At 64.4% G+C, this 56,092-nt stretch carries 53 protein-coding genes (1 of these 53 cut by a window edge); 27 read left to right on the forward strand and 26 right to left on the reverse strand.

Going from position 1 to position 56,092, the window contains the following annotated elements; translation table 11 throughout:
- Positions 1 to 114: 114 nt before the first annotated feature.
- Together LPW26_RS16250 and LPW26_RS16255 are read right to left on the reverse strand one after the other, a co-directional pair.
- The gene (locus LPW26_RS16250) at positions 115 to 1,344 is read right to left on the reverse strand and encodes a branched-chain amino acid ABC transporter substrate-binding protein (protein ID WP_238736486.1); all 1,230 of its coding nucleotides are present in this window, start codon (positions 1,342 to 1,344) and stop codon (positions 115 to 117) included.
- Between the two features lie 174 nt (positions 1,345 to 1,518).
- Positions 1,519 to 2,361 (reverse strand): uroporphyrinogen-III synthase, encoded by an 843-nt coding sequence (locus LPW26_RS16255; protein WP_238736489.1) that lies wholly within the window; start codon positions 2,359 to 2,361, stop codon positions 1,519 to 1,521.
- Between the two features lie 132 nt (positions 2,362 to 2,493).
- Between LPW26_RS16255 and purU the strand changes: the two genes are divergently transcribed.
- The gene (gene purU / locus LPW26_RS16260; protein WP_238736491.1) at positions 2,494 to 3,354 is read left to right on the forward strand and encodes a formyltetrahydrofolate deformylase; all 861 of its coding nucleotides are present in this window, start codon (positions 2,494 to 2,496) and stop codon (positions 3,352 to 3,354) included.
- A gap of 59 nt (positions 3,355 to 3,413) precedes the next feature.
- On the opposite strand, the gene LPW26_RS16265 is transcribed toward purU, so the two are convergent.
- The gene (locus LPW26_RS16265) at positions 3,414 to 4,001 is read right to left on the reverse strand and encodes a DUF2939 domain-containing protein (protein WP_238736493.1); all 588 of its coding nucleotides are present in this window, start codon (positions 3,999 to 4,001) and stop codon (positions 3,414 to 3,416) included.
- A 108-nt stretch (positions 4,002 to 4,109) separates the two neighbouring features.
- Entirely contained in the window at positions 4,110 to 4,388 is a 279-nt protein-coding gene (locus tag LPW26_RS16270) for a hypothetical protein (protein WP_238736495.1), read from the reverse strand.
- Positions 4,389 to 4,769: 381 nt separating this feature from the next.
- On the opposite strand from LPW26_RS16270, the gene LPW26_RS16275 reads away from it, so the two are divergent.
- From LPW26_RS16275 to LPW26_RS16305, 7 genes are all read left to right on the forward strand, one after another.
- Positions 4,770 to 5,945 carry an ABC transporter substrate-binding protein gene (locus tag LPW26_RS16275; RefSeq protein ID WP_238736496.1) on the forward strand — a complete coding sequence of 392 codons (1,176 nt, stop codon included), beginning with the start codon at positions 4,770 to 4,772 and terminating at the stop codon, positions 5,943 to 5,945.
- A gap of 157 nt (positions 5,946 to 6,102) precedes the next feature.
- Positions 6,103 to 6,969, forward strand: a complete 867-nt coding sequence (locus LPW26_RS16280; protein WP_238736497.1) for a branched-chain amino acid ABC transporter permease — start codon at positions 6,103 to 6,105, stop codon at positions 6,967 to 6,969.
- Positions 6,970 to 6,973: 4 nt separating this feature from the next.
- On the forward strand, positions 6,974 to 7,993 hold the full coding sequence (locus tag LPW26_RS16285) for a branched-chain amino acid ABC transporter permease (protein ID WP_238736498.1): 1,020 nt from the start codon (positions 6,974 to 6,976) through the stop codon (positions 7,991 to 7,993).
- Positions 7,990 to 8,742, forward strand: a complete 753-nt coding sequence (locus tag LPW26_RS16290) for an ABC transporter ATP-binding protein (RefSeq protein ID WP_238736500.1) — start codon at positions 7,990 to 7,992, stop codon at positions 8,740 to 8,742. The genes LPW26_RS16285 and LPW26_RS16290 overlap by 4 nt, the downstream gene beginning before the upstream one ends.
- Complete coding sequence (locus LPW26_RS16295) at positions 8,735 to 9,457, forward strand: ABC transporter ATP-binding protein (RefSeq protein WP_238736501.1); 723 nt, start codon at positions 8,735 to 8,737, stop codon at positions 9,455 to 9,457. The genes LPW26_RS16290 and LPW26_RS16295 overlap by 8 nt, the downstream gene beginning before the upstream one ends.
- Positions 9,458 to 9,477: 20 nt before the next feature.
- Entirely contained in the window at positions 9,478 to 10,596 is a 1,119-nt protein-coding gene (locus tag LPW26_RS16300; RefSeq protein ID WP_238736503.1) for a cobalamin-independent methionine synthase II family protein, read from the forward strand.
- Between the two features lie 38 nt (positions 10,597 to 10,634).
- A complete protein-coding gene (locus tag LPW26_RS16305; RefSeq protein ID WP_238736504.1) occupies positions 10,635 to 10,814 on the forward strand; it encodes a hypothetical protein in 180 nt (59 codons plus the stop codon).
- 3 nt (positions 10,815 to 10,817) lie between these two features.
- Here LPW26_RS16305 and LPW26_RS16310 read toward each other — a convergent pair whose 3' ends face one another.
- A complete protein-coding gene (locus LPW26_RS16310; RefSeq protein ID WP_238736505.1) occupies positions 10,818 to 12,122 on the reverse strand; it encodes a UDP-glucose dehydrogenase family protein in 1,305 nt (434 codons plus the stop codon).
- 710 nt (positions 12,123 to 12,832) lie between these two features.
- Between LPW26_RS16310 and LPW26_RS16315 the strand changes: the two genes are divergently transcribed.
- Genes LPW26_RS16315 through LPW26_RS16325 form a run of 3 tightly spaced genes read left to right on the forward strand, consistent with a single transcriptional unit; the run spans position 12,833 to position 16,684 of the window.
- Positions 12,833 to 13,657, forward strand: a complete 825-nt coding sequence (locus LPW26_RS16315; protein ID WP_238736590.1) for a class II glutamine amidotransferase — start codon at positions 12,833 to 12,835, stop codon at positions 13,655 to 13,657.
- Between the two features lie 26 nt (positions 13,658 to 13,683).
- Complete coding sequence (locus LPW26_RS16320; protein ID WP_238736507.1) at positions 13,684 to 15,462, forward strand: N-acetylglutaminylglutamine amidotransferase; 1,779 nt, start codon at positions 13,684 to 13,686, stop codon at positions 15,460 to 15,462.
- The gene (locus LPW26_RS16325; RefSeq protein WP_238736508.1) at positions 15,452 to 16,684 is read left to right on the forward strand and encodes a carboxylate-amine ligase; all 1,233 of its coding nucleotides are present in this window, start codon (positions 15,452 to 15,454) and stop codon (positions 16,682 to 16,684) included. The genes LPW26_RS16320 and LPW26_RS16325 overlap by 11 nt, the downstream gene beginning before the upstream one ends.
- Before the next feature lie 93 nt (positions 16,685 to 16,777).
- Here the strand turns inward: LPW26_RS16325 and LPW26_RS16330 are convergent, their stop codons facing one another.
- The 3 genes from LPW26_RS16330 to LPW26_RS16340 all read right to left on the reverse strand — a co-directional run bounded on the left by LPW26_RS16330 (position 16,778) and on the right by LPW26_RS16340 (position 18,386).
- Positions 16,778 to 17,008, reverse strand: coding sequence for a DUF3222 family protein (locus LPW26_RS16330; protein ID WP_238736509.1), 231 nt, complete (start codon positions 17,006 to 17,008; stop codon positions 16,778 to 16,780).
- A gap of 33 nt (positions 17,009 to 17,041) precedes the next feature.
- Positions 17,042 to 17,293 (reverse strand): hypothetical protein, encoded by a 252-nt coding sequence (locus LPW26_RS16335; RefSeq protein ID WP_238736510.1) that lies wholly within the window; start codon positions 17,291 to 17,293, stop codon positions 17,042 to 17,044.
- 70 nt (positions 17,294 to 17,363) lie between these two features.
- Positions 17,364 to 18,386, reverse strand: coding sequence for an alpha/beta fold hydrolase (locus LPW26_RS16340; RefSeq protein ID WP_238736512.1), 1,023 nt, complete (start codon positions 18,384 to 18,386; stop codon positions 17,364 to 17,366).
- Between the two features lie 150 nt (positions 18,387 to 18,536).
- On the opposite strand from LPW26_RS16340, the gene LPW26_RS16345 reads away from it, so the two are divergent.
- From LPW26_RS16345 to LPW26_RS16355, 3 genes are read left to right on the forward strand one after another with little or no spacing between them, the layout of a single operon-like run.
- Positions 18,537 to 19,811 (forward strand): efflux RND transporter periplasmic adaptor subunit, encoded by a 1,275-nt coding sequence (locus tag LPW26_RS16345; RefSeq protein WP_238736513.1) that lies wholly within the window; start codon positions 18,537 to 18,539, stop codon positions 19,809 to 19,811.
- On the forward strand, positions 19,808 to 21,034 hold the full coding sequence (locus LPW26_RS16350; protein WP_238736515.1) for an ABC transporter permease: 1,227 nt from the start codon (positions 19,808 to 19,810) through the stop codon (positions 21,032 to 21,034). Before LPW26_RS16345 ends, LPW26_RS16350 begins: the two co-directional genes overlap by 4 nt.
- Positions 21,027 to 21,719, forward strand: coding sequence for an ABC transporter ATP-binding protein (locus LPW26_RS16355; protein WP_238736517.1), 693 nt, complete (start codon positions 21,027 to 21,029; stop codon positions 21,717 to 21,719). Before LPW26_RS16350 ends, LPW26_RS16355 begins: the two co-directional genes overlap by 8 nt.
- Positions 21,720 to 21,876: 157 nt before the next feature.
- Here LPW26_RS16355 and LPW26_RS16360 read toward each other — a convergent pair whose 3' ends face one another.
- The gene (locus LPW26_RS16360) at positions 21,877 to 23,094 is read right to left on the reverse strand and encodes an ABC transporter substrate-binding protein (RefSeq protein WP_238736519.1); all 1,218 of its coding nucleotides are present in this window, start codon (positions 23,092 to 23,094) and stop codon (positions 21,877 to 21,879) included.
- 571 nt (positions 23,095 to 23,665) lie between these two features.
- On the opposite strand from LPW26_RS16360, the gene LPW26_RS16365 reads away from it, so the two are divergent.
- Positions 23,666 to 24,493 carry a flagellar hook basal-body protein gene (locus LPW26_RS16365; RefSeq protein WP_238736521.1) on the forward strand — a complete coding sequence of 276 codons (828 nt, stop codon included), beginning with the start codon at positions 23,666 to 23,668 and terminating at the stop codon, positions 24,491 to 24,493.
- 116 nt (positions 24,494 to 24,609) lie between these two features.
- Here the strand turns inward: LPW26_RS16365 and LPW26_RS16370 are convergent, their stop codons facing one another.
- The 3 genes from LPW26_RS16370 to LPW26_RS16380 form a co-directional block, all read right to left on the reverse strand.
- On the reverse strand, positions 24,610 to 25,008 hold the full coding sequence (locus tag LPW26_RS16370; protein WP_238736523.1) for a translational machinery protein: 399 nt from the start codon (positions 25,006 to 25,008) through the stop codon (positions 24,610 to 24,612).
- Between the two features lie 116 nt (positions 25,009 to 25,124).
- Complete coding sequence (locus LPW26_RS16375; RefSeq protein WP_238736525.1) at positions 25,125 to 26,138, reverse strand: aldo/keto reductase; 1,014 nt, start codon at positions 26,136 to 26,138, stop codon at positions 25,125 to 25,127.
- A 243-nt stretch (positions 26,139 to 26,381) separates the two neighbouring features.
- Positions 26,382 to 27,590: an ABC transporter substrate-binding protein gene (locus tag LPW26_RS16380; RefSeq protein WP_238736527.1), complete on the reverse strand. Its 1,209-nt coding sequence runs from the start codon at positions 27,588 to 27,590 to the stop codon at positions 26,382 to 26,384.
- A gap of 106 nt (positions 27,591 to 27,696) precedes the next feature.
- Between LPW26_RS16380 and LPW26_RS16385 the strand changes: the two genes are divergently transcribed.
- On the forward strand, positions 27,697 to 28,395 hold the full coding sequence (locus LPW26_RS16385) for a HoxN/HupN/NixA family nickel/cobalt transporter (RefSeq protein ID WP_238736529.1): 699 nt from the start codon (positions 27,697 to 27,699) through the stop codon (positions 28,393 to 28,395).
- Between the two features lie 15 nt (positions 28,396 to 28,410).
- Here LPW26_RS16385 and LPW26_RS16390 read toward each other — a convergent pair whose 3' ends face one another.
- Entirely contained in the window at positions 28,411 to 29,046 is a 636-nt protein-coding gene (locus tag LPW26_RS16390; protein ID WP_406677730.1) for a peptidoglycan recognition protein family protein, read from the reverse strand.
- A 37-nt stretch (positions 29,047 to 29,083) separates the two neighbouring features.
- Positions 29,084 to 30,289: a GGDEF domain-containing protein gene (locus LPW26_RS16395; protein WP_238736530.1), complete on the reverse strand. Its 1,206-nt coding sequence runs from the start codon at positions 30,287 to 30,289 to the stop codon at positions 29,084 to 29,086.
- A gap of 360 nt (positions 30,290 to 30,649) precedes the next feature.
- On the opposite strand from LPW26_RS16395, the gene queD reads away from it, so the two are divergent.
- A complete protein-coding gene (gene queD, locus LPW26_RS16400; protein ID WP_238736533.1) occupies positions 30,650 to 31,018 on the forward strand; it encodes a 6-carboxytetrahydropterin synthase QueD in 369 nt (122 codons plus the stop codon).
- Between the two features lie 78 nt (positions 31,019 to 31,096).
- Here the strand turns inward: queD and LPW26_RS16405 are convergent, their stop codons facing one another.
- Together LPW26_RS16405 and LPW26_RS16410 are read right to left on the reverse strand one after the other, a co-directional pair.
- Positions 31,097 to 31,684: a hemerythrin domain-containing protein gene (locus LPW26_RS16405; protein ID WP_238736534.1), complete on the reverse strand. Its 588-nt coding sequence runs from the start codon at positions 31,682 to 31,684 to the stop codon at positions 31,097 to 31,099.
- A gap of 149 nt (positions 31,685 to 31,833) precedes the next feature.
- Positions 31,834 to 34,398 (reverse strand): heavy metal translocating P-type ATPase, encoded by a 2,565-nt coding sequence (locus LPW26_RS16410; RefSeq protein WP_238736536.1) that lies wholly within the window; start codon positions 34,396 to 34,398, stop codon positions 31,834 to 31,836.
- 212 nt (positions 34,399 to 34,610) lie between these two features.
- On the opposite strand from LPW26_RS16410, the gene LPW26_RS16415 reads away from it, so the two are divergent.
- Complete coding sequence (locus LPW26_RS16415) at positions 34,611 to 34,886, forward strand: metal-sensitive transcriptional regulator (protein WP_238736537.1); 276 nt, start codon at positions 34,611 to 34,613, stop codon at positions 34,884 to 34,886.
- A gap of 77 nt (positions 34,887 to 34,963) precedes the next feature.
- Here the strand turns inward: LPW26_RS16415 and LPW26_RS16420 are convergent, their stop codons facing one another.
- From LPW26_RS16420 to LPW26_RS16445, 6 genes are all read right to left on the reverse strand, one after another.
- Positions 34,964 to 35,617 (reverse strand): hypothetical protein, encoded by a 654-nt coding sequence (locus LPW26_RS16420; RefSeq protein ID WP_238736538.1) that lies wholly within the window; start codon positions 35,615 to 35,617, stop codon positions 34,964 to 34,966.
- A 205-nt stretch (positions 35,618 to 35,822) separates the two neighbouring features.
- Entirely contained in the window at positions 35,823 to 36,125 is a 303-nt protein-coding gene (locus LPW26_RS16425) for a preprotein translocase subunit YajC (RefSeq protein WP_238736540.1), read from the reverse strand.
- A gap of 248 nt (positions 36,126 to 36,373) precedes the next feature.
- Entirely contained in the window at positions 36,374 to 37,723 is a 1,350-nt protein-coding gene (gene hemN / locus LPW26_RS16430) for an oxygen-independent coproporphyrinogen III oxidase (RefSeq protein ID WP_238736541.1), read from the reverse strand.
- A gap of 26 nt (positions 37,724 to 37,749) precedes the next feature.
- A complete protein-coding gene (gene bchJ / locus LPW26_RS16435) occupies positions 37,750 to 38,460 on the reverse strand; it encodes a bacteriochlorophyll 4-vinyl reductase (protein ID WP_249785235.1) in 711 nt (236 codons plus the stop codon).
- Complete coding sequence (bchE, locus tag LPW26_RS16440; RefSeq protein ID WP_238736555.1) at positions 38,432 to 40,135, reverse strand: magnesium-protoporphyrin IX monomethyl ester anaerobic oxidative cyclase; 1,704 nt, start codon at positions 40,133 to 40,135, stop codon at positions 38,432 to 38,434. The genes bchJ and bchE overlap by 29 nt, the downstream gene beginning before the upstream one ends.
- Before the next feature lie 136 nt (positions 40,136 to 40,271).
- Positions 40,272 to 40,703 carry a hypothetical protein gene (locus LPW26_RS16445; protein ID WP_319942183.1) on the reverse strand — a complete coding sequence of 144 codons (432 nt, stop codon included), beginning with the start codon at positions 40,701 to 40,703 and terminating at the stop codon, positions 40,272 to 40,274.
- 232 nt (positions 40,704 to 40,935) lie between these two features.
- Between LPW26_RS16445 and LPW26_RS16450 the strand changes: the two genes are divergently transcribed.
- Both LPW26_RS16450 and LPW26_RS16455 read left to right on the forward strand, forming a co-directional pair.
- The gene (locus LPW26_RS16450) at positions 40,936 to 41,676 is read left to right on the forward strand and encodes a metallophosphoesterase family protein (protein WP_238736557.1); all 741 of its coding nucleotides are present in this window, start codon (positions 40,936 to 40,938) and stop codon (positions 41,674 to 41,676) included.
- Between the two features lie 5 nt (positions 41,677 to 41,681).
- Positions 41,682 to 43,130 carry a serine/threonine protein kinase gene (locus tag LPW26_RS16455; protein WP_238736558.1) on the forward strand — a complete coding sequence of 483 codons (1,449 nt, stop codon included), beginning with the start codon at positions 41,682 to 41,684 and terminating at the stop codon, positions 43,128 to 43,130.
- 206 nt (positions 43,131 to 43,336) lie between these two features.
- Here the strand turns inward: LPW26_RS16455 and LPW26_RS16460 are convergent, their stop codons facing one another.
- Positions 43,337 to 43,987: a BON domain-containing protein gene (locus LPW26_RS16460; RefSeq protein WP_238736559.1), complete on the reverse strand. Its 651-nt coding sequence runs from the start codon at positions 43,985 to 43,987 to the stop codon at positions 43,337 to 43,339.
- 300 nt (positions 43,988 to 44,287) lie between these two features.
- On the opposite strand from LPW26_RS16460, the gene LPW26_RS16465 reads away from it, so the two are divergent.
- From LPW26_RS16465 to LPW26_RS16485, 5 genes are all read left to right on the forward strand, one after another.
- On the forward strand, positions 44,288 to 46,669 hold the full coding sequence (locus tag LPW26_RS16465; protein ID WP_263859007.1) for a phosphoketolase family protein: 2,382 nt from the start codon (positions 44,288 to 44,290) through the stop codon (positions 46,667 to 46,669).
- A gap of 156 nt (positions 46,670 to 46,825) precedes the next feature.
- Entirely contained in the window at positions 46,826 to 47,323 is a 498-nt protein-coding gene (locus LPW26_RS16470) for a response regulator (RefSeq protein WP_238736561.1), read from the forward strand.
- Positions 47,324 to 47,799: 476 nt separating this feature from the next.
- Positions 47,800 to 48,669 carry a CheR family methyltransferase gene (locus LPW26_RS16475; RefSeq protein WP_238736562.1) on the forward strand — a complete coding sequence of 290 codons (870 nt, stop codon included), beginning with the start codon at positions 47,800 to 47,802 and terminating at the stop codon, positions 48,667 to 48,669.
- A gap of 13 nt (positions 48,670 to 48,682) precedes the next feature.
- Positions 48,683 to 48,997 (forward strand): PilZ domain-containing protein, encoded by a 315-nt coding sequence (locus LPW26_RS16480; protein ID WP_238736563.1) that lies wholly within the window; start codon positions 48,683 to 48,685, stop codon positions 48,995 to 48,997.
- A gap of 141 nt (positions 48,998 to 49,138) precedes the next feature.
- Positions 49,139 to 50,377 carry an EAL domain-containing response regulator gene (locus LPW26_RS16485; RefSeq protein ID WP_238736564.1) on the forward strand — a complete coding sequence of 413 codons (1,239 nt, stop codon included), beginning with the start codon at positions 49,139 to 49,141 and terminating at the stop codon, positions 50,375 to 50,377.
- A gap of 176 nt (positions 50,378 to 50,553) precedes the next feature.
- Here LPW26_RS16485 and LPW26_RS16490 read toward each other — a convergent pair whose 3' ends face one another.
- Positions 50,554 to 53,160, reverse strand: coding sequence for a hybrid sensor histidine kinase/response regulator (locus LPW26_RS16490; RefSeq protein WP_238736565.1), 2,607 nt, complete (start codon positions 53,158 to 53,160; stop codon positions 50,554 to 50,556).
- Positions 53,157 to 54,089: a tripartite tricarboxylate transporter substrate-binding protein gene (locus LPW26_RS16495; RefSeq protein WP_238736566.1), complete on the reverse strand. Its 933-nt coding sequence runs from the start codon at positions 54,087 to 54,089 to the stop codon at positions 53,157 to 53,159. The genes LPW26_RS16490 and LPW26_RS16495 overlap by 4 nt, the downstream gene beginning before the upstream one ends.
- 345 nt (positions 54,090 to 54,434) lie before the next feature.
- Here LPW26_RS16495 and LPW26_RS16500 point away from each other — a divergent pair, with 345 nt between their 5' ends.
- A complete protein-coding gene (locus LPW26_RS16500; RefSeq protein ID WP_238736567.1) occupies positions 54,435 to 55,064 on the forward strand; it encodes a response regulator transcription factor in 630 nt (209 codons plus the stop codon).
- 18 nt (positions 55,065 to 55,082) lie between these two features.
- Here LPW26_RS16500 and LPW26_RS16505 read toward each other — a convergent pair whose 3' ends face one another.
- A complete protein-coding gene (locus tag LPW26_RS16505) occupies positions 55,083 to 55,865 on the reverse strand; it encodes an SDR family oxidoreductase (protein ID WP_238736568.1) in 783 nt (260 codons plus the stop codon).
- Positions 55,866 to 55,973: 108 nt separating this feature from the next.
- Here LPW26_RS16505 and LPW26_RS16510 point away from each other — a divergent pair, with 108 nt between their 5' ends.
- On the forward strand, positions 55,974 to 56,092 hold the 5' portion of the coding sequence (locus tag LPW26_RS16510; protein ID WP_238736569.1) for a glucose 1-dehydrogenase. 643 nt of this gene lie beyond the right edge of the window; only the first 119 of its 762 coding nucleotides appear in the window; its start codon is at positions 55,974 to 55,976; the stop codon falls past the right edge of the window.

Consider the following 56,092-nt stretch of genomic DNA (forward strand, 5'->3'; position numbering starts at 1 on the left):
CCCCCCCCCCCCCCCCCCGTTTCGACAGAGCGCGGACGTTGCGTCGTGTGGAGGCGCCCCCTCACCCCAACCCTCTCCCCGCGAGCGGGGAGAGGGAGGAGCGATGTGGGAGACTTACGGCCGTTCCATCTTGCAGGTGGTCGGCAGCATGGTCTGGGCGGTGTCGACCTTGGCGACCTGCTTCCAGCCCCAACCGGTCTTTTCTTCGTCGAACTGACCCGCGGGAATTTCGCCGAAGGACGAGATGTAGATCGGCTGGAAGAACTGGTGATCGTCCTTGCGCATGATGCCTTCGCCGCCGTTCAACACTTCGAATTTCATGTCCTCGAGGGCCTGAGCGACCTTCACGGCATCGAGCGACTTGGCCTTCTCGGCCGCAGCAGCGAACATCCGCATTTCGTTGACGGCGCGCGGATACCACAGGCTCAGGTCGACCTTGGCGCGGAACGCCTTTTCGAAATCCTGCGACTGCTTGTGTTCGACGTTGGCGAAGCCTTCGGTGATCTGGAACACCTGATGGTTCAGGCCTGCCTGCTTGATCGCGGTCGGGCCGCCGGCGCCGCCGGCGTAGTAGGTGTACCAGCTCACCTTGAGGCCGGCGTCGGCGGCAGCCTTCAGCAGCAGCGCGATGTCCTGGCCCCAGTTGCCGCTCACCACGGTGTCCGCGCCCGACGCCTTGATCTTGGCCACATAGGGGGCGAAGTCCGAGATCTTCAGCAGCGGATGCAGCTCGTCACCGACGATCTGGATGTCCGGACGCTTCTTGGCCAGCATCGCGCGGGCCTGGGTGCGGACCGACTGGCCGAACGAATAGTCCTGATTGATCAGGTAGACTTTCTTGATGGCCGGCGTGTCCTTCATGTAGTTGGTCAGCGCCTCCATCTTGATGTCGGAGTTCGCGTCCCAACGGAAATGCCAGAAGCTGCACTTGTCGTTGGTCAGGACCGGGTCGACCGCGGCGTAGTTGAAGTACAGCACTTCCTTGCCGGGGTTGCGTTCGTTGTATTTGGTCAGGAAGTCCGACAGCGCGCCGGCGACGGACGAGCCGTTGCCCTGGGTGACGTAGCGAACGCCGGAGTCGATCGCCTTTTGCGCCTGGATGAGGCTTTCCTGCGGATTGGTCTTGTTGTCGAGCGGGACGATCTCGACCTTCTTGCCGAGGATGCCGCCCTTGGCGTTGAGCTCGTCGGCGAGATACTGGAAGGTCTTGAGGCCGCCTTCACCGACGCTGGCACCGCCGCCGGAGAGCGGATCGATATATCCGAGCTTCACGGTTTCCTGGGCGATTGCCGCCGATGCGAACATCGGCGCGGCGATTGCCACGGCTGCGAGAAAACGCTTCATCTGGTTCCTCCCTGAATCCCCGAAGGGCTTTTTCTATTCTTGGCGTGTTAGCGCAGATCACTAATCAGTTTCAACCCGCCGCTGAGGTTCTTCAGAAACATCCTTTACTTTCGGGGGCCGGCCCGCCGTCCGAATGATGGACGGGCGCGGCGTGCCTCGTTCGCAGGCAGGCACTCAGGCGCGGGCCGTCCGCGGAGCGCTGCCACTCAGCGCAGCGATCATCGCGCTGATCAGCGGCTTCATAAAGAACGCGCCCTCCGGCGGCGTGATCGCGGGCGTCAGTCCGTGCCGCTTCAGTTCGTCGGAGACCACCGGCCCCACCGATGCGATCGGCGTTGTCAGGAGAGCTTGACGCAGTCTGTCATCGCAGCCGCGTGCTTTCGCCACCTCCAGCAGCCGGCGAAACTGGTTGGAACTGGTCAGCGCGATCGCATCGACGCGGCCCTCCGCCATCTCATCGATCGCCATCACCACATTGTCCTCCGCGGCGCGCGGATCGTAGGCGTAGGGCAGCACGGTATCGACTTGAGCGCCCTGCGCGGTGATTGCGCCGATCAGCGCGGCGTGGTCCTTATCCGGATATAGCTGCAGGCCGACCCGGCGCCCCTCGAGATCGTAGCTGGCCAGCGTGTTGACGATTCCCTCCGAGGTCGGCTCCTCGGTGGTGACGGTGGCATCGAGCCCAAGCTCGCGCAGCGCGCGGCCGGGCTTTGGTCCGCGAGCGAACCGCCTGGTCTTGCCGACAGCCTCGACAAAGGCAGGCTCACGGTCGAGGCTGCGCGCCAGCTTGGTGAGGCGGCGCAGGCCTTCGCCGGTGGTCAGCACCAGATCGTCGAACGGTTCGTGGATCAGCCGGTCGATCCAGGCCGCGACCGGGGCGGGGTCGGGGGCGTCGATGATCGCCACCATCGGACATTGCAGCACGTCGGCGCCCTGATCGCCAAGCAGCCGCGAGAATTGTGCCTCCTCGCGGGTCTCGAGGATCAGGATACGATATCCGCCGAGCCGTCCAGCCATTCCAGATTTCCGTCAATCGCCAACGCTTTGGTCATCTTGCGCCTTTGATCGGGATTGGCGCAAGGGCGGAGGCGGTGCTAGAGCAGGGCTACCCCGCTGCCCCGGCGCGCCCGCGCTGCTACCAAGATTGCCATGCCCCATCGTCAATATGTGCTGACCCTGTCCTGTCCCGATCGCCCCGGCATCGTGGCGGCGGTGACGACTTTCCTGTTCGAGAACGGCCAGAATATTCTCGACGCCCAGCAATTCAACGACACCGAGAGCGGTCACTTCTTCATGCGGGTGGTGTTCAACGCCGCCGGCAGGGTCATCCCTCTCGCCGATCTGCGCACCGGCTTCGGTCCGATCGCGGTGAAGTTCACGATGGGCTGGCAGATGCGCGACCGCGAAAGCCGGCGCCGCGTGATGCTGCTGGTGTCGCAATCGGATCACTGCCTTGCCGACATCCTGTATCGCTGGCGGATCGGCGAACTGCCGATGATCCCGACCGCGATCGTCTCCAATCACCCGCGTGAGACCTTCAGCGGCTTCGACTTCGGCGAGATTCCATTCTACCACATGCCGGTGACCAAGGAGACGCGGCGCCAGCAGGAGGCCGCGATCACCGCGCTGATCGCGCAGACCAAGACCGATCTGGTGGTGCTGGCGCGCTACATGCAGATCCTGTCCGACGAGATGTCCCAGCGCCTCGCCGGCCGCTGCATCAACATCCACCACTCGTTCCTGCCGGGCTTCAAGGGCGCAAGGCCCTATCACCAGGCGTTCGATCGCGGCGTCAAGCTGATCGGCGCCACCGCGCACTACGTCACCAGCGCCCTCGACGAAGGCCCGATCATCGATCAGGATGTCGAGCGCATCAGCCATCGCGACACGCCGGCAGACCTGGTGCGCAAAGGCCGCGATATCGAACGCCGCGTGCTGGCCCGCGCGATGCATTACCACCTCGACGACCGCGTGATCCTCAACGGCCGCAAGACGGTGGTGTTCAACTGATCCGGGCCCTGCCGCAAGCATCGAAGCCTGGCTTGCCGGTCTTCAGAGCTTAGGCAGGGTTACTTCGCCGGTAGCGCGGCGGCGAGGTCGCGGGCGACGTTGGCGGGCAGCGTCAGACCGGACAACTTCCATCCGTTGCCGGCGAAATGGATCCGCACCTCGCTGACGTCCTCGGTCCCGGCGGTGCCGCCGACCCGAAAGCCGAACTCCATCGGATCGATGAAGCGGAAGCGCTGCAGCATTGTCAGCACATTGCCGGTTTCGAGATCGGCCAGCCGCGGCAGGCCGGTGATCTGCGGGATCTCCGGCACGCCCTGAAGCTGCCCGCTCTTCAGGATCTCCGTGAGATGCTCCGGCGTCAGCATCTTGCCGATCATCGCCTGGGCGACGCCGCTGCCGGCGGCGCGGATCAGCATCCGTTCACTGGAGCCGACCTGACGGGTCTGGCCGATGCGCGTCAGATAGGCCGCCACGACCTGGTCGGCGATCGACTGCGTCAGCGACGGCACATCGGTGCGGGCGATCACCGTGGCGCCGTCGCCCGCCCTCACCGCGTTCGCCAGGGCGGCGAGCGACCACATGGCCGAGCCGAGATAGGCTGCGATCAGGATCGCGAGCACGATGAGGCTGCCGATCAGCCGGCGCATGATCTTCTCCAAGAAAATTCGACGGTCGATTCGACGGGCCGAGCCGTCGTCAACTCGGGCCAGGACGTTTCGCTCCAACCCGGGCTGAAAGCAATCCGGTCGACCGCCTCAGCGGGCGGGCGCGGCAGCCTGGCCGGCCGGAGCTTCCAGCTTCGCGCGTTCGGCAGCCGGCAGGCTGCGCAAGCGCTCCTGCTCGCGCATATAGGCGTCGTACTTCGCGGTCCCGGGACGCGGTGGGGCGTTGGCGGGCAGGCCGCCGGCCCATTGCGGGACGTACTCGCCCATCCCGGATGCCAGCTTTTCGTTCACGGTGCCGCAGCCTGCGAGCCCGCAGACCACAAGCGCTAGGGAAACCGCGACCGATAGACGCAACGAACTCGCTGGCATTGGTATCTCGATATCTCGATTGGCTCGGCTGTCCGCCGGGCGACCCAGGCGGCCGCTATGAGGAAGAGCGCGGAAGGGCAAAGGACCGGCAGACCGCTGGATGATCTATCTGCTATCCTAATAAGGCATACCTGTTATCGCACCATCATCCCGGTTTCCATGGCAATGATGTGGCCAATCCGCCGGCTGTAATTGTGCACGTCGCTGGCCACTGCTGGCGACGCCAAAGGGGCGGTTACGTCCTCATACGGACAGGTGCCTACGCCTGACAGTCCGGCAGCACCGGAGCCGGGCCGCATGACTCCGCGGCGGCACCTCGGCTAGGATGGAATCGGGGTAAAAAACCTCGGACGTAAAGCGCAGGGACAAGAGGAAACACCAATGCTGATTGGCAGACGTACACTGCTGCAGGCCGCCTGCATCGCCATCGCGGCAGCCACACCGATCGCCGCGCAGGCCGAGGATGTCTTCAAGATCGGCCTGATCGTGCCGATGACCGGCGGCCAGGCGTCGACCGGCAAGCAGATCGACAACGCGATCAAGCTGTACATGAAGAAGAACGGCGCCACCGTCGCCGGCAAGAAGATCGAAGTCATCCTCAAGGACGACGCCGCGATTCCGGATAATACCAAACGGATGGCGCAGGAACTGATCGTCAACGACAAGGTCAACGTGATCGCCGGCTTCGGCATCACCCCGGCGGCGCTCGCCGCCGCGCCGCTCGCGACCCAGGCCAAGGTGCCGGAGATCGTGATGGCCGCCGGCACCTCGATCATCACCGAACGCTCGCCCTATATCGTGCGCACCTCTTTCACGCTGCCGCAATCGTCGAGCATCATCGGCGACTGGGCCGCCAAGAACGGCATCAAGAAGGTCGCGACGCTGACCTCGGACTACGCGCCCGGCAACGACGCGCTGGTGTCGTTCAAGGAGCATTTCACCGCAGGCGGTGGCGAGATCGTCGAAGAGATCAAGGTGCCGCTGGCCAATCCGGATTTCGCGCCTTTCCTGCAGCGCATGAAGGACGCCAAGCCGGACGCGATGTTCGTGTTCGTGCCGGCCGGGCAGGGCGGCAACTTCATGAAGCAGTTCGCCGAGCGCGGTCTCGACAAGAGCGGCATCAAGGTGATCGGCCCCGGCGACGTGATGGACGACGACCTCCTCAACAGCATGGGCGACGCCGCGCTCGGCGTGGTCACCGCGCACATGTATTCGGCCGCGCATCCGTCGGCGATGAACAAGGAGTTCGTCGCCGCCTACAAGAAGGACTTCGGCCAACGCCCCGGCTTCATGGCGGTCGGCGGCTATGACGGCATCCATCTGATCTACGAAGCCCTGAAGAAGACCGGCGGCAAGACCGATGGCGATTCGCTGGTCGCGGCGATGAAGGGCATGAAGTGGGAGAGCCCGCGCGGCCCGATCTCGATCGACCCCGAGACCCGCGACATCGTCCAGGATATCTACATCCGCAAGGTCGAAAAGGTCGACGGCGAACTTTACAATGTCGAGTTCGCCAAGTTCGACGCCGTGAAGGACCCCGGCAAGACGAAGAAGTAAGATCGTTTACGACGCCCCGGACTCGACGTTTGTCATTCCGGGGCACGCGAAGCACGAACCCGGAATCCATAACCACCTACAGGGGATATGGATTCCGGGTCTGCGCCCCGAAGAGGGGGCGCATCCCGGAATGACGAACGCTAGTGATTGAAGCTCGATGACCTTCCTCACCATCCTGTTCGACGGCGTCGCTTACGGCATGTTGCTGTTCGTGCTGGCGTGCGGGTTGGCGGTGACGCTGGGGCTGATGAATTTCGTCAACCTCGCACACGGCGCGTTCGCGATGGCCGGCGGTTATGTCTGCGCCGTGCTGGTCAATCGCACCGGCTGGCCGTTCTTCGCGGCGCTGCCGGTCGCGTTTCTCGCCAGCGCGCTGATCGGCGCGCTGCTGGAGCGGCTGCTGTATCGCCACCTCTACGAGCGCTCGCACCTCGATCAGGTGCTGTTTAGCGTCGGCCTGGTGTTCATGTCGGTGGCGGCGGTCGATTACATCATGGGCTCGTCGCGGGTGTTCATCGCGCTGCCCGAAGCGCTGCAAGGCCAGATCGATTTGTTCGGCGTCGGCATCGGCCGCTACCGGCTGATGATCATCGTGATCTGCGGGCTGCTCACCGTTGCGCTGCAATTGACGCTGGCCAAGACGCGGTTCGGCAGCCGGCTGCGCGCCGCCGTCGACGATCCGCGCGTCGCCTCGGGCCTCGGCATCAACGTGCCGCAGGTGTTTGCGTTGACCTTCGCGTTCGGCTGCGGTCTCGCCGGCTTCGGCGGCGCTCTCAGCGCCGAGATTCTCGGGCTCGATCCCTACTTCCCGCTGAAGTTCATGATCTACTTTTTGATCGTGGTCACGGTCGGCGGCTCGTCCTCGATCACCGGTCCGTTCCTGGCTTCGCTGCTGCTCGGCATCGGCGACGTCGCCGGCAAATACTATCTGCCGAAGCTCGGGCCGTTCATCATCTACACCATCATGATCGTGATCCTGATCTGGCGCCCCAACGGCCTGTTCGGCCGCACCGCCGCGCGGTGACCGCATGACCGCGCCCGCTGACAATGTCGGTTTCCACGCCCGCCGCGGCGCCCGCTGGCGCATCGGCGAAGCGGTGTTCTGGCTGGCGCTGATCGCTGTCGGCTGTCTGTTCCCGTCGCGCTATCTGATCATGACCGAGATCGTCCGGATCGGCCTGTTCGCGCTGTCGCTCGACCTGATCCTCGGCTACGCGGGCATCGTCTCGCTTGGCCACGCCGCGTTCTTCGGTGTCGGCGCCTATGCGGCCGGCCTGATGGCGCTGCACGGGCTGGTGCCCGAGCCGGTCCTGGCGCTGCTGGTCGCCGGGCTCGTCGCCGGCGTGGTCGGCTTCGCCACCAGCTTCCTGGTGATCCGCGGCGTCGATCTCACCCGGCTGATGGTGACGCTCGGCATCGCGCTGCTGCTCGAAGCGCTGGCCGAGCGGTTCTCCAACATCACCGGCGGCACCGACGGCCTGCAGGGCATCGTGATGCAGCCGATCCTGGGCGTGTTCGAGTTCGATATCTTCGGCAAGGTGGGGTTCTGGTACAGCGTCGCGGTGCTGTTCGTGATGTTCCTGTTGGCCCGCCGCATCGTGCATTCGCCGTTCGGTCTCAGCCTCCGCGCCATCCGCAACAATCCGCTGCGGGCGTCGGCGGTCGGCATTCCGGTCAATCGCCGGCTGGTCGCGGTCTACACGCTCGCGGCGGCCTATGCGGGCATCGCCGGCGCGCTGTTCACCCAGACCACGCAGCTGGCCTCGCTCGACGTATTCTCGTTCGAGCGTTCGGCCGATCTGGTGCTGGTGCTGGTGCTCGGCGGCACAGGCTATCTGTATGGCGGTTTGATCGGTGCGGTGATTTTCAAGATCCTGCAGGAAGTGTTCTCGACCATCACGCCGCAATACTGGCTGTTCTGGATCGGGCTGGTGCTGGTGACGATCGTGCTGATCGGCCGCGAGCGGCTGGAGCGATGGGTGATGTATGTGCCCCGCGCGGTGATGCGGACGCTGCGCCGTGAGAAGCCGGCCGGAGGTGCGTCATGACTCTGGCGCTGCAAACCATCGGTCTCGACAAGCACTTCGGCGGCCTCCACGTCACCCGCAATCTGTCGCTCAACGTCGAGGCAGGCGCGCGCCACGCACTGATCGGCCCGAACGGCGCCGGCAAGACGACGGTGATCAACCAGCTCACCGGCGTGCTGAAGCCGAATGGCGGCCGCATCCTGCTCGAAGGGCAGGACATCACCGACATGCCGGCACACCGGCGGGTGCTGAAGGGGCTGTCGCGCACCTTCCAGATCAATCAGCTCTATGCAGACCTGACGCCGCTGGAGACCATCGGCCTCGCGGTGTCGGAGCGTTCCGGCCATGGCGGCGACTGGTGGCGGCGGATGGGCACCCGCGCCGACATCAACGACGAGATCGCCGACATCCTGACGCGTTTCCATCTGCTCGACGTGATGAATGAACCGACCGGGCGCTTGCCCTACGGCAAGCAGCGCCTGCTCGAGATCGCGGTGGCGATCGCCACCAAGCCGCGCGTGCTGCTGCTCGACGAGCCGGCTGCCGGCGTACCGGAGAGCGAGCGTCACGACATTCTCGCCGCGGTGGCGAACCTGCCCCGCGAGGTCACCGTGCTGTTGATCGAGCACGACATGGACCTTGTGTTCTCGTTCGCCGACCGCATCTCGGTGCTGGTCGCCGGCGGGCTGCTCACCGAAGGCCCGCCCGACGAGGTGGCGCGCGATCCGCAGGTCAAGGCCGTGTATCTCGGCGAGGATGCCGATGTCTGACCTGCTCACCATCGATCAACTCCGTGCCGGCTATGGCGAGGCGGTGGTGATCCCCGGCATGTCGCTGCGCATCGCCGATGGCGAGGCGCTGGCGCTGCTCGGCCGCAACGGCACCGGCAAGACGACGCTGATCAATTCGATCGTTGGCGTGACGAGGCGGTTTTTCGGTCGCATCGCGCTCGGCGGCCTCGATATCACCGCGCTGCGGCCCGACCAGCGCGCCCGCGCCGGTATCGGCTGGGTGCCGCAGGAGCGCAACATCTTCAAGTCGCTCACCGTCGAGGAGAATCTGACCGCGGTGGCGCAGCCCGGCCCGTGGACCGTCGCGCGCATCTACGACATGTTCCCGCGGCTCGAGGAGCGGCGCGGCAACTTCGGCAATCAACTGTCCGGCGGCGAGCAGCAGATGCTGGCGATCGGACGGGCGCTGATGCTGAACCCGAAGCTGTTGCTGCTCGACGAGCCGACCGAGGGCCTCGCGCCGATCATCGTCGACGAACTGCTGGTCGCGATCGGTGCGATCACCCGATCGGGCGGCATCTGCACCATTGTGGTCGAGCAAAATGCCCGAAAAATCCTCGGGCTCGCCGATCGCGTTGTGATATTGGAGCGCGGAATGATCGTCCACGAGGCGCCGAGCGTGGCGCTCAAGGACGATCCGGCGACGCTCGAACGCTACCTCGGCGTCTCCGGAGCCGCCGCCATCAAGAGCTGATCCTGCTTGGGAGTGAGACGATGCAGAGAACAAAAGCCCCCTTCCGCGCCGACGAAGTCGGCAGCCTGCTGCGCCCGCAGAGCATCAAGGAGGCGCGCGCCAAATTGGAGAAGGGCGAAATCACCGCCGCCGATCTGAAGAAGATCGAGGACTTGGAGATCGAAAAGGTCGTTCACAAGCAGGCGGCGATCGGCCTGAAGCTCGCCACCGACGGCGAGTTCCGCCGCTCTTGGTGGCACTTCGACTTTCTCAGCCATCTGACTGGCTGCGAACTCTATCATCCGGACACCGGCATTCAATTCGCCGGCGTACAGACCCGCAACGATTCGATCCGGGTGATCGGGAAGCTCGACTTCCCGGACGATCATCCGATGCTCGATCACTTCCGCTTCCTGAAGAAGCACGCCGACACCGCACATGTGACGGCCAAGATGACGATCCCGTCGCCGGCCGTGCTGCATTTCCGCGGCGGCCGCAAGGCGATCTCCAATGACGTTTATCCTGACCTCGACGTGTTCTTCGAGGATCTGGCCAAGACCTATCGCAAGGCCGTCAAGGCGTTCTACGACGCCGGCTGTCGCTATCTGCAGTTCGACGACACGGTGTGGGCCTATCTGTGCTCGCAGGACGAATTGGAGAAGGCCCGCGCCCGCGGCGACGATCCGGACAATCTGCAGCAGATCTACGCCCGCGTGATCAACTACGCGATCGCCGATCGGCCGGCCGACATGGTGATCACCACGCATGTCTGTCGCGGCAATTTCCGCTCGACCTGGATTTCGTCCGGCGGCTACGAGCCGGTGGCCGAGACGCTGCTGGCCGGCATCAATTACGACGGCTACTTCCTGGAATACGACTCCGAGCGCGCCGGCGGCTTCGAGCCGCTGCGTTTCCTGCCGAAGGGCAACAAGGTCGTGGTGGTCGGCGTCATCACCTCGAAGTTCGGCGAACTCGAGAAGAAGGACGACATCAAGCGCCGTCTGGAGGAGGCCGCCAAGTTCGCTCCGCTGGAGCAGCTCGCCGTCTCGCCGCAATGCGGCTTCGCGTCGACCGAGGAAGGCAACATCCTCAGCGAGCAGGAGCAGTGGGACAAGCTGCGCCTCGCCGTCGAGGTGTCGCAGGAGCTGTGGGGCAAGTAGCTGAGGAACAAGCAAGCCGAAAGTGAGCGGGTCACAGGATGCACCTGCTCGCTTTGCTTGCTTTCGTTATCATTGCGATCGGAGCAGGCGGCACTCCGCCTGTTCTGGCGCAGGCGGAATTTCTGCTTGGCGACGGGCAACAGATCGCCAGCGGCCAGTTAGTCTTCTTTCTCCATCATGGCCGGCATAAGACCGGCCGTGCCCGTGAGACGCAGTGACGCTCAGCCACGCCCCACGCCCTGATACGTGAACCCGTGCTCGGCCATCTCTTCCGGCCGGTACACGTTGCGCAGGTCGACGATCACCGGCTGCTTCATCGTGGTCTTCAGGCGCGGCAGGTCGAGCGCACGGAATTGCACCCATTCGGTGACGATCACAAGAACATCGGCGCCTTGCGCGCAATCGTAGGCATCTTCGCAATAGATGATATCGGGTAGCTCGGCCTTGGCCTGCGCCATGCCCACCGGATCGAACGCGCGCACGGTTGCGCCCATGTCGATCAGACCGGTGATCAGCGGTATCGACGGCGCGTCGCGCATGTCGTCGGTGTCCGGCTTGAAGGTCAGCCCGAGCACCGCCGCAGTCTTGCCGCGGAGACTGCCGCCGAGGGCGTTGGACACTTTGCGGGCCATCGCGCGCTTGCGGTTGTCGTTGACGGACAGCACCGCCTCGACGATGCGCAGCGGCACGTCGTGGTCGTGCGCGGTCTGCACGATCGCGCGGGTATCCTTGGGGAAGCACGAGCCGCCGAAGCCGGGGCCAGCGTGAAGAAACTTCTGGCCGATCCGGTTGTCCATGCCGATACCGCGGGCAACGTCCTGGACGTCGGCACCGACCTTCTCGGCGAGATCGGCCATTTCGTTGATGAAGGTGATCTTGGTCGCCAGGAAGGCATTTGCGGCGTACTTGATCAGCTCTGCGGTGCGCCGTGCCGTGTACATCAGCGGGCCTTGGTTGAGCGACAGCGGCCGATAGATTTCACCCAGCACCTTGCGGGCGCGCTCGTCCGCGGTGCCGATGACGATCCGGTCGGGGAATTTGAAGTCGCGGATCGCCGCGCCTTCGCGCAGGAATTCCGGATTGGAGGCGACCGCGGCGTCGGCGTCTGGGTTGGTTTCGTGGATCAGCCGTTCGACTTCATCGCCGGTGCCGACCGGCACGGTCGACTTGGTGACAACCACGGTGAAGCCCTTCAGCGCTGCGGCGATTTCTCGTGCGGCCGAATAAACGTAGCTGAGGTCGGCGTGGCCGTCGCCGCGCCGCGACGGCGTACCCACCGCGATGAAAACGGCGTCTGCCTCGCCCACCGGAGCGGTAAGGTCGGTGGTGAAATAGAGCCGCCCGGCCTTGACGTTGGCGGCTACCAGCTCTTCCAACCCTGGTTCGTAGATCGGAATTTGCCCTTGATGCAAGGCGGCAATTTTGTTGGCGTCCTTGTCGACGCAGGTGACGTGATGTCCAAAATCGGCAAAGCAGGCTCCCGACACCAGGCCGACATAGCCCGTTCCGATCATTGCAATTCGCATGGTTCGCTCTTCCGCTCGGCCCCCAGGTGCGGCCCTGCGGAGCTCTTAGCAGAAATACCGGCATTGCAAAATGACAGCGCCAGAGACGTCGCTGTGGATCGGGATTCCTGTTGCACATAATTCGGTCAAGAGCAGCGTGAGCGCAGCGGCTCGTGGAGGGGGTGAGGAACGACGCGAATTTGGTGATGCGCGATCAATCCTTCGCCAACCTCACACCCCCCTCAACGACAGTAGCAGGCCGACAACAGCGAACGCTCGACGCGCGCAGTCGCGCGCGCTGCGATGTGCGCCAAGAGGCGAACAGTGCGGCGACGACGAACAAATACATGAGGCTGCGGAAGATGCCGTCCTGCGTGGTGTTGAGGGCGAGGTCGTCGATCGTGTGCTCGGCAGGTGGTGCCATTGTAGCCGATGATGCAACTCACTCCGTCGAAGAATCCGCCGAGACAGCGGCCGAACGGCACGCCGGCAAGATCTGAAGCGGCCGCGTTTCCGTTGTCGCCACGAATCTAACGTCCTGCAGTTTCGACATGATGGAGGGGCGCTGGCGAGGGCTAGGGACATGGCGGATCCGGTGATGCGTTTCGCCCAAGGTTCCTATGCGATGCGCTCTGTGACGGAACCGGAGCCGGCTGCGGCAATTGACCATTGACGCGCAGCGCCGCGCATCCGTGTGCGGCTGCACAGCGTGTATCATCCCGAGGTTCCTGATGTGTCGCTGGATTGCCTATCGCGGAGAGGCCACTCTCTTCGAGAACTACGTCACCGAGCCGGTGCATTCGCTCATCACGCAAAGCCTGCGTGCGCGCGAATCGGCCGGCCCGACCAATGGAGACGGTTTCGGGCTCGGCTGGTACGGCGTGCATCCCGAGCCGGGCCTGTATCGCGAGACGCGGCCGGCGTGGTCGGACGAAAACCTGCGCTATCTATGCCGGCATCTGCAATCGCACATGTTCTTCGCGCATGTACGCGCCGCCACCGGCACGCCCGTCACGCGGCAGAACTGTCACCCGTTTGCGTGCGGCCGCTGGATGTTCATGCATAACGGCTTCGTCGGCAGCTGGAGTCGGCTGCGTCGCCGTATCGAGGCGATGATTCCTGACCCGCTGTATCCGTCGCGCAGCGGCAATACGGACTCCGAAGCGTTGTTTCTGGCCATTATGGGAGCCGGCATCGACGCGGATCCGGTCGACGCGACTCGGAGCGTGATGATCCGGCTGCGCGATTTGCTCAATGAGAATGGCCTGCGCGAGCGGATGCGCTTCACAGCGGCTCTTGCCAATGGCCACGAGCTTTACGCCTTCCGCTTCGCAGAAAACGATACGGCAAATTCCTTGTATTACAGACAAGCCGGCGACAGGTTGATCGTCGCATCCGAGCCCTATGATGGTGAGCCGACCTGGACGGAGGTTCCGAACAATCACGTCGTGTTGTCTCGTTCCGCCCATGAAGTTGAATTGTTCCCCTTCATGCCGGATGAACCGGAGCTGAAAGCGGAACATCCGGGTGCTCAAAAGGTTGTCGCGCGCGCCTGAAAGAGCAGCAAGCGAGGCCCTTCAAGATGTGTGGTATCTGCGGAGAAATCCGCACCCGAGGAGATGTTCGGCTCTCGGATTTCTGGGAGATGACGCGATCGATGCAATCGCGGGGCCCGGATTCGGAGGGCGTGTTCGCCCATGGTCTGGAGCACGGTTCGATGGCGTTCGGACATCGCCGTCTCGCGATCCTGGATCAGGCGTCGACTTCGCAACAGCCGATGATCGACAACGAACTCGGTCTCGGCATCGTCTTCAACGGTTGTATCTACAATTTTCGTGAGCTGAAATCCGAGTTGCAGGGCAAGGGATATCGCTTCTTCTCCGAAGGCGACACCGAAGTCATCCTGAAGGCCTACCACGCGTGGGGCACCGACTGCGTGCGCCGTTTCAAGGGGATGTTTGCCTTCGCGTTATGGGAGCGTGATGGCGGCCGCGTCGTGCTCGTTCGCGATCGGCTCGGCATCAAGCCGCTGTACTACACGGAAGGGGATGGTTATTTCCGTTTCGCATCGAGCTTGCCGTCACTGCTGGCCGCGGGCGGCGTCGACCGCACACTGGATCCGGTCGCGCTGCAGCAGTTCTTCAGCTTCCACGCCGCGGTGCCGGCGCCGCGCACCATCCTCAAGAGCGTGAAGAAGCTCGAGCCCGCCACCATTCTGACGATCCAGCCGGACGGCACGAAAAAAACGGAACGGTATTGGCACTTCACGGTCGGCGATCGATCCGGCGACCGCCGACTGAGTGAGCAGGAGTGGAGCAAGGCCGTCAGCGACGCGATGCTCGCGGCGGTCGATCGCCGCCGCGTCGCGGACGTACCGGTCGGCGTGCTTCTGTCGGGCGGTCTCGATTCGTCGCTGATTGTCGCGCTGCTCGCCAAGCTCGGTCACGGCAACGTCCGCACCTTTTCGATAGGCTTCGAAAGCGTCGGCGGTCAGAGCGGCGATGAGTTTTACTACTCGGACATTGTCGCGAAGCATTTCGGCACCGAACATGAGCAGATCCGCATCGACGGCGGAGAAGCCCTGGGCGTTCTCCCCGATGCGATCCGCGCGATGTCCGAGCCGATGGTCAGCCACGACTCGGTGGCGTTCTATCTGCTGTCGCGCGAAGTCGCCAAGCGGGTCCGCGTGGTGCAGAGCGGGCAGGGTGCCGACGAGATTTTCGGCGGCTACAGCTGGTATCCGTCTTTCCTCACCGCCAACGATGCCACCCGGCAATACCGCGATGCTTACTTCGACTGGCAGCAAGACGACCTGCGTAAGTTGTTGTCGGATGACGTCGACGAAGATCACGGCACCGCATTCGTGGAGTCGTTCTTCGCCCGAACGGCCGCGACCTCGGCGGTCGACAAAGCGCTGCAGATCGACGCCGAAATCATGCTGGTCGATGACCCGGTCAAGCGTGTCGACAACATGACGATGGCGCACGGCCTAGAAGCCCGCGTCCCGTTCCTCGATCACGAGGTGGTCGAGCTCGCGGCCAGGATGCCGTCGCGGCTCAAGGTCGCGGACGGCGGCAAATACATTCTCAAGCAGGCGGCGCGCTCGTTGCTGCCCGCTGAGGTGATCGATCGGCCGAAAGGTTACTTCCCGGTTCCGTCGTTGCGGCATCTGCGCGGCGAATTTCTCGACTATGTTCGGGACGTCCTGAACTCGCCCGCTGCACGTCAGCGCGGACTGTATCGATCAGAGTTCATCCAGCATATGCTCGACGAACCGGAAGCGGAGAAAAGCCCAAAAGGTCACTCCCGGCTGTGGCACGCCGCTCTGCTCGAAGCTTGGTTGCAAGAACATGCAATTTGACCCGAAGATCATCGAGCGGCTGCGGCTTCATTTGAGTGGCGATCACCGCCATCTCGTCATCCGCTCGGCTGCTGGCGTCGACGCCGTGGCGGCGAGCTACTCGTTCGGTATCGAGGAGGAGTACTTCCTCGCCGACGCCGCCACCGGCGAGGCCGCGGTGCTGACGCCGAATGAATTGTTCGAAGCCGCGAACTGGTCGACCGGCGGGCAGGTGATGCGCGAGATGCTGCAGGCGCAGATCGAAGTCGCCACCAACGTCCATGTCGATCCGAAAGACGCGCGCGAAGAATTGCGATTTCTGCGCCGCGAAGTCGCTGCCGTTGCCGCGCAATACGGCCTCGCCATCATGGCATGCAGCACGCACCCGACCGCGTCGTGGCGTGCGTCGCAGCCGAGTCCGAAGCCGCGTTATTTCGAGATGATCGAGGATCTCCAGATTATCGGTCATCGCAACATGCTGTGCGGCATGCATGTCCACGTGCAAATCCCCGAACCTGACAAACGGTTCGCGGTGATGTGCGCGATGATCCCCCACCTGCCGCTATTCCTGGCGCTGTCGACCTCATCGCCATTCTGGAATTCCGAGGACACCGGCCTGCGCGGTTATCGGCTGGCCGCCTACAGCGAGCTCCCGCGCACCGGGCTGCCCGAGTTGTTTGAAGATCAGCGCGGTTACGAGGACTACGTCAACGCGCTGGTGAAGTCGGGCGTGATGCCCGACGAGAGCCACGTGTGGTGGGCCATCCGTCCGTCTTTCCGGCACCCGACGCTGGAATTGCGAGCGCCGGATGTCTGCACCCGGCTCGATGACGCGGTGTCGATCGCCTGTCTGTATCGGGCATTGGTGCGGCATATCGGCGAAATGCCGGAGACCCCGAAGGTCGATGCCGTCGAGCGGGCGATCGCCGTCGAGAACAAATGGCGCGCGCAGCGCTACGGCACCGGCTGCAGCTTCGCCTCGCGCGATGGCGCGATCCCGATCGCCGATGCGCTCGATCGCATGATCGAATTGGTCCGCGAGGACGCGGCGGCGCTCGGCTGCGAAGAGGAAGTCGCGGCTGCCCGCAACATCCTGCGGCGCGGCAGCTCGGCGGATACCCAGCTCCGCGTCTTCGAAGAGAGCGGCGGCGACCTTCGTGCTGTGACACGCTGGATCGCCGATGAGACCATCGCCGAGGCGGGCTCGTCGACCGCCCCGACCCCACGGGACGCCGTGAAGTAGAGCGGGCTGACCGAGGCAGTCGGCTCGACGGAACCGGTTCACCGGTTTCGGCGGCCGTCATTGGGACGCCTGTCGCCGAGACGGACTGCGAAGCTAGACGCTATGCAGCCGCGGCTTCGACGACAGGATGCGCTGCGCCAGCACGACCGGGCAGTCCGGGGCGTGCTTGATCTCGTCGCCGGTCTGCAGCCACGGCACCGAGGCGTTGCATAGTTTGCACTGATTGTGCGCGCCGCCGTCTTCTTCGGAGACGATCTCGATCGCCGTCTTCAGAAGGGCAGTCGCGACCTTGCGGATATCTTCCGGGGCGGCGAAGTCGGCCATGGCATCAAGTCCGTTACAAGCTGCGGTCGTTGATCAATAGCACGGATGCCGGCGGCCATCCTGGCCGCGATAGGCGGCCGCGCTCTGCTTGCACAGCGCCGAGGTCGGACCGTCATAATAGGCGTAGGGCTGGCCGGGCCAGACCGGTGGACCATAATTGTGGATGTAGAGCGAGCCCTCGCCATGATGCCGATGGTGATGCCGGTGCTTGTGTTTGGCCGCCGCCGGCGCGGTGGCCGCGAGCGACACCACGGCAACGGCACAAACCAGTTTGAAGACGGTCATAGGGAATCTCCTGCCTGCCGGATGGAACGCGGCCGAACCCGTTCGGGTTTCATCGCTGAACCTGCCGATGTCAAGCGGGTTGCTGGTCCCCCGCTCGCAGCGGCCTCTCCACTGCGCGCAGCATCGTGGCGCCGCCGGCGCAACCCGCCAGCCGTTCAATCTCGGCGACGATCACCTCGGCGTGCGCATGGTGCGCCATATGCCCGGCGCCCGCGATGCGGATCATCCGCGCGCGCGGCATTGCTTGCGCCAGCGCCTCGGCATGAATCTGGGGCGGCACCACCGGATCGGCGCTGCCGGCGATGATCACAGTGGGGACGCGCACCGCCGGGTAGCGAGGCACGTGGTCAATCAACTGGTCGCGCAGCCCGGAATACTCCTGCAAGCTGCCAGAGAATCGTTTCGCCATCAGCGCCAAGCCGAGCCGGCTGCGGTCGGCGTAGTCCGGTGGCGGCGGCTCCGGCCGGAAGATCCGCGTCGCGACGCGGCCCATCATCGCCATGAACATCGGCGGCAGTACCGTGTAGTTGACAGACGGCTTCATCAGCACGTCGAACACGCGCTGGACCCAACGGATCCCGCGCGGCCTCGGGTGGGTGGTCGGATTGATCACCATCAGCCCCTGTACTGTGTCGGGATTATCGAGCGCATAGCGAAGCGCAATCAGCCCGCCGAACGAATGCCCGACCACGATCAGCGGCCCGGTCACGCCGCATTCACGCAGCACCTCGCGCAGCAGCGTCACCTGGTAGGCCGGCGACGCCAGCGGTCCCATGCCGGGCGCGCTGTAGCCCTGGCCGGGCCGATCCGGAATGATCACCCGCAGATTGCGTGACAGACGCTCGCCAAGCGCCATTCGCATATCTTCGCTGCACAGATTGGCGCCGTGCACCAGCAGCACCGTCGGCAGCGTCCGGTCGGAGGGTTGCGCCGGGGGCAGATCAAGCACGTGCATCCGCACGCCATTGGCGGTCACGAACACGCCACGCGGCGGGAATTTCGCCTCGAGCTTGCGCGCGATCGAGCACGACAGCCAGCCGGAGCCGAATAGCAGCGCGGCGGCGATCAGCACCAGCACAATGGCGGCAATCATTCAGGATCCTTCGGACGACAGTCCCAACGCGGACAAGCTCCGCAGCGACAACGGAAATTTGATCACGTGGCGCGCCCTGCGCATTGATCTTTCGCAATGGCCGATGGGCTTGGCGGCGCTACGGCTCGGTCGGGCAATCGACGGATCACCATGCAACTGGAAGCGGATCAACCGGGCAGGGCGGCGTCGACCGCGCCGGCCGCCGGGCTCGGCCGATGGGCGGGCGCGCTCTGGCGCTACAGGTGGTTGGTGCTGGGCATCGGCCTGGTGCTGATCGCGGCCGGTGCCGGTCTGGTCCGGCTGACGCTCGGCCCGCACGTCGCAGCCGTCGTGGCCGAGCGCGGCAATCTGGTGCAGACGGTGGTCGCCTCCGGCCATATCGAGACGCCCTACCGGGTCGAGATCGGCAGCCAGATCACCGGCACCGTCGCCGACGTGCTGGTGCGCGAAGGGCAGGAGGTTCACCAAGGCCAGCCGCTGATCGCGATCGAGGCCAGCGAGCTGCAGGCCGCGGTGGTACAGGCCGAGGGCGCGGTGGCGCAGGCCGAGGCGCGGGTGCGCCAGCTTCGCGAGCTGACCAAGCCGTCTGCCGATCAGGCGCTGCAACAGGCGCAGGCCAATCTGCTCAATGCCGAGGCCGCCTATCAGCGCGCCTCCAAGCTCGCCGCCTCCGGCTATGGCACCAAGGCGACGCTCGACGACGCCACCAAGAATCTCGACGTCGCCCGCACCCAGGTCCGAACCGCGGAGCTGCAGGTCTACACCTCGAGCCCGGTGGGCAGCGATTATGTGATGGCCGAAACCCAGCTCGGCCAGGCCCGCGCCACGCTCAACACCACGCGTGCCCGGCTCGGCTACGCCAGCATCACGGCGCCGCGCGACGGCGTGCTGATCACCCGCAATGTCGAGCGCGGCAGCGTGGTGCAGCCCGGCAGGGCCCTCCTGGTGCTGGCGCCGGCCGGCGACAGCCAGATCGTGGTGCAGATCGACGAGAAGAATCTCGGCCAGCTCGCGCTCGGCCAGAGCGCGCTGGCCTCCGCCGACGCCTATCCGGACAAGCGCTTCGCGGCGCGGCTCAGCTACATCAACCCGTCGGTCGATATCAACCGCGCCTCGGTCGAGATCAAGCTCGCGGTCACCGATCCGCCGGACTATCTGCGCCAGGACATGACGGTGTCGGTCGACATCGCCACCGCTCGTCGCGACAACGCGGTGATCGTGCCGGCGCGCGCGGTCAACGACGCCGCCACGGTGCCCTATGTGCTGAAGGCCGAGAGCGGCCGTGCCGTGCGGCAGTCCGTCAAACTCGGCCTGCGCGGCGTCGGCGCCTACGAGGTGATCGAGGGCCTCGCGCCGGGCGACCGGGTGATCCCGCTCACCACCGGCGTCAAGCCCGGCGATCGCATCCGCGTGGTCACGCCGTGAAGCGCTGGCTGCCGTTCGAGTGGATCGCCGCGGTGCGCTTCCTGCTCGACGGCGCACTACAGACGCTGGTGATCGTCGGCGGCATCGCTATCGGCGTCGGCGTCATCGTCTTCATGTCGGCGATGCTGGCCGGGCTGCAGGCCAATTTCATCAAGCGCGTGCTGACCTCGCAGCCGCAGATCCAGCTGATCCCGCCCGATCAGATCGCGCGTCCGCTGCGCAACGAACCCGGCACGGTCGAAATCGCGACGGTGCAGCGGCCGACCCAGCGGGTGATCTCGATCGATCAATGGCCGAAGATCCGCGCCGAGATGCAGGCGCGGCCGGACGTCGTCTACGCCGCCGCCACCGCGTCGGGCTCGGCGCTGGCGCTGCGCGGCGACACCAGCCGGGCGATCACGCTGTACGGCATCGAGCCGGAGATCTATTTCCAGATCGTCAAGGTGCCGGATTTCATCATCGCCGGCGAAGCCCAGATCACCACCGAGGGAATCCTGATCGGCGTCGAACTGGCGCGCGATCTCGGCGCGTCGCTCGGCGACAAGATCATCGTCTCGACGCCGCTCGCCGGCAATCGCATCCTCACCATCAAGGGCATCTTCGATTTCGGCAACAAGGCCGCCAACCAGCGCAACACCTTCGTGACGCTGCGCAACGCCCAGAGCATGCTCGGCCTGATCGGCGGCATCACCTCGATCGACATCACCGTCGCAGACATCTACACCGCCGAAACCATCGCGCAGGAAATCCAGGCGACGCTGCCGGTGAAGGCCGATAGCTGGATCCGAACCAACGCGCAGTTCTTCACCGCCGTGAAGGCGCAGCAGAATTCCAACACGCTGATCCGGCTGTTCGTCGGCCTTTCGGTGGCGTTCGGCATCGCCGCGGTGCTGATCGTTTCGGTGATCCAGCGCTCCAAGGACATCGGCATCCTGCGCGCGATGGGGACGCGCCGCGGGCAGATTCTCCGCGTGTTCCTGATCCAGGGTGGGCTGCTCGGCTTCGTCGGCGCGCTGATCGGCTCCGGCCTCGGCGCGCTGGCGCTGTTCGCGTGGCATCAATCGGCGCGACAGGTCGACGGCAGCGAGCTGTTTCCGCTGATCCTCGAATCCGAATTGTTCATTGCGGCGTCGCTGCTGGCGTCGCTCACCGGCGTTGCGGCCGCGATCGCGCCGGCGCTGCGGGCAGCGCGGCTCGATCCGGTGGTGGCGATCCGTGGCTGAAGTCCTGCGCCTCGACGGCATCCGCAAGTCCTACAATGTCGGCACCCCGGTCGAGACCGAGGTGCTGCACGGCATCGATCTCACGCTGCACGCGCGCGACTTTCTGGCGCTGATGGGGCCATCGGGCTCCGGCAAGTCGACGCTTCTCAACATCATCGGGCTGCTCGACCGGCCGACCGCGGGCAAGCTGACGATCAACGGCGAAGACACTGGCCTGCTCGGTGACGCGGCGCTGACGCAACTGCGCGGCCGCGCGATCGGCTTCGTGTTCCAGTATCACTATCTGATCTCGGCCTTCACGGCGCGCGAGAACGTGATGATGCCGATGCTGGTCGATCGCGGCCATCCGGATACGGCGATGGAGCGCCGCGCCGACGAACTGCTCGACCGCGTCGGCCTCAGCCGCTGGCGCAACAACAGCGCCAGCAACATGTCCGGTGGCCAGCAGCAGCGCGTCGCCATCGCCCGCGCGCTGGCGATGAACCCGGACCTCGTGCTCGCCGACGAGCCGACCGGCAATCTCGACACCAAATCCGCCGACGACGTGTTCGACCTGATGCGCGAAATCAATCGCGAACGCGGCACGACGTTTCTGCTGGTGACCCACAATGACGATCTCGCCAAACGCTGCGACCGCATCGTGCAGGTGGTGGATGGACGGATTGCGGGAGAGCAGGCGACTTGATCAGGAGGTCGTTTGAGCCGACGAGAGGGCGCTGTGGTGTTGAGCGAGATTGGCGTTCCCGCGCGGGGACGGGCCTTCGCGCCCTTGCGAATCCAACGTGATAACAAGATGCGCGAGGTTGGCTCCCGCGCATCCATCGTCGCATTCAACGCTCGTGCTAGTTCGTGACCCTTGCCTCGAGCACTTCGCCGAACATCTCCCAGCGGTCGCCCTTGAAGCGCATCAATTGCATCTGCTCGATCGGGAAATGGTCGGTGGGGGAGGTGTTCATGGTGATGCCCGGCAGCAGCGACGAGGGCGCGTATCCCTTCAGGCTCGTCGCCACCTTCATGATGTTCTCGCGCGTCAGATTATCGCCGGCCTGTTTCAGGATGTATTCCAGCGTTTGTCCGGCGCCGAAGGAATACAGCAGCAGGCCGTTGGAGCGATCGGCGCCCGGCATGTACTTCTGCAGGAAGGCATCCCACTCCTTCACGCCCGGATCGTCGTTCCAGGTCGGGTCGGTCGGATCCTTGACGTAGCTCGCGGTGATGGCGTCCTGCGCATATTCCAGGCCCGCCGGCTTGATCACCGCACCGACAGACGAGGAGACGTTGTTCAGAACGTGAATCGGCTTCCAGCCGAGTTCACCCATCTTGCGGATCGCCAGGGCGGCGAACTTCGGCGTCGACAGATTGAGAAACATGTCGGCGCCCGACGCCTTGAGCTTGGCCATCTGCGAATCGATGGTCGGGTCGGTGATGTCGTAGGTTGCCTCCGAGATGATCATCGAGGTCTTGGCGCCGAGCCCGTCCTTGACGCCCTTGTAGATGTCCTTGCCGTAATCGTCGTTTGCCACCAGCACAGCGATCTTGGCATTGGGGTGGGTCGCCATGATCCACTTCGCGTAGATCCGGCCCTCCGCCTGGTAAGGAGGATTGAATGGCATCGTCCAGGGGAAGGTCTTCGGATCATCGCCGAATCGCGTGCCGCCGCTCGACAGCATCAGCTGCGGCACCTTCTTCTGGTTCACGTACTTCATAATGGCTGTGTTCGACGGCGTACCGAGGGTGTGGTACAGGAATAGCACCTCGTCGCTTTCGATGAGCTTGCGTGTCTGCTCCACAGCCTTCGGCGGCGAATAAGCGTCGTCATACGAGATGAAATTGATCTTGCGGCCGTTGATGCCGCCTTTCTCGTTCAGCATCTTGACGTAGGCGGCCTGGACCTGGCCGACGATCCCGTAGGCCGACGCCGGACCGCTGTAGGGAACGAAATTCCCGATCTTGATCTCGGTGTCGCTGGCGCCCGGGCCGTAGGCTTTTTGTGCGAGCGCAACACCCGGCGCAAGCACCGTCGTCGTCGCAATCAAGGCCGCAAGTCTGAAGAGTTTCATCTGTTTCCATCCCGTTTTCTTGGAGCGTTCTTGGCGCGATCTTTCCGATCGTCACAGCCGAGGATACTAGGCGTTTGCGGGATGCAGGCGCAATGCCGATCACGTCGGGCCGGCCCACGCATTTGACGCACCCCGAGCGTAATTCACCCAGTTTTGGCGGCTGCGCCGCAGTCGGTAAGCCGGAAATTGCTTGGCGTGAAATTAACGTGAGACCCGTAGGGGCGCCTCCAGCTGCGTGCCGGGATCGTTTGAACGATGCAACGGAGGTCTGGATAAAAGCGGGTCTTGGACTTGCTTGGGGGCGTTCAGGTCTTTCATGGCCTGGCGCGTCGCCGCGATCGGTGTGTTCCATTATCATCACTACGAAGTAGTAGTGGTACGTATAGATCGATCAGCAACTAAGCCGATCAGCGGCAAAATTTTCCGACGTCAGGTCAAAAAGCGGATCCGTCAATATACGAGGTCGCCGATTGATATCGTTGATTTGATTGAGGGTTGAATTTGGCGTGGCCTTTGCAGCGCCGTCTTCGATGCGCGCCAGGGACGCGCGGCGTTGATCGGAGGGCTTCTGATGGGATCGCTTGATGCACTATCGACGGCCACGTCGGGTTTGCTGGCCCAGTCGGCCGCCTTAGAGAACGTATCGGGCAATGTCGCCAACGCGCAGACGACGGCGTTCAAGGCAACGGACACGGCTTTCGATGATCTTGTATCACAGTCGCAGGTGTCGGAGACCGTGTTGTGGCGGTCTGTTTTGACCAACGGTAGGGCCGGAGTGATCGTGGCCGGGGCGGCCGATACGGACATGGCGATCAACGGAGATGGCTATTTCACCGTGAAGGCGCCAACCGGTGTAAGCGCCAGTGGGCAGCCGACATTCGGTGCGAGTAACACCGTGTACTCGCGCCGCGGTGACTTCACGCTCGACAGCGGCGGATATCTCGTCAACGGTGCCGGCGATTGTCTGATGGGACAACCGATTGATCCCGTCACGAAGGCGACGAGTGCGCAAGTGCAGTTGCTGCAGTTCGATACCACTACCGAGGTGCCAGGCCTCGGGATTCTGCAAAGTCTCTCGGTCAGTTCGTCAGGCAGGCTTCAAGGCACCTATTCCAAGGGGCAGACGGTCGATGTCGCCTCGCTGCCTGTCGCCACCTTCCGCGGCCAGGGCTTCATGTCGCAGGGAGACGGCGGGACGTTCGCCGCCACGCCTGAGTCCGGTGAGGCCCAATACCTCGGCGCCAGCACCGTCGTTGGAAATGCGCTGGAGGCGTCGAATGTTGATGTGCAGGATCAGATGATCACGATGGTTCAAGCGCAGCAGGCCTATTCGGTCGGATCGAAGGTCATCACGACGGCGAATGAGATGATGCTGACCCTCACTAATCTGACGATATGACTGGAGCGAAGCTCGGTTCGGACTTGCCGATCGGACTGCCGATCGGCCTGGCCAGTCGTTGCCGCGGCACGAAATCGGGATGGTGGGGCCGAGCGAGAGGTCCCGCTCGGCCGCGCTCACTTCGTCTGCGGCGTCGTTCGGTCCTCGGCCTTGAAGTATTGGCGGGCGTGGGCCACGATTTGCGGATCGGTCGGATGGTCGGCGTTTTCGACCGCCGCGATCTTTGCCTTCAAGGCGGGATTGTGGTGCGCGATGAAGGTGTCGAGCCCGTGCTTGGTCTGGCCGGGGCCGACGATCAGCACCACGCCCGCGTCGGCGATCGCCTCCATGGCGGCGCGAAAGAAGTGCTGATCCTCAGGTTCGTGGCCTGATCCGAGGCTGCGATGGTGGTGGACGTGCCGGTTGGCGTGATCGGCATGCAGCACCAGTTTCTCGGCCTCGTGTGGATTGAAGTGAAACACCCGAGCCTCGCGGTGGTCGATCCAGATCACGGCGTGGAAATGGGCACTGGTCATAGGTTTCTCCGGCACTGCGGCGCCTTCACTGCGATGGCGAGCGCGCAAGGCCGCAGACTAGGTCCGGGGCGGTGCGCCCGGGTTGATCGACCGCAATTTTTGCGAGGCTGACTGCGTCAGACCCGATGCCGCGTCGGCCGGCCTTCGATCGGATAGGCCGGGTCGTTGTATCCGGGCGTCGAGGGATGCCCGGTCACGACCAGACCGTCGATCAGCGCCTCGTCTTCGGCCGTGAAGGTCACGTCCAGCGCGCGGACGTAATCATCCCATTGCGACTCGGTGCGCGGCCCGGCGATCACGGAGGTCACCAACGCGTTGTTCAGCACCCAGGCGACCGCGAATTGACCGGCGGTTATGCCCTTGGCTTCAGCGTGGGCGCGAATCCGCTGCGCCAGTTGCAGCGATTCAGGCCGCCACTCGGTCTGCAGCATTCGCTTGTCGGCGCGGCCGGCGCGGCTGTCCTTGTCGGGCGTGGCGTCCGGGGCATATTTGCCGGTGAGCACGCCGCGCGCCAGCGGCGAGTAGGGAACGACGCCGAGACCGTAGAAGCCGCAGGCCGGGATTTGCTCGACCTCTGGCATCCGGTTCATCGCGTTGTAATAAGGCTGACTGACGATCGGCCGATCGATGCCGAGCCGATCGCACAGATTGCAGATCTCGGCGACGCGCCAGGCGCGATAATTCGAGACACCGAAGTAACGGATCTTGCCGGCGCGGATCAGATCGCCGATCGCCCGCACGGTTTCGTCCAGTGGCGTGGTGTGGTCTTCCTTGTGCAGATAATAGATGTCGATCCAGTCGGTGCCGAGCCGCTTCAGGCTGGCGTCCGCCGCCTGCATCACCCAGCGGCGTGACAGACCGGCGTTGTTCGGCCCGTCACCCATCGGGTTGGCGAGTTTGGTGGCGAGCACCCAGTGATCGCGCTGTGCGGCGATCGCGCGTCCGACCACCTGCTCGGAGACTCCGCTCGAATACGCGTCGGCGGTGTCGATGAAGTTGATCCCGGCTTCGCGCGCCTTGTCGATGATGCGTGCCGAGGTCGGCTCGTCGGTGGCGCCGCCGAACATCATGGTGCCGAGGCACAGCGGCGAGACCTTCAGGCCACTGCGGCCGAGCGGGCGATAGTCCATGGGGCTTTCCTTCGAGATGGCTTCAGGCGATGCAATGCCGACGGCGGACGTCGCCTTCAGAGCATAGTCGCTCGTTTTCGTCATTGCGAGGAGCGAAGCGACGAAGCAATCCAGCTCAATGCACTGCGCCTCTGGATTGCTTCGCGGAGCCTGTCATAGGGCGGTGCTTTGCGCCGACCCGTTGGCTCGCAATGGCGGGGAGAGGCATCGAACTCGATCGATGCTCCCGAAGTCGAGCCGCAGCTACTTCTTCACCAGCGGGCATGCCGGATCGGGCGGCCCGAAGGCGTCGTCGCCGGAGATCTTGGTGAGGATCTTGTAGTAGTCCCACGGATATTTCGACTCCTCCGGGCTCTTGACCTGCACCAGCATCAGGTCGTGCACCATCAGCCCGTCCTCGCGCAGCTTGCCGTTGCGGGCGAAGAAGTCGTCGATCGGCTTTTCGCGCATCTTGGCGGCCACCTTGAGCGGCTCGTCGGTGCCGGCGTCCTTGATGCCCTGCAGATAATGCGTCACCGCGGAGTAGACGCCGGCCTGCCACATCGTCGGCATCCGGTTCATCTTGGCGAAATAGCGCTTCGACCATTCGCGGGTCTTGTCGTCCATGTCCCAATAGAACGACGTCGTCAGCAGCAGGCCCTGCGCGGCGGGCAGGCCGAGCGAGTGGATGTCGGTGATCAGCGCCAGCAGCGCGGCCATCTGTTGGCCGCCCTTGAAGACGCCGAATTCGGCGCCGGTCTTGATCTCGTTGATGTTGTTCGGCGGACCGCCGGCGATGCCGATGATCTTGGCCTTCGAGGCCTGCGCCTGCAGCACGAAGGACGACAAATCCGGCGTCGCGAACGGCGGGCTTACCGAGCCCAGCACCTTGCCGCCGGTCTTGGTGACGACCGCGGCCGCATCTTTCTCGAGCGACTTGCCGAACGCGTAGTCGTCGGTGATGAAGAACCACGAATCGCCGCCGCGCTTCACAACTTCCTGCGCTGTGCCGACCGCGAGCGCGCGGGTGTCGAACACCCACTGCATCGCATAAGGCGAGCAGAACTTGCCGTGAAAATCAGCCGCGCCGGTCGACTGCGTGATGAACATCCGCTTCTTCTCGTTGGCGATGTTCTGCACCGCGAGCCCGACCGCGGAGACCGGCACGTCGACGATCAGGTCGACCTGTTCGACGTCGTACCAGCGCCGCGCCAGCGAGGCACCGATGTCGGGCTTGAGCTGATGATCGCCGGCGATCACGCTGACCGGCTTGCCGAGCACGCTGCCGCCGAAATCCTCCACCGCCATCTGCGCTGCGGTGACCGAGCCCTGGCCGGTCGGCGTCGAGGCCGGACCGTTCATGTCGGTCAGCACGCCGATCTTGACGACGTCGTCGGAAACTTGAGCGGAGGCGACCGACGGCGACAGCAGCGCGGCCGTCATCATCGCGGCCGCCAATGGTCTGGCGAACATGCTGGTTTCTCCCTTGTTCCGGCTCTGCGGCCGTGTTGTGATCGCGAACTTACACGATTTGGATGTCGCCGCAATTTACCGGCGGCCCGCAAGCGATCAGGGGCTGATGTTCGCGATACTGGGGTTGGGCTTCCTGCTGGGGATGCAGCATGCACTCGAGGTCGATCACATCGCCGCCGTCTCGACGATCGCGGCGCGGCGCAGCGGTGTCCGCGATATCGTCAAACACGGGCTGACCTGGGGACTGGGACACACGCTCACGCTGTTCCTGTTCGCCGGCGCCGCGATCGTGCTTGGCCAGGCGATCCCGGATCACATCGCCGAGTCGCTGGAAGGCGCGGTCGGCCTCATGCTGGTCGGGCTCGGCGCGCATCTGTTGTGGCGGCTGTGGCGGGATCGCGTGCACGTCCATGTTCACCAGCACGGCGACGGAACGCGGCATATCCATCTGCATAGCCACGCCGATCAGCACGCACGACACGACGGACCAGCCGCGCATCGCCACGAGCACGGCTTCCGCTGGCGCACGCTGCTGATCGGGTTGATGCACGGCATGGCAGGCTCCGCCGCGCTTCTGGTGCTGGCGGTGTCGAAGGCACCGACGCCGACGCAAGGCCTGCTCTATGTGGTGCTGTTCGGACTCGGTTCGATGGTCGGCATGGGTGCGCTCTCCGCCGCCATCGCGGTGCCGCTCGCGATCTCGGCGCGCGGATTGACTGCGGTCAATCGCGGCCTGCAGGTCGCGGTCGGGGGGCTGACCATCGTGATCGGGCTGCACACCATCCGGTCGACGCTGCTCGGCTGAACGGCCGACGCAGTGTCAGAATGACGGATCGCGCGCCAGCTTGGCCAGCTCGCAGCCTTCGCAATAGCGCGCGTCCTTATAGTCGATCCAGTTGTGGGCGTAGATCCGCTCGGCCGGAATGGCGTAGCGGGCCTGCAGCACCCGCACCAGCACGCGCCACGCGGCGATCTGCGCCGGTGTGGCCGGCTCGGTGACGTCCGGGTAGTTGCCGGCGAATTCGATCCCGATCGAATTGGCGCGGGTCACCTGACGATAGGTCGGCTTGTTGTCGATGTACTTGTTGTCGTTGCGGTTGGCGCCGTCGCCATGGGTGGTGATCATGGTCTCGGGCACGGCCCAGTACACGGTGCCATCGGTCTCGACCCAGATGGTGACGCCGCGGCGGGTCGGGGTCTTCGCCTGTTCGCGCGCGCCATTGCGGGCGGAGCCGGCCGGGCCTTCGGTCTGGTGCACCAGGATGTTCTGCCACGGCGCCTTGCGATAATCGCCCCAGGGCGCCAGCCACACCATGCGAAGTCCCGGGATGTCGGGCATGCCGGCGCTGCGGGCCAGCGCGATCAGATCGGGCGAGAGCGGTCCGGCGATCGCGATGCGTGGCAGCCATGCTGCGATGATCAGCGGCAGCGCCAGTCCGAACAGCCGAAGCAGCATCGGGAGCCCTGCGTAGGGGCGGGGTCGGGAAGCGGGATCAGGCGATCTTGCGCAGCGCCGGCGGCAGTGACGGCGTCGTCTCCGAAGCCGGCTCATGAACCGCAAAGCGATCCTTGCCGAGTTTCTTGGCCCTGTACAGTGCGGCGTCGGCGGCCGCGATCAACCGCTCGGGATGCAGCCCGACCTGCAGCGTCCATTGCGCGACGCCGATCGAGGCGGCGATCGCAATGCTGTCGTCGGTGTCCTGCTGGGCCAGCCCGCGGCTTTCCTCGATGATACGGCGGGCCAGCATCGCGCCTTCGCGCAGCGTGGTCGCGGGCATGACCACGCAGAACTCGTCGCCCCCGGTGCGCGCCAGCAGATCGCCGGGCCGCAGCCGCGACTGCGCGGCGTGGGCGAAACGACGCAGGCATTCGTCGCCGGCCGCATGGCCGTGGCTGTCGTTGATGGCCTTGAAGCCGTCGAGGTCGATGGCCAGCACCGCGAACGGCTCGCCAGAGCGGAGCGAGACCTCGCACTGGGCCTGCATGCGCTGCAACAGATGCCGCCGGTTGGCGATGCCGGTGAGGTCGTCGACCAGTGCCAGGCTTTCGACTTCCGAGCGCAGCCGGTCGATCGCCATCAGCAGCAGCCCGAAATTGAGCGCCATCGACAGGAACACCAGCATCAGCACCATGGCGGCTTGGACGTCGTTGAAGGCCACGATCGATAGTTCGCCGCCGAACCCGAGCATGGCGGCGACAGACCGCACCGCGAACGTCGCCAACATCAGGATCGACACCGTCGCGGCCATCCGCGCGCCCGGGTTGTGGCGGGCGGCGTGTGCCAGCATCAGCGGCAGCGCCATGGCGATCGGAACGGCCTGGGCAACCGAGTAGATCACAATCCGAGCCGCCATCGAGTCGATCACAAGCAGGAAGAAGGCCAGCCCGACCATGCACCACAGGGTCAGGCCAAACGGCACCCACCAACTGAGACGCCGGCCATAAAACTGGTAGATCCCCATCCCGATCAGGCTTGCGGCCAGCACGATCGCGCCGCCGCCGGTGATCAGCGGGATTTTGTTGTCGACCAGGCCGCGCAGCATGCCGATGCCGGCGCCAACCGACAGAATGAAGCAGCCTGCGGTCCAATAGCGCGCCGGCGTGAAGCTCGGATAGCTCCGCATCACATGGGTCCAGACCAGGCCCAGCGCGAAGAAATTGATCAGAAATACAACCCAGAGTGTCGGGATGCTCAACATCGCCGCAGCAAAGCGGCGCGCGCCTTGTCCTTGTCTGTGAATCGCCGGTGATTCATGGTCGCATCCTGAAGTTGCGGCCACGTTGCACGGGCAGCGCTTAACGGAGTCTGAGAGGAACCGGAAAAACTACGGGGTGGTTTTAATTAAGTGAACGATGAGCGCGCCAGGATGAAGAAAAACTAAGATGAACAGCCGGTCCACGCCTGAGCCATCGGAGCAGCGCGCCGCGGAACCGGCTTCCGCCGGGGCCTTGATCTTCTCGGCGCATTTCTGTGCCGACTCGCTTCAAATGCCGGCGGCGCTCGGATAGGGTCCGCCGCGACCGAGTTCCGGCGCCAGGCGCCCCAACCCCCGACATCGATGAAGATCACGCAAGCGTTCAGGTTCGAAGCCGCCCACCAATTGCCCCATGTGCCCGAGACGCATCGCTGCAGGCGGATGCACGGACACTCCTATCGGGTCGAGCTGCAGCTCTCCGGGCCGATCAATCCGACCACCGGCTTCGTGCTCGACTTCTTCGAGATCGAAGCGGCTTTCGGCCCGCTGCTGGCGCGGCTCGACCATTATTGCCTGAACGACATCGAAGGGCTTGAGAATCCGACCGCCGAGAATATCGCGATCTGGATATGGGACCGCACCAAGCCGACGCTGGCGGCGCTGTCGAACGTCCGGGTCTATGAGACGCCGGACTGTTGGGCCGATTACGGCGGCGAAGATCAGGGCGCGTAAGCCTAGGCCCTGGCCGCCGGCTTGAGGTCGGCACGGACCACCTGCATGCGCCGGCGGTCCGTGCCGTCAGTCAGAATTTCAGCGGATCGCCGCGGCACGACCGCGGTCTTCCTCGGTCTCCTGCTCCCACCGCAGAATGGTCGCGTAGAGATTATGAAATCGGTTGGCGGTCTCGCCGTCGAACATCGGATCCTTGCTGGCTTCGATGCGCGAGTCGATCTTCGCCCAGTCCTCGGCGGTCAGCGTCTCCAGCGCGGCGGGGAACAGCAGCTGCTCTTCCTTCGCCATATGCCGGCGCTGATGCTCGAGGAATTCCGTCGCGGCGGCGTGGAAGGTTTGGCGCGGCAGCTCCTGATCGGCCAGGACGTCGTTGACGACCTGGGCGAAGCGGCCGAGGCGCTCGCCTTCGAGCACGTGCTCGGCCTCGATGTCGCCGACCGCGCCGGCGACAGCCGGATTGCGCTCCTTGAGGATCTGGTACACCACATCCTCTTTCGGATGATGGCAGAGTTCCGGATACTCCTTGAAGTACTGGATCACGGCCTGGAAGATTTCGTAATCGGGGCGTTCGCGCCGGTCGAACACGTTGAGTTCGCGCTCGATCACGCCAAGCAGCCTCGCGATGTTACGGTGCTCTTCGTGAAGTATTTCAATCATTCGTGACATGGCCGACCTCGACTGCTCGCTGACCGGAAGACCGCGGCTGCGGCAAGATTCCACCGCGAAGATAGTGACCGGCGTGTGCCGATCCTTGCGTTAGATCAATCGAGTGCCGGCGGCTATCAGTCGCAACAGGTCTTTACTTCACAAGGTGATCACTTCAGATCGATCGCACGCAGTCTCAGCGCATTGCCGATTACGCTGACCGACGACAGTGACATCGCTGCCGCGGCGATGATCGGCGACAGCAACAGTCCGAACGTCGGATACAGCGCACCGGCGGCGATCGGGATGCCGGCCGAATTATAGATGAAAGCGAAGAACAAATTCTGCCTGATATTGCGCATCGTGGCGCGCGACAATTTGCGGGCGCGGACGATGCCGCCGAGATCGCCCTTGAGCAGGGTGATGCCGGCGCTCTCCATCGCCACATCGGTGCCGGTGCCCATGGCGATGCCGACATCGGCGGCGGCGAGCGCGGGCGCGTCGTTGACGCCGTCGCCGGCCATCGCGACGACGCGGCCCTGCTGCCGCAGCTTTTCGACCACCGCGCTCTTTTGGTCGGGCAGCACTTCGGCCTCGACGTCGGTGATGCCGAGCTTGCGCGCCACGGCGTTCGCGGTGGTGCAATTGTCGCCGGTCAGCATGATCACTTTCAGGCCGTCTGCTGCGAGCGCCTTCAGCGCGTCCGGGGTCGACGCCTTGACCGGATCGGCGATGGCGATCAGGCCGGCGAGGCGGCCATCGATGCCGACGCTGACCACGGTCGCGCCGTCCGCGCGCATCTGCTCGGTCTTATCGTGCAGTGCGGACGGATCAACGCCGAGCGAGCCGAGATAGCCGGCGGTGCCGATCGCCACGGTGCGGCCTGCGACCTTGCCGGTCGCGCCTTTGCCGGTCGGCGCATCGAACTCACTGACCTCGGCCAGGCCGAGCTTGCGCTCGGACGCGGCGGAGACGATGGCGTAGGCAAGGGGATGCTCGCTGGCGCGCTCGACGCTGGCAGCGAGGCGCAGCATCTCGGACTCGTCGAAGCCGTTCGCCGTGACGATCGCCGTGACCTTCGGCTTGCCTTCGGTCAGCGTGCCGGTCTTGTCGATCACCAGCGTGTCGATCTTCTCCATTCGCTCCAGCGCCTCGGCATTGCGGATCAGTACGCCGGCCTGCGCGCCGCGGCCGACGCCGACCATGATCGACATCGGGGTGGCGAGGCCGAGCGCGCATGGGCAGGCGATGATCAGCACGCTGACGGCGGCGACCAGCGCGAAGGTCAACCGCGGCTCCGGCCCGAACGTCGCCCAGGCGGCGAAGGCGGCAATTGCGGCGAGCAGCACCGCCGGCACGAACCAGCCGGCGACCAGATCGGCGACGCCCTGGATCGGCGCGCGCGAGCGCTGCGCCTGCGCCACCATCTGCACAATGCGCGACAGCATGGTGTCGCGGCCGACCTGTTCGGCGCGCATCACGAAGCCGCCGGATTGATTGATCGTGCCTGCCACGACCTTGCCGCCTGCCTCGCGCGTGACCGGCATCGACTCGCCGGTGACCATCGACTCGTCGAGCGAGGAACGGCCTTCGACGATGACGCCGTCGACCGGCACCTTCTCGCCGGGTCGCACGCGCAGCTTGTCGCCGACCGCGAGGCTGTCGATTTCGACCTCATGCTCGCTGCCGTCGGCCTCGATCTTGCGCGCGGTCTTGGGCGCCAGCCCGAGCAGCGCCTTGATGGCGCCGGAGGTCGCCTCGCGGGCGCGTAGCTCGAGCACCTGGCCGAGCAGCACCAGCACGGTGATCACCGCCGCCGCCTCGAAGTACACCGGCACGGTGCCGCCATGGCCGCGGAACGCCGGCGGAAACGCCTGCGGCGCAAGCGTCGCGACCACGCTGTACACGTAGGCGACGCCGGTGCCCATCGCGACCAGGGTGAACATGTTCAGGTTGCGCGTGACCAGCGACTGCCAACCCCGCACGAAGAACGGCCAGCCGGCCCACAGCACGACCGGCGTCGCCGTGACAAACTGGATCCAGTTCGACAGCACCGGATCGATCAGCCCGTGGCTGCCGACCAGATGCCCGCCCATTTCGAGCCCGAACGCCGGCAGCGCCAGCACCAGGCCGATCCAGAACCGGCGAGTCATGTCGATGAGTTCCGGATTGGGCGCGTCGTCGAGCGACACCAGTTCGGGCTCGAGCGCCATGCCGCAGATCGGGCAGGTGCCGGGCCCGACCTGGCGGATCTGCGGGTCCATCGGGCAGGTATAGATCGTGCCTTCGGGCACGGCGGGAGCCGGCTTGGCCTTCGATGTATCGAGATACGACACCGGATCGGCCGCGAATTTCGTGCGGCAGCTCGCCGCGCAGAAGTAATAGGTCTGGCCCTGATAATCGAAGCGGTGCGGCGTCGTCGCGGGATCGACCTTCATGCCGCAGACCGGATCGATCACCTTGTCGCCCGCCGCCGCCTCGCCGTGATGATGGTGCGCGTGATCGTGGCCATGATCATGGCCGCCGCAGCACGACGAGGGCGCGGCGAAGTCGGTCAGTTGATGCAGCTCGGGCTTGGCCGCCGATTTGGGCGGCAGCACCAGTGGCTGCGCGGCCTTGGCGAGCACGCCGGCCGGATCGGCGGCGAATTTGCTGCGGCAGCCGGCGCAGCAAAAGTAATACGTGGTGCCGTCGTGGTCGAAGCGATGAGGGGATGTGGCAGGATCGACGCTCATGCCGCAGACCGGATCGACCGCCTTCGCCGATGGCGCCGCGTCAGATCCGTGACCGCCGCAACAGGAGCCCGGTTTGGAAGCCGCCGCCTCGGCCTTAGCCGAACCGCAGCATTCGGACGCTCCGGCAGGGGCGGTGCCTTCGCGGGGGTCTGTGCTGCGCATCGGGTAACTCCTGGCTTGAAACCTATACCGTGTAGGGGTATATATCGCGCATGAAATCGGACATCAAGACGGCATGTCAAAAACGCCTCGGCAGGATCGAGGGGCAGGTGCGCGGAATCTCCAGAATGATGGAGGAGGGCCGCTACTGCATCGATATCGTCACTCAGATCTCCGCGGTGCGCGCCGCGCTGCGGCGGGTCGAGGAGGAGGTGCTGAAGGATCACGTCGCGCACTGCGTCGAGCATGCGATCGCGAGCGGCGACAAGACCGATCAGCGCCAGAAGATCGCCGAACTGATGGACGTGATTCAGCGATCCAGCCGTTGATCTGAAACGATCCGCGCGCGGCGGCGTTGCGGTCGATCAAGTCGGGGCGCGTCGGTGCGCGATGAGCCGGCCGATTCTCAGCGGCGGGTTTTGGCCGTCGGTCCGAACAAGGAGCTCTTCACCGCGGTGAAGCTGTTCGACAGGCCCGTCAGTCCGCAGGAGACCGGATCGCCGTCGCAGGCGTACTTCGCGGGCCGCGTCGGGACTGGTTTGATGCTGGCGCGCGGCTTGTTCGTCGCCTGCTGCCGACGCGGCTTGGCGACGACGCGCTTGGGCTTTATGACGGTCGGGTGCGGCTTGATCTCCGGGGCGGCCTCGACCGGTTGCTGGCTTTGCAGCGCGGCGATCTGCTGCTGACGCGCCGCGAAGGCGGCCGCGATGATCGTCCTGCGGCGTTGGTCGAGAAATTCGGTGTAGTGCTCGTCCATCTTCCGCAGCTCTTCGGCAGTCGGATTGGGACCGGCGATGTCGAAGCTGCGGTTCTGCATGAAGTCGAAATAGGTGTAGCCGCCGCCTTGTTTGCGTCGGCCGGCGAACTTGGCGTCGCATTGCGCCGTCATCGCTGCCTTGGCGTCCTTGCTATCCGCGGCCTTCTCGCCCTTCTCGATGCAGTCTTCGTAGTCCACCGGCGCGCGGCTCGGCCACCACTCGGCGCTTGCGGCTGACGGCAGGGCCACCGCGCCGAGCGCGATCGCCAGATGCATCGTGGTGAGTTTCTGAAAGCCGGTCATGCCCCGTCCCGCGACCGCAGATCACGCAGAAGTTGCGGATTCCGCCGCCAAGGCGCGGTTTTGTCAAGCGAAAGGCCCGCCGAGCAACGGGTCTCGGTTAGCGATCGGCTATCATCCTGTGGAGTTCGCTGCTGATCAGCGCGAATTGCCGAGTGGGCGGCGTCCGGCTGGTCAATGTTGACCATCCGGACTGTGTCGCGAAAGCTCAGGCCGCGAAGTGCTCGGCCGACACCGAGTCGGCGTGCTCGATGTGATCGAGTTCCGACAGCTTGGTGACGCTCTTGCCCCGGCAGGACCAGGAAATCAGGGCCTCGTCGCCGCTGATCGACAGGATGATGCCGGTGACGTTGCCATGGGCGGTAACTTCGTCGCCGACCGAGAACGTCTGGTTCTCGAGCGCCGCTTCGAGCGCGGCCCGCAGGCTGACAGCGTCGCTGCCGCCGGCAGCCCGGAACGCAGCGGTGGCCTTGGCGACCATATCGTCGGTGATCTTGAGTTTGTGGGTCATGGTAGATCCCTCGATGAGTCCGGGCGCAGCAATCAATAGGCGCGGCTGCTTAACGGTCTGCGACCATGGCCGCGGCGGCCATGAGCATGAGCGATTTTCCGTTAAGGCGGCGAGCCCGCGGACCTGACTCTCCCTGACATATTACCGCTAGCGGTAGGTATGCACCTAATCGATGGATTCGATTTGACCTGCGTCAAAAGCAAAACGCGCGCCCGGGGGCGCGCGTCGCAAGCATTGCGGCAGCAGGATCAGACGGCGATCGAGTGCCGCACGTTGGAATTGCGCAAATACGTGTCGAAAACGGAGGCGACGACGCGTGACAGGCGAACGCCGTCTGCCGTCAGCGTCAGCTTGCCGTGGTCGCAGATCACGGCGCCGTCGCGCTGCAATTCGGCGAGGGCTTCTTGTTCCGGCGCGTACCAGTCGTCGGCGTAGCCAAAGGCGCGGCCCGCGGCGGCGAGGTCGATCTTGCCGTCGCACATGATGCGTTCGATCACATGCGCGCGCAGATTGTCGTCCTTGGTCAGGCCGTGGCCACGCGCCACCGGCAGCTTGCCGGACGCAACCGCACGGGCCCAGGCGCCGGTTTCGACGATGTTCTGGATGTAGCCGCTCGGCGTGCGACCGATCGAGGTCGCGCCGATGCCGATCAGCGTCTGCGCGGCGTCGGCGGTGTAGCCCTGGAAGTTGCGGTGGAGTTCGCCGACCTTCGCGGCGTCCGCCAGCGAGTCGCCCGGCAGCGCGAAGTGATCGATGCCGATGCGGACGTAGCCGCCCTTGACCAATGCTTCTGCGGCCGCATCCGCTTGCTCGGCGCGCTGATCGGGCTTCGGTAGCGACTCGTCGGGAATCATCCGCTGGTTCTTGGCAACCCACGGCACGTGGGCGTAGCCGAACAGCGCCACACGGTCCGGCCGCATCTCGACGCATTGCTCGACGGTGCGCTGCAGGTCTTCGGCGGTCTGATAGGGCAGGCCGTAGATCAGGTCGAAGTTGATCTTGGACACGCCCGCCGCCTTGAACCGCGCCATCGCCGCGGCAACCATGTCGGGCGGCTGGACGCGGTTGATCGCCGCCTGAACCTTGGGGTCGAACTCCTGCACGCCGAAGCTGGCGCGCGTGAAGCCGAGCTCGCCGATGGTCGCGACCATCTCGTCGCTGAGTGTTCGCGGGTCGCTCTCGATCGCCAGCTCTGCGTCGGGCACGAACTCGAATCGTTCGCGCAGCAGCGTCATGATCGCGCCGAGGTCCTCGGGGGAGATCACGGTCGGCGTGCCGCCGCCGAAATGCAGGTGGCGCACCGGCATCGTGCCGGGCATCGCATCGGCGACCAAATCGATCTCGTCGATCAGGTTCTCGACATAGTCGGCCACCGGGCCGTATTTCGACGCCAGCTTCATGTTGCAGCCGCAGTACCAACACTGCTGCTTGCAGAACGGCACGTGCAGATACAGCGAGATCGGCTCGTCGGTATCGAGCTGGGCTAGCCAGCCGCGATAGATCGACTCCGGGAACTCCTTGGCGAAATGCGGAGCGGTCGGGTAGCTGGTGTAACGCGGCACCGAGCTCTTGGCGTATTTGTCGAGTGCAGACGACATCGCTGGTCTCTCATATCGCCCGCGGATCAACGCGCGGAAATGGTTTCGGAACTGCCGGGGATCGGCGTTGATCGGCGGCTGGCGTAAATGTTTGCGGCGTCCGGGATCGTGGTCCAGTCCGCGACGAAGCGGCAGCAGTCGTCGCCGCGCGCTCCGCATGTGGTTTCGGTCACCCGGGTATAGGGCGAGACCAGCGCCTGAAACAGCCGTTGAAATACGGAGGCGTGCCAGACGCAGACGTGGTGATCGGCATGTTCGCCGGCGCAGAGCGGGTTGTGGGCGATCTCGAACGTTACGGTCTTGCCGGTCTGCGCCGAGAACCGGCCCGACCCCGCGAACGTCCAGGCGTGGGCGGAGATCGCCTTGGTCAGCATCTTGGAGGCCAGCGACGCCGGCAGGAGTTTCAGCACCGCCTGCGCCAGCTTTGGAATCCGGTTGGCGAGGATGTAGTCACCGGTGCGCAGCCCGGCGTCGGCCAGGATCGCCGCCGCTTGCGGCGGCGGCAGCACCCTGCGGACTGCCTGGTGGATGGCGGCCACCGGGCGTTCGTCGACCATCGCGCTCGGCGGATGGGCGAGCCAGTCGCTCGCCGCAGCCTCGGCGAAGATCTCTGCGGCGGCCGGTTCGAGACCGGCCGCGTCGAGGGCGTGGATCAGTTGAATGACGGCATTGGGTCCGATCTCGGACACCGCCGCATGCAACTCCCCATTAGTGGCGGGTGAGCGAACCTGCGTCATTTGCGCTGCCCACCATGCGGCTGGAAACGGTCTCTGCCAGAGTCTCTTTGGCAACTTCGCAGTTGGTCGGTTCCGTCATCTGCTCGGAGCCGCCGCCGCAAGCCGAGACGATGGCCATCTGCGATGCCGCCGATTTCCGCGAGCGGTCGGCATTGGCTTCCCAATCGGCCATCTGCGCGTGCGAGATCTTGCGCTTGTCGTCGAAATGGAAGTCGACTTTCTTCTTCGACTGCGGACCCCAATAACCGACGCGTCCGAGGTCGTAGAATTTTCGCTCGAAGCCGGCCTTCAGGAACGCCTTCAGACAACCCAGCAGGTAGCGCCGCCGGCGCCCCGATCCCGACCAGGGATAGGAGAAGAACGCCTTGTACATGTAGAACCGGCGATAATTGTTCATCACCCGGTCGAGCAACTCGGCGCGCTCCATCGCCGCCGGCTTCAGGATCGGCGTGACGAAGTTGTACTTGTCGAAGTCGAACACCTCGACCTTGTCGCTGAGTTCCTTGAACAACGGCGTGAACGGCCACGGCGTGTACATCGACCAGTTGGCGAGGTCCGGCTTCCAGTCCATCGCCATGCGGTAGGTTTCTTCCAGCGTCTCGGGGGTCTCGGAGTCGAGGCCGACGATGAACTGGGCTTCGACGACGATGCCGGCTTCGCGCAGCAAGCGGATCGCCTTCTTGTTGTCGGAGATCTTGGTCTCTTTATTGAAGAGGTCGAGCTTGAGCTGCGCCGCGGCTTCGGTGCCGAGCGAGACGTGCATCAGGCCGGCTTCGTTGTAGAATTTCAGCAGCTGCTCGTCGCGCAGAATGTCGGTGACGCGGGTGTTGATGCCCCACTGCACCTTCTTGTTCAACCCGCGGGCGATCAGCTCTTCGCAGAACTGAATGAACTTCTTGCGGTTGATGGTGGGCTCTTCGTCGGCCAGGATGAAGAAGCCGACCTGATACTTGTTCACCAGCTCTTCGATCTCGTCGACCACCTTCTTGGGGTCGCGGACGCGGTAGTCGCGCCAGAACTTCCACTGCGAACAGAACGAACAGGTGAACGGGCAGCCGCGCGCCATGTTGGGGATCGCGACCCGGGTGTTCATCGGGATGTACTTGTAGAGCGACCAGTCGAGGATGCTCCAGTCCGGGCTGATGGCGTCGAGATCCTTCACCGTCGGCGCGGCCTGCGTGGCGACGATCTTGCTCTCGCCGTTCAGACCGTCGGTGTAAGCGAGGCCCTTGATCGAGTCGCGGTTGGCGGGCCACTGGCCGGAATCGATCGCGCGTGCCAGATCGACGACGATCTCTTCGCCTTCGCCGCGCACGATCACGTCGACCCAGGGCGCCTCGCTCAGCACCTGCTGGTACATGAAGGTCGCGTGGACGCCGCCGAGCACGGTGACGATCTTGGGATTGACCTGCTTGGCGATCTTCAAGGCCTCTTCGGCCTTATAGATCGAGGGCGTGATCGAGGTCGTGCCGACCATGTCGGGATTGTAATCGGCAATGACCTTGGCGAGATTCTCGTCCGACGTATCCTCGGTCATCGCGTCGATGAACTTGAGGTCGGTAAATCCGTTGGCTTTCAGCGCGCCCGCCAGATAAGGGGCCCAGGCCGGCGGCCAATGGCCCGCGATTTCGGCGCCACCGGAATGATAATTCGGGTGAATGAGAAGGATGCGCACTTACATTTCTCCCGTGATTGTCAAGAACTGATGACACACGTAGTGTCAATGATTATTGACGCAGATCAAACAAAACGGTGCTTTGGTAGTTGGTCGGCCGCTTGGCCTCCCGCGGGCATGCGCCATCGCGGTGTGGTCAGGGCTTCGCGGTGAAGTTGCTGTCGTGTTGAAGTGCGTCGATCGCGTCGACGTTCAGGCAATACGTTTGATAGGCCGGCACCAGCGTGCCGGCGGCGATGTCGGCGTCGCATTCCTGTTTGTGCTCGCAGATCGCGCAGGTGCGCCGCAGATCGTTGAGCAGCATCGGGTCTTTTTCGGCGAGCGCGCAAATGCTGATGCGCAGCGCGTCGAGCAGGCAGGGCAATTCTTTGGCGCTGCTGCCCTTGGACGCGAGCGCTCGCACCTCGTCCGGAGACAGCCCGAGATCTCTCACCATATTGGCCATCGCGCGTCCGAACGCTTGGAGCTCAGCCGGACTGCCGGTGATTTCTTCCCACTGCCGGACGATATCGGCGACGGCATCGATTGCGGGCGCGTTGTTGGACTTCAGATGGCCGGATGCAGTCATGGGTGCCTCCAACGCGACTGTTTTGCTGATATACTCAGCTCGGTTCTGTGTCCCATTGCGCCAGATCAAGGAGCGCGTCGGGCTTGCGATGGATCAGAGACAGGTGGGTGTGTTCGAATGGCTTCGGCCTGTCTTGATCGCGCCCCGACGCAGTGAGACGTGAGACTTCAGCCGTCGCACCGCCAACAAACGACGTCCGCTCGCAAAGCGGATCAGACATCGGGAGGTGAACTTGCTGCTTGCGATTTTCGCCGACATTCACGCCAACAGGCAGGCCTTCACGACCTGCCTGGCTCAGGCCCGCGAGGCGGGCGCCGAGAAGATCGTCCTGCTCGGTGACTATGTCGGCTACGGCGCCGATCCCGACTGGGTCGTCAATACCGTGATCGAATTGGTTGGAGACGGTGCCCTGGCGGTGATGGGCAATCACGACAGTGCGGTCGGCAATCCCAAGGTGCAGATGAATGCCGAAGCCGAAGCGGCGATGGAGTGGACGCGCGGTCAGCTCGACGTCAACCAGCGCCGGTTTCTCGCCGACCTGCCGATGAAGCAGGAGGACAGCAATCTGCTGTTCGTCCATTCCGAGGCGGCGCGGCCTGAGGGCTGGATTTATGTCACCGACACGTCGGTCGCCTCGCGCAGCATGCAATCCGTCGCGGCCCATGTGACGTTCTGCGGCCACGTCCACAAGCCGGCACTGTATTCGCTCTCCGTCACCGGCAAAATGACCACCTTCGTGCCGACTTCGGACGTTCCGGTGCACCTGCTGCCCGGTCGGCAATGGCTCGCCGTGCTGGGCTCAGTCGGCCAGCCGCGTGACGGCAACCCCGCTGCGGCCTATGCGCTGTACGACACGGCCAAGCACGAACTGACCTATTGCCGCGTGCCCTACGACGTCGAGGGTGCGGCGCGGCGGATCCGCGATAACGGCCTGCCGGTCTGGCTCGCCGAGCGGCTGCTCGTGGGGCGTTGAAGACCATGGATACACCCTCGTTCGAGCCCGGCAGCAGCGTCGACGGCTACATCATCGAGGGCGCGTTACATCGCGGCGGCATGGCGTCGTTGTTCGCCGTCCATCGTGACGACAATCCGATGCCGATGGTGATGAAGATTCCGCGGACCGGCGAGGGCGAGGACCCGGCCGCGATCGTCAGCTTCGAGATGGAGCAGATGCTGATGCCGCGGCTACACGGGCCGCACGTTCCGCAATTCGTTGCGCTCGCCGATTTCTCGACCCACCCCTACATCGTGATGGAGCGGATCGCCGGCGAGCCGCTGCTGGGGCGCTTGCCGGACCTTCCGCTGCCTTATGACGAGGCGATCGCGATCGCCGCAAAGATCGCCACCGCAGTGGCCGACCTGCATCGTCAGCACGTCATCCATCACGACATCAAGCCGAGCAACATCATGTTTCGTCCGAGCGGCGAGGCGGTGATGCTCGACATGGGGCTCGCCTGCAGCGATCAGCTTCCCGATTTGATGCAGGAGGAGTTTCGGCTGCCGTTCGGCACCGCGCCCTATATGGCGCCGGAGCGACTGCTCGGCGTGCGCAACGATCCGCGCAGCGATCTGTTCGGGCTCGGCGTGCTGTTGTACTTCTTCACCACCGGCATCCGTCCGTTCGGAGAAACCGAGACGATGTACGGCATGCGCCGGCGGCTGTGGCGAGATCCGGTGCCCCCGCGCAAATTGCGGCCGGACTATCCACCGTGGTTGCAGGAGGTTGTGCTGCGCTGTCTGGAAATCCAGCCGGAGTGGCGCTATCCGACCGCGGCGCAATTGGTGTTCGACCTCACGCATCCGAGCGAGGTCAAGCTCACCACGCGATCGGAGAAGCTGAAGCGCGATGCGCTGCGCACGGTGTTGCGTCGGCGCTTCAACAAGGAGCTGACGCAGCCACGTCGAGAGACACTCGCCGCGCATCTTGCCTCCGCGCCGATCGTCGCAGTCGCGATCGACCTCACTGACGGCTCGGTAGCACTGAACGACGAACTGCGGGTCACCGCCGGCCGCATTCTGGCGACGTTGCCCTCGGCGCGGCTCGCCTGCCTCAACGTGCTGAAGCTCGGGCGGATGACGATCGACCGGACGCTCGACGAGCACGGCCACAACAAGCATGTCGATCGCCTGGTCGCGCTACGGCACTGGGCGGAGCCGCTCAAGCTCTCCGAGGATCGGCTGACCGCGCATGTGCTCGAAGCCGTCGATCCGGCCTCGGCCATTCTCGAATTCGCCCAGGCCAGCCGGGTCGATCACATCCTGATCGGTGCCCGCCGCAATTCGATGCTGCGCACCCTCGGCGGCAGCGTCTCGGCGAAAGTCGCAAGCGAAGCAGGCTGCACCGTCACCATCGTCCGCGACTCCGCGCTTCGGCAGACGCGTTCCGGCAAGCCTGCGAACGTGCAGGGCAGCCGTGACGAAATTTGATCTTCTGATTTGATCGCCCGAAGCGAAAGCCTCACCCCGTCATTGCGAGCGAAGCGAAGCAATCGAGCGCCGAGCACGGCGCTGGAGGGCTTCGTCGCTTCGCTCCTTGCAATGACGGCGTTGAAAGTCGGATCTTGGGAGTCGGATCTACGGAGTGGGATCTACGGAGTCGGATCAGACAGGTCGGGTCCGAGCAGCGTCGATGATCAGTTGATCATCAGCCGGTCGTCGACCGCGGCAACGCCTGGTGTCGACCAGGCGGCGTTTTGGACGGCGCGACGCTCGTCCCAGGTATCGACGCGGCCTTCGAGTACCACCATGTTGCCGTTCGTCACCGTGACGCGGATGCCCTTCGAGGCGATCTCGGCGTGACGTTCGAGTGCGGACTCCAGGCAGGCTCTGATACACGCGTGATCGCCGAGCGGATTGTTGATGACGATGTTGTTGGTGACGCCGACAACGCCCACCAGCTTGCGGACGTCGTCCTCGGCGGCGGCGCGCTCGTAGTGCCAGTCGACCCTGCCGCTCAGCGTCAGCCAGCCGTCCTCGACCTGTACGTCGATCGAGCCCGCCGGAACCAATACGTTCCAGTCGAGAATATCGGCCGCGCGTTGCGCGATGCGGTCGTCTGCCGTCCGGGTGAAAGGGTAGCGAACCTCGATGTGCTCCGAGATCGCATGCACGCCTTTGACGCGACGCGTCGCCGCGATCGCCGCGAGCTTCTCGGCGTAGCTGATGACGTGACCGGTGAGGATCACGATGTCGCGCTCGACAGCGACATGGATGTGTCCGCTGTTGAAGCTGGGATCGAACTCGAACTCGTCAAGGATGTTTTGACGGAGCTGGGACTCAGACATGAGTGACCTCTGAAGTTCCGCTGCGCGAACGCGCGGCATCTTCCGTGGTTGAAGGTCAAACACATTGATCCCAATCAACCAGATGCGGCGTGACGGTTGATCTGCGTCAAACACTGTCATCATGGTTTCATCGCCGTAATCTCAACAATCCAGTGACCGACCATCTCCGGTATGGTCCGGGCCTTGCACTGCGTCCCGTTCGCATGCGGCAATGTCAGGACAGACTGACACTTGCCGCCGCGGAGTCGGACGCGGCAGACCGGATCAGCCGAAGGTCGGCGGCGCTCACGTGCGCCGACGATGTTGAATGCAGAAGCGGAGAGATCGATGACGGCCGTGTTGTCCAATGAACTGATGCAGAAGATGGACGCCTATTGGCGTGCCGCGAACTACTTGTCCGTCGGGCAGATCTATCTGCAGGACAACCCGCTGCTGCAGGAGCCGCTCCGGCTCGAGCACCTCAAGCCGCGGCTGCTCGGCCATTGGGGTACGACACCGGGGCTGAACCTGCTCTACGTGCATCTCAACCGGATCATCACCGCTTACAATCTCAATATGATCTACATCATCGGTCCCGGTCATGGCGGCCCCGGGCTGGTGGCGAATTCCTATCTCGAAGGATCCTACTCCGAGCGCTATCCGGCGATCGAGCGGAACACCAACGGCCTGCAGCGGCTGTTCCGGCAGTTCTCCTGGCCGGGCGGCGTGCCGAGCCATGTGTCGCCGGAGACGCCCGGCTCGATCCATGAAGGCGGCGAGCTCGGTTACTCGCTGGCGCATGCGTATGGCGCGGCGTTCGACAATCCCGAACTGATCGTCGCCTGCGTCATCGGCGACGGTGAGGCCGAAACCGGCGCGCTGGCGACGAGCTGGCACTCCAACAAATTTCTCAATCCGGCCCGCGACGGCGCGGTGCTGCCGATCCTGCATCTCAACGGGTTCAAGATCGCCAATCCCACGGTGCTGGCACGGATCAGCCGTCAGGAACTGACCGAATTGATGCGCGGCTACGGCTACGAGCCGATCGTCGTCGAGGGTGACGACCCGGCGATCGTGCATCACGCGCTCGCTGCGGCCTTGGAAAAGGCGCTGACCGATATCCGGGCGATCCAGGCGGCAGCGCGGCATGAAGGTGTCACGGTGCGGCCGCGCTGGCCGATGATCGTCATGCGGACGCCGAAGGGCTGGACAGGGCCGAAGCAGGTCGACGGCAAACCGATGGAAGGCACCTGGCGAGCCCATCAGGTGCCGATCGCCGATTTCAAGAATCCCGAACACATCAAGCTGCTGGAAGACTGGCTGCGCAGCTACCGGCCCGACGAACTGTTCGATGCGAACGGCCGCTTCCGCGACGACCTCGCGGCGCTGGCGCCGACCGGCCATCGCCGGATGAGCGCCAATCCGCACGCCAATGGCGGCGAACTGCTGCAGCCGCTGTCGCTGCCGGACTTCCGCGACTACGCGGTGGCGCTGCCTGCGCCTGGTGCCGTCAAGGCCGAGGCCACCCGCGTGCTCGGCAGCTATCTCCGCGACGTGATGCGCGACAACCTCGAGGCCCAGAACTTCCGTCTGTTCGGCCCCGACGAGACCGCCTCCAATCGCCTCGATGGCGTGCTCGAGGTCACCGACAAGGAGTGGATGGCGGACATCGAGAGCGTCGATGTCGCGCTCGGCCCCGACGGCCGGGTGATGGAGGTGCTGAGCGAGCATCTGTGCCAGGGCTGGCTCGAAGGCTATCTGCTGACCGGCCGTCACGGCCTGTTCTCGTGCTACGAGGCCTTCATCCACATCATCGATTCGATGTTCAACCAGCACGCCAAATGGCTGAAGGCGTGCGCGGCAATCCCGTGGCGGCGGCCGATCGCCTCGCTGAACTATCTACTGACGTCGCATGTCTGGCGCCAGGATCACAACGGCTTCTCGCATCAGGACCCCGGTTTCATCGATCATGTCCTGAACAAGAAGGCGAGCGTCGTCCGCGTCTATCTGCCGCCGGACGCCAATACGCTGCTGTCGGTGGCGGATCACTGCCTGCGTAGCCGCAACTATGTCAACGTCATCGTGGCGGGCAAGCAGCCGGAATGGCAGTGGCTCGAGATGGACGACGCGGTCCGCCACTGCTCGGCGGGCGCCGGGGTGTGGGAATGGGCCAGCAACGATGACGGCGATCCCGACGTGGTGATGGCCTGCGCCGGCGACGTGCCGACCGTCGAGACGCTGGCGGCCGTCACGCTGCTGCGCGACTACGTGCCGGACATCCGGATTCGCGTCGTCAACGTCGTCGACCTGACGGTGCTGCAGCCGAGCTCCGAGCATCCGCACGGCTTCGACGATCGCCGTTTCGACGAGATGTTCACCACCGACAAGCCGGTGATCTTCGCCTTCCACGGCTATCCATGGCTGATCCACCGGCTGACCTATCGCCGGCGCAATCACTTCAACATCCATGTCCGCGGCTACAAGGAGGAGGGGAGTACCACTACACCGTTCGACATGGTGGTGCTGAACGATCTGGACCGTTACCGCCTGGCGCTGGATGCGATCCGGCGGATTCCGCGTCTGGCCGGTGAAGTCGAGGCCGCGACGGCGCGGTACTGGTCGACCATGCAGCGGCACAAGCTGTACATCGCCGAGCATGGCGACGATCTGCCGGAAGTCCGCGATTGGCGCTGGCCCAGCTGAGCCGCATCGGTTGAATTGTCGCCGCGCCGATAAGGCGTGGTCAACCACGGAATAATGCGCACGGCCCGGCGTCCCCGGCGCCGTGCTGAATTAACGGTCGCTTCCCCGGCCGCGCGCTAATCCTGCATCCGCAACCTCACTGAAAGGAGCGGGCCGATGCCGACGCGCGACGAAAATACCGGGCCGCCGGAAACCGCCGGCGACCGGCTGCTCGGATTGCTGAACCTGCTGGTGGTGGATGACGACCCGGTTCAGCGGATGCTGATCGCCGGCGCCGCCGAGAAGGCCGGCTTTGCCACCACCCCTGCGGCCTCCTGTGCCGAAGGCATCGCGCTGATCCGTGAGCGTCCGTTCGACTGCATCACGCTCGATCTGAAGCTCGACGATGGCGACGGCGCCGATGTGATGCGCGCCATGGCGGACGCGCAATATGCCGGGCCGCTGATCGTGATCAGCGGCATGAATTCCGAGCGTCGCCGCGGTTCCCGGGCGCTCGCCAAGTCGCTCGGCATGGATCTGCTGCAGAGCTTCCCCAAACCGATCGATCTCGCGGCGCTGCGCATCTCGCTCGCCAATCTGCGCAGCAACGTCGCCGGTCTGCCCATCGTCCATTCCTGGGGCGAGGTCTGCGGTCCGCGCTTCGAGCGCAACTAAAGTCGCATTTCGCCAGGTGAGTTCGGCAGGTTCGTCCACCGGCTGGGCGAGCGCAGCCGAACACTACGTTCGATCAATCGAATATTCGAAAAATGAGGCGTTCGCCAGAAATGCGAGCGGCGATGTCCGCGAACGTGCTGCTGCGCGCCTGTTGGAAGTACGCTGGTACGACTACGAGGCGCAAAATTAACGAGAGTGAAGGTCTGTCGCGGCTACAGCGAATGGAGGTGAGTTCCGGGTCGGAGCGGTCCCTTGGGCCGCCGCCGGAAAGTCGAGGAAGGCGCTCTAGGATTGACGACGTCGATCTGCACCGCGGAACCGGCCGAGCGGCTGGACCTATCCATCGCGCCGGCGCTTGCGCCGGAACGGCGGTTCGCGCGATGGCAGGGTGAGGTCAACGTCCTGACGCCGAGCGCAGCCCGACGGGTCGTCCTTCACCGCAATCCGCCGTGCGCGACCGTGCCTGGAAGGATCCCATGACCCCGCTCGACTACGACTATCTGCAGAAGGTGCTGAAGGACCGCTCCGGGCTGATGCTGTCCGCCGACAAGAAATATCTGTTGGAGAGCCGGCTGCTGCCACTCGCGCGCAAGATCGGCGTGCCGGGCATCAGCGAACTCGTCCAGAAGATGAAGGGTGGCTCGGAAAAGCTCATCCACGACGTGGTGGAGGCGATGACCACCAATGAGACCTTCTTCTTCCGCGACAAGACGCCGTTCGATCATTTCAAGGACAGCGTGCTTCCGGAACTGATCAAGGCGCGCTCCGGACGGCGTAGCTTGCGGATCTGGTGCGCGGCGTCGTCGACCGGGCAGGAGCCGTATTCGCTGGCGATGCTGCTGAAGGAGAGGGCGGCTGACCTCAGCGGCTGGCGCGTCGAAATCGTCGCGACCGATTTGTCGCCCGAGGTGCTGGAAAAATCGCGCAGCGGTCTCTACACGCAGTTCGAAGTTCAGCGCGGCCTGCCGATCCAGTTTCTCGTCAAGTATTTCAAGCAGGACGGGATGATGTGGCAGCTCAATCCGGATGTGCGCGGGATGGTGCAGTTCCGGCAGTTCAACCTGCTGCAGGAGTTCGCGGCACTTGGCAAGTTCGACGTCATCTTCTGTCGCAACGTGCTGATCTACTTCGACCAGGCCACCAAATCGGACATCTTCAATCGTCTGATGAAGGCCAACGAACCGGACGGCTATCTGTTTCTCGGCGCGGCCGAGACGGTGGTGGGTCTCACCGACAGCTACAGGGTCTGTCCCAAGCGCCGCGGCGTCTATTTGCCGAACGTGAGTTCTGCCGCGGCGCCAGGCCTTGCCGGTGGCCTGAAGCCGGCGGGCGTCCTTGGCCGCTGATGGAGCGTTCGGGGTGTCCGAGGAAACTGTCGGTACCGACCGTGTAGCGTTCGGACGTGGCTACCCTGTGTGGATCATGGGGATCGATGGCACGTGGCGGCGCAGCTGCGTGCTCAAATCCGTGTCGAACAGCGAGGCCGAGCTCGAGCTCGAGGGCTCGATCGAAGGGCTCAACCTCAAGGAGTTCTTCCTGCTGCTGTCGTCGACCGGGCTTGCGTATCGTCGCTGCGAACTGATCCGGGTCAACGGCTCTGAAATCAATGTCCGGTTTCTCCAGACCAAAAGCAGGTCCGGACGGCCGATGAGCCGCGACGATCGCGCTTCGTGAACCGGCACGACGGAAAGCTAACCATCGCTCCGACATCGGGTCGTATCCGTGATTTTCGGAATAGTTCGTTCAGCAGAAGCGAGTAGCATGTTGCGGACCGGTCCAGCGTCGAGCGGGACTCGTGAGACCGTGGATATGCCGATGACAGATGCCAACGAGAAGCGACCGAGGCGGCAAATCCTCGTCGTGGATGACGACCCGGTTCAGGGCGCGGTGATCAGCGGCGTCTGCCGCCGGCTGGGCTATCAGCCGGTTTTCGCCGACTCGTATCAGGCGGCAGCCGATCTGATCGCGGCGCACTCTTTCGATTGCTACACTCTCGATCTGTCCCTTGGCGATCGTGACGGCATCGAATTGTTGCGGCTGATCGCGTCGAGTGGCGTCGCGCGGCGTGTCATTGTGATCAGCGGCTGCGACGAACGCATTCTCAGTGCGACGGTGCGGATGGCGCACGCCACGGGCATCGTCGATGCGATTTCGTTATCGAAGCCGATCGATCTGGCGTCGCTGCGCGAAGCGCTGGCGTTCGATGGCGGCCGGCCGTCCGCACAGCCGGCGAGCGAGGACAGCTCGCGTCCGATCAACGCAGGCGACTTGCGCCGCGGCGTCGACCGCAATGAACTGTACGCGATGTTCCAGCCCAAGGTTGATCTGGCGAGCGGCCGCGTGGTCGGTTGCGAGGCGCTGGCGCGCTGGGACAGTCCGATCTTCGGCGCCGTGCGGCCGGATTTGTTCATCCCGATCGCGGAGGCAAGTGACGCGATAAAGCCGATCACGCTGGTTATGCTGCGAGAGTCGATGCGGCTGGCGCGCGACTATCTGGCGGTCGATCCTGCATTCGTCGTTGCGGTCAATCTGTCGGCAACGCTGCTGACCGACGTCGGCATCCTGGATCAGATCGAGCTGATGCTGGATGAAACCGGCCTGCCAGCACGCGCGCTGATGATCGAGGTGACGGAATCGACCGCCATGTCCGACGTCGGCCGGGCGATGGACGTGCTGCTGCGGCTCCGCATCAAGGGCGTCGGGATCTCGATGGATGATTTCGGCACCGGCTATTCGTCGCTGTCGGCGCTGGCGCGGATGCCGTTCAGCGAACTGAAGATCGATCGCTCCTTCGTCAATGATTTCCTGAAGGATGCCGATATGCGGAAGGTGGTGGCGGCGTCGGTCGCGATCGCGCACGAATATAAGATGAAAGTCGTCGCCGAGGGCATTGAAGACGCCGATACTTGGCGGGCCCTGGAGGAACTCGGCTGCGACATCGGTCAGGGATTTGGAATTTCTCCTCCGCTGAGCCGGAAGGCTCTGGATGCCTGGTACGGTCTTTGGAATCCCTCGGCGTCCGCCAGCCGCATCCGCCGCGCTGGGGTCGAATGAGCGCAGGCGCCTGCTTGGTTCGGCTGTCGGCTCAGACAACAGCAATTCTGCTTCCGATAGAAACGCCGCCGAGCCCCGAGCGCCTTGGCTGCATCCTTCGAGGCGCGTTACGCGCGCACCTCGAGATGACGACTCCGAATTTGAGAAGCCGGCGACGCTTCGATCAATGAAGCGCTCTAAGCCGCGTATTCGACCAGCAGATCGTCGCCGGCCGGAGCGTGTTGCGCAGCCGCGAAGCTTGCTTGGATAGCCCCGACCAGTTGGACATAGTCGCGCGGAGAGAGTTCCAGCGCGCGGACTTCGAGATCACGCGCAAGGCTTGCAAGCGCGTCCAGGCCAAAGGTGCCGGCCGCGCTTTTCAGCGAATGAGCTTCACGCTCGATCCTGCGGCAGTCGGCCGGAATGCTGAGCGTGTCGAACAGCTGCAGCCGGGCTTCGGTGTCGCGAATGAACACAGCGAGCACGTCGCGGGTGGCTTCCTCGCCGATCTCGGCCGCCAGATGTTCGAATGCTCGCTTTCCGACGTAGAGACGCGGGCCCTGGCCGGCCTGCGTTCCCCGTGGAGCCGGGGCCGTCTGCTTGCTGGTCTGCTGGGCTGCTGCAGCCGTCTCCAGCATCTGGGTCGCGTGGGTTTGCGCCGGCGCCGGCGGCAAGGCACGCAGGATCGCTTCGATCAGCTTGGTCTTGCGCACCGGTTTGGCGATGTGGTCGTTCATGCCGGCTGCGCTGCAGGCCGCCTGATCTTCCGCGAAGGCATTGGCCGTGAAGGCGATGATCGGGACGGTCGACAGCTCGCCGCCCTTGGCGCGGATCGCCCGCGTGGCTTCGAGCCCGTCCATTTCGGGCATTCGCATGTCCATCAAGATGACGTCGTAGCTGAAGCTCGTCGCGGCCGTCACGGCTTCGCTGCCGTCGCAAGCGGTGTTGGTCTGGATCGCGAACTCGCTGAGCATCTGAACTGCGACCGCGCGGTTGGTCGGATTGTCGTCGACCACGAGGACGCGAAGCGGACGTCCGCCGGCCGCAATCCGTGCGTGCAGCTCGGCATATTGCGCTCCGGGATCCTGGTCGCGCGGCAGCTCGGCGGCGACTGGCATGTCGAGTGTGAACACGAATGACGAGCCTTGGCCAGGGGTCGACGTCACGCTGATCTTGCCGCCCATCTGTTCGATCAGCCGACGGCTGATCGCCAGACCGAGGCCGGAACCGCCGAACCGGCGCCGGATTGAACTATCGGCTTGCACGAAGTCGCTGAACAGCGATTCGATCTTGTCGGGCTCGATTCCGATCCCGGTGTCGCGCACGCTCCACTGCACGCGCGCAGTGGTGCCATCGGTCGCCAGGCATTCTGCTGCGACGACGATGCTGCCGGACGGGGTGAATTTCACGGCGTTGGAGATCAGGTTGAGCAGCACCTGCCGGACCCGGCCCGGATCGCCGATCAAGGCTTGCGGCAGGTCGTCGCTGAACACGGTGCGGATCGTCAGTCCCTTGGCGGCAGCTCGCGATCCGATGACGCTCAGCGGATGCTCGGCGACCTTACGCGGCGAGAACGGGATCAGTTCGAACGACAGCCGTCCGGCTTCCAGCTTGGAGAAGTCCAGAATATCGTCGAGGATCTCGAGCAGGCTGTCGCCGGCGTCGTGAATGCCGAGCACAGCGCGGCGCTGCGCGGGATCGAGCTTGCTGTCGAGCAGATTGCTGGCGAGTCCCAGCACGGCGTTCATCGGCGTACGGATCTCGTGGCTCATCATCGCCAGGAAGCTCGATTTTGCGGCGCTGGCGACTTCGGCCGCGTCGGCGTAGACCGCCTGCTTGTTCCACCACCGCGCGATCGCGATACTCCCGGTCAGGATGATCAACGCGCTCACGACCGACATCGCGACGAGCAACACGGCCATGTCCTGCCAGCTTTGCAGCGCGCTCTCTTCGCTCAAGGCGACCGTGACCATCACGGGAAAATTCGGCAGCATCCGGGACGAGCGAAGCTCCGGTTTGGCGCTGGCCGAGCTGATGGCTTCACGGATGCTGCCGCCGGACTCCAGCGCCCGCCGACCGCTGGTCGATTTCTGCTCGCCGGCGCTGTCGAGATGTGGGTAGCTGGCGAGCACCACGTCGTCGGCCCGAACCAGGGAGGTCTTGGTGTCCGGGCCGAGCGCCGTTGCGGCGAAGAAGTTCTCGATATATTGCTGCGACATCGCGCCGAGCAGCAATCCCATGAAATTGCCGTTCGGATCGTTGAGGCGGCGGGCAATGTAGATGTTCCAGGTGCCGGAGCCGCGGTTTCGCGTCGGCATGCTGATGTAGCTTTCCAGATTGCTGTCGGTGCTGAGCGCCTTGAAGTAGTCCCGGTCGGCGACGTTCACCGCAGGAATCGGCCAATAGCGGGAGAAATTGATCAGCTGGCCGGTGTGGTCGATCATCGTCACGGCCTCGACCTGGGGCAGCCCGCTGACCTTTTCCTTCAGCATCATGTGGGTGACGTGATCCGACATCGTCTCCTGGTAGGACGCGCTGTCGGTGACGCCGCGGCGGGCCAGATAGTCGCTGATGCTCGACAGCACGAGGTCCAGCGACTTGAACGATCGGTCCGCTTCTTCGGCAAGCGTCATGCTGTAGCGCTGCAGGTGCGACTCGGCGGTCTTGAGAAGGTTTTCCCGCAGGTTGCCGAGGAAGATCAAGTTGGTGCCGATGATCGAGACGATCAGCGCCAAGGCGACGAGACGCAGCGCGACTTGAGAGCGCTTCAGCTGGGGGCGGATCGAGGCGGGAGGTTGGCTCATTGCCACGCCCGCTGCCCGTCCGAAAGCGGCGCCTGCTCCAAATGCGGCTTCCAACTTGCGACCTCCGCGTGGATCAGGTCGTCGAGCGCTGCCCGGCCGCGCTGCTCGACCACCGCAATGTCGCCGGCAAGGTCCGTGAATTGCTGACGAACCGCAGCATCGTCGAGCGCCGCGCTGAGTGCGGCGCTGAGACGGTCGATCAGCTCGGGGGGCGTGTTCTGGGGCGCGAAGAGCGCGTGCCACGCGGTCATATCGAAGCCCGGAACCCCAGCTTCTGCAGCGGTGGGGACGTCAGGCAGAAACGGGTTTCGCGCATTGGCGGAAATGGCAAGCGCCCGCAGCTCGCCGGTCCGAACACGGTCGATCGAGTTGACGATCTGGTCGCACATGTCATCGATCCGCCCATCGGGCAAAGCCCGCAAAGCGGGGCCGCTACCCCGAAGTGCTATGTCGGCGGATTGAAGCTGCACGATCGAAGCCGGCAATGTGCAGGAGGCGTAGGAAATCGAGCCGGCCCCGGCGTGAACCATCTTGGTGTTGGGATGCTGGCGGAGATAGGCGAGCAGTTCGGGCAGGGTTTCTACCGGAAGTTGCCGGTTCGTCATCACCAGGATTACCGCGGGCGCGTTACGGTGCGTTCCCATCTGGCCCGTGGTCAGCGTGTAGCGATCGGGTGTCGCGCGCATCCCGCGGGCCGCGGTCGTTCCGCCGCCGCCACCGACGACGTTCTCGATGACGAATTGTTGGCCGAGTGTGGTCGCCAAATACCCTGTGATGATAACTGCGACTTTATCAGTCGGGCCACCGGCCGCGAACGGTACAATCACGGTGACGGAGCGGGATGGGTAGGCGGAGCTCGGACTGGCCGTCAGCGGCCAGGTCGGCAGACACAACAGCCCACCGCGCAGCAACTTCGCCAGGTTATCCACCCGGGACGACGGGCTGCAGGCTGATGAGCTTGCTCGAATCTGTCTCATGGTGCTATGCGATCGAGAGTTTCTTATTTATGAATATCTCAACCCAATGAGTAGTGCGTAAACGGCGGCTGGCCGAGCCGTAAATCTCAACTGCTCCTGCTCACGCAACAATAGCGTCGCACGACAGTTACGGAAGCAGATAGCACCGCTGTTCCCAGGATTTGGTGGTTCATTCTAATGGTTCGTTTGTTTTGTTGTTCTCGTCGGGCGCAATCTTCGCGCTAAATTATTCCTCGTATTGATACGAGGACGCTAGATTGTCAGATGCATCTCTCAGAGCTGTTTGGAGGTCGATCGATGAGTGAGACGTCGTCAGGAGGGGAGGTCTTCGTCGTCGATGACGATCCGGCCGTGCGCGAAACTCTCTCGATCGTTCTGTCGGCTGCCGGCTACGAGGTGATCTGTTTCGCCGATGGCGAGTCGCTGCTGGCCGTGGCGCGGAGCCGCAGCCCGGCCTGCATCCTGCTCGATGTGCACATCCCCGGCCGATCCGGCCTCGACATCCTGGCGGAACTGCACGCCGAGGACTATCCGGCGCCGATCTTCATGATTTCGGGGAAAGGCGATATCGCGATGGCGGTCAACGCCATCAAGAGCGGTGCGCTCGACTTCATCGAGAAGCCGTTCCGGGGCAAGGAGATCGTTGTCCGCGTCGAGGAGGCGATCGAGGCGTTTCAGCGTCGCCGCGATCCCGGCAAGACGGCGAAGGCGCCGTCCTACAACTTCCCCGGCAGGGAACCGTTGACGCTGCGGGAGCGGGAGGTGCTGGAACTGTTCGCGTCCGGCAACACCAACAAGGAGGCGGGCCGTCACCTCGGCATCAGCCCGCGCACCATCGAGTATCACCGGGCCAACATTATGAAGAAGCTCGGTGCCCGCAACGCCACCGACCTGGTCCGCATCGTGATGACGGCGCCGAGGGCGTAACGTCGCGGGCGACCGCCGTCAGAGCGTCCCGGGGAAGGCGCCGCCGTCGAGCAGGAGGTTCTGACCGGTGATGTAACCGGACCTGGCGCCGCACAGGAATGCGCAGGCCAGGCCGAATTCTTCGGGGTCGCCGAAGCGGCCGGCCGGGTTTTCGTTCATCCGCGTTTGCAGGATCTGATCGGCCGAAACGCCGGCCGCCTTGGCCTGACCCGCAGCCACCCCGCGCAGCCGGTCGGTGTCGAACGGGCCCGGCAGCAGCGCATTGATGGTCACATTGTGCCGCACGGTTTTGCGCGACAGCCCGGCGACGAAGCCGGTGAGGCCGGTGCGTGCGCCGTTGGACAGACCGAGCACGTCGATCGGCGCCTTCACGGCGGCCGAGGTGATGTTGACGATGCGGCCGAACTTCCGCTCGATCATCTTGTCGACGGTCGCCTTGATCAGCTCGATCGGCGTCAGCATGTTGGCGTCGAGCGCTTTGATCCAGTCGTCGCGGGTCCAGTTGCGGAAATCGCCGGGCGGCGGGCCGCCGGCATTGTTCACCAGGATGTCCGGTTCCGGGCAAACCTTCAGCGCCGCGTCACGGCCCTCGGGCGTGGTGATGTCGCCCGCCACCTCGGTGATCTCGACATCCGGATACGCCTTGCGCAGTGCGGCGGCAGCCTGCGCCAGCGCCTCGGCGCCGCGCGCCGTCATCGTGACATGAACGCCTTCGGCCGCGAGTGCCTCCGCGCAGGCGCGCCCCAGTCCCTTGCTCGATGCGCACACCAGCGCGCGGCGGCCCTTGATTCCCAGATCCACGTTTCACTCCCGGATGCATGGCGATGTCGATGAGGCCGGCACTCTAGCCATCCCGGTTCGGCATGGTAAGGGGAGGGCAACGCATAACGCATCAACGGGAAACGCGGCATGGATCAACTGTTCGACGTCAGCAACGAAGTCATTCTGGTCACCGGCGCCTCGCAGGGCCTCGGGCGGCAATTCGCCCGCGTGCTCGCCGAGCGCGGCGCAGCGGTCGTGCTCGCGGC

Source organism: Rhodopseudomonas infernalis (assembly GCF_022271405.1).
GTDB classification, from domain to species: domain Bacteria; phylum Pseudomonadota; class Alphaproteobacteria; order Rhizobiales; family Xanthobacteraceae; genus Rhodopseudomonas; species Rhodopseudomonas infernalis.

Bases quoted from the DNA above. Each gene is read 5' to 3' on its own strand.
- LPW26_RS16335 (WP_238736510.1), bottom strand. From the start codon at position 17,293: ATGACCGTCTTCAAACTGGTTTGTGCCGTTGCCGTGGTGTCGCTCGCG.
- LPW26_RS16490 (WP_238736565.1), bottom strand. From the start codon at position 53,160: ATGAGCCAACCTCCCGCCTCGATCCGCCCCCAGCTGAAGCGCTCTCAA.
- LPW26_RS16385 (WP_238736529.1), top strand. From the start codon at position 27,697: ATGTTCGCGATACTGGGGTTGGGCTTCCTGCTGGGGATGCAGCATGCA.
- bchJ (WP_249785235.1), bottom strand. From the start codon at position 38,460: ATGACGCAGGTTCGCTCACCCGCCACTAATGGGGAGTTGCATGCGGCG.
- LPW26_RS16255 (WP_238736489.1), bottom strand. From the start codon at position 2,361: ATGGCTGGACGGCTCGGCGGATATCGTATCCTGATCCTCGAGACCCGC.
- LPW26_RS16410 (WP_238736536.1), bottom strand. From the start codon at position 34,398: ATGAGCGTCGATCCTGCCACATCCCCTCATCGCTTCGACCACGACGGC.
- LPW26_RS16285 (WP_238736498.1), top strand. From the start codon at position 6,974: ATGACCGCGCCCGCTGACAATGTCGGTTTCCACGCCCGCCGCGGCGCC.
- LPW26_RS16415 (WP_238736537.1), top strand. From the start codon at position 34,611: ATGAAATCGGACATCAAGACGGCATGTCAAAAACGCCTCGGCAGGATC.
- purU (WP_238736491.1), top strand. From the start codon at position 2,494: ATGCCCCATCGTCAATATGTGCTGACCCTGTCCTGTCCCGATCGCCCC.
- LPW26_RS16320 (WP_238736507.1), top strand. From the start codon at position 13,684: ATGTGTGGTATCTGCGGAGAAATCCGCACCCGAGGAGATGTTCGGCTC.
- LPW26_RS16395 (WP_238736530.1), bottom strand. From the start codon at position 30,289: ATGTTGAGCATCCCGACACTCTGGGTTGTATTTCTGATCAATTTCTTC.
- LPW26_RS16310 (WP_238736505.1), bottom strand. From the start codon at position 12,122: ATGCGAATTGCAATGATCGGAACGGGCTATGTCGGCCTGGTGTCGGGA.
- LPW26_RS16325 (WP_238736508.1), top strand. From the start codon at position 15,452: ATGCAATTTGACCCGAAGATCATCGAGCGGCTGCGGCTTCATTTGAGT.
- LPW26_RS16280 (WP_238736497.1), top strand. From the start codon at position 6,103: ATGACCTTCCTCACCATCCTGTTCGACGGCGTCGCTTACGGCATGTTG.
- queD (WP_238736533.1), top strand. From the start codon at position 30,650: ATGAAGATCACGCAAGCGTTCAGGTTCGAAGCCGCCCACCAATTGCCC.
- LPW26_RS16360 (WP_238736519.1), bottom strand. From the start codon at position 23,094: ATGAAACTCTTCAGACTTGCGGCCTTGATTGCGACGACGACGGTGCTT.
- LPW26_RS16300 (WP_238736503.1), top strand. From the start codon at position 9,478: ATGCAGAGAACAAAAGCCCCCTTCCGCGCCGACGAAGTCGGCAGCCTG.
- hemN (WP_238736541.1), bottom strand. From the start codon at position 37,723: ATGTCGTCTGCACTCGACAAATACGCCAAGAGCTCGGTGCCGCGTTAC.
- LPW26_RS16330 (WP_238736509.1), bottom strand. From the start codon at position 17,008: ATGGCCGACTTCGCCGCCCCGGAAGATATCCGCAAGGTCGCGACTGCC.
- LPW26_RS16370 (WP_238736523.1), bottom strand. From the start codon at position 25,008: ATGACCAGTGCCCATTTCCACGCCGTGATCTGGATCGACCACCGCGAG.
- LPW26_RS16465 (WP_263859007.1), top strand. From the start codon at position 44,288: ATGTTGAATGCAGAAGCGGAGAGATCGATGACGGCCGTGTTGTCCAAT.
- LPW26_RS16250 (WP_238736486.1), bottom strand. From the start codon at position 1,344: ATGAAGCGTTTTCTCGCAGCCGTGGCAATCGCCGCGCCGATGTTCGCA.
- LPW26_RS16475 (WP_238736562.1), top strand. From the start codon at position 47,800: ATGACCCCGCTCGACTACGACTATCTGCAGAAGGTGCTGAAGGACCGC.
- LPW26_RS16420 (WP_238736538.1), bottom strand. From the start codon at position 35,617: ATGACCGGCTTTCAGAAACTCACCACGATGCATCTGGCGATCGCGCTC.
- LPW26_RS16470 (WP_238736561.1), top strand. From the start codon at position 46,826: ATGCCGACGCGCGACGAAAATACCGGGCCGCCGGAAACCGCCGGCGAC.
- LPW26_RS16455 (WP_238736558.1), top strand. From the start codon at position 41,682: ATGGATACACCCTCGTTCGAGCCCGGCAGCAGCGTCGACGGCTACATC.
- LPW26_RS16460 (WP_238736559.1), bottom strand. From the start codon at position 43,987: ATGTCTGAGTCCCAGCTCCGTCAAAACATCCTTGACGAGTTCGAGTTC.
- LPW26_RS16500 (WP_238736567.1), top strand. From the start codon at position 54,435: ATGAGTGAGACGTCGTCAGGAGGGGAGGTCTTCGTCGTCGATGACGAT.
- LPW26_RS16390 (WP_406677730.1), bottom strand. From the start codon at position 29,046: ATGCTGCTTCGGCTGTTCGGACTGGCGCTGCCGCTGATCATCGCAGCA.
- LPW26_RS16345 (WP_238736513.1), top strand. From the start codon at position 18,537: ATGCAACTGGAAGCGGATCAACCGGGCAGGGCGGCGTCGACCGCGCCG.
- LPW26_RS16485 (WP_238736564.1), top strand. From the start codon at position 49,139: ATGACAGATGCCAACGAGAAGCGACCGAGGCGGCAAATCCTCGTCGTG.
- LPW26_RS16270 (WP_238736495.1), bottom strand. From the start codon at position 4,388: ATGCCAGCGAGTTCGTTGCGTCTATCGGTCGCGGTTTCCCTAGCGCTT.
- LPW26_RS16315 (WP_238736590.1), top strand. From the start codon at position 12,833: ATGTGTCGCTGGATTGCCTATCGCGGAGAGGCCACTCTCTTCGAGAAC.
- LPW26_RS16405 (WP_238736534.1), bottom strand. From the start codon at position 31,684: ATGTCACGAATGATTGAAATACTTCACGAAGAGCACCGTAACATCGCG.
- LPW26_RS16275 (WP_238736496.1), top strand. From the start codon at position 4,770: ATGCTGATTGGCAGACGTACACTGCTGCAGGCCGCCTGCATCGCCATC.
- LPW26_RS16445 (WP_319942183.1), bottom strand. From the start codon at position 40,703: ATGACTGCATCCGGCCATCTGAAGTCCAACAACGCGCCCGCAATCGAT.
- LPW26_RS16265 (WP_238736493.1), bottom strand. From the start codon at position 4,001: ATGCGCCGGCTGATCGGCAGCCTCATCGTGCTCGCGATCCTGATCGCA.
- LPW26_RS16295 (WP_238736501.1), top strand. From the start codon at position 8,735: ATGTCTGACCTGCTCACCATCGATCAACTCCGTGCCGGCTATGGCGAG.
- LPW26_RS16290 (WP_238736500.1), top strand. From the start codon at position 7,990: ATGACTCTGGCGCTGCAAACCATCGGTCTCGACAAGCACTTCGGCGGC.
- LPW26_RS16305 (WP_238736504.1), top strand. From the start codon at position 10,635: ATGCACCTGCTCGCTTTGCTTGCTTTCGTTATCATTGCGATCGGAGCA.
- LPW26_RS16380 (WP_238736527.1), bottom strand. From the start codon at position 27,590: ATGTTCGCCAGACCATTGGCGGCCGCGATGATGACGGCCGCGCTGCTG.
- LPW26_RS16340 (WP_238736512.1), bottom strand. From the start codon at position 18,386: ATGATTGCCGCCATTGTGCTGGTGCTGATCGCCGCCGCGCTGCTATTC.
- LPW26_RS16375 (WP_238736525.1), bottom strand. From the start codon at position 26,138: ATGGACTATCGCCCGCTCGGCCGCAGTGGCCTGAAGGTCTCGCCGCTG.
- LPW26_RS16365 (WP_238736521.1), top strand. From the start codon at position 23,666: ATGGGATCGCTTGATGCACTATCGACGGCCACGTCGGGTTTGCTGGCC.
- LPW26_RS16425 (WP_238736540.1), bottom strand. From the start codon at position 36,125: ATGACCCACAAACTCAAGATCACCGACGATATGGTCGCCAAGGCCACC.